General features: G+C 70.7%; 50 protein-coding genes (1 of these 50 only partly in view). 19 read left to right on the top strand and 31 right to left on the bottom strand.

Going from position 1 to position 57,671, the window contains the following annotated elements; all coding sequences use genetic code 11:
* Positions 1–183: 183 nt before the first annotated feature.
* Entirely contained in the window at positions 184–3,369 is a 3,186-nt protein-coding gene (locus ACFFQA_RS12935; protein ID WP_377852040.1) for a sensor domain-containing protein, read from the top strand.
* Between the two features lie 76 nt (positions 3,370–3,445).
* Here ACFFQA_RS12935 and ACFFQA_RS12940 read toward each other — a convergent pair whose 3' ends face one another.
* The gene (locus ACFFQA_RS12940; RefSeq protein ID WP_377852041.1) at positions 3,446–5,056 is read right to left on the bottom strand and encodes a bis-aminopropyl spermidine synthase family protein; all 1,611 of its coding nucleotides are present in this window, start codon (positions 5,054–5,056) and stop codon (positions 3,446–3,448) included.
* Between the two features lie 164 nt (positions 5,057–5,220).
* On the opposite strand from ACFFQA_RS12940, the gene ACFFQA_RS12945 reads away from it, so the two are divergent.
* The 4 genes from ACFFQA_RS12945 to ACFFQA_RS12960 are packed head-to-tail and all read left to right on the top strand — an operon-like array spanning position 5,221 to position 8,607.
* A complete protein-coding gene (locus tag ACFFQA_RS12945; RefSeq protein WP_377852042.1) occupies positions 5,221–6,315 on the top strand; it encodes an ABC transporter ATP-binding protein in 1,095 nt (364 codons plus the stop codon).
* Complete coding sequence (locus ACFFQA_RS12950; RefSeq protein WP_377852043.1) at positions 6,315–6,980, top strand: ABC transporter permease; 666 nt, start codon at positions 6,315–6,317, stop codon at positions 6,978–6,980. The genes ACFFQA_RS12945 and ACFFQA_RS12950 overlap by 1 nt, the downstream gene beginning before the upstream one ends.
* A complete protein-coding gene (locus ACFFQA_RS12955) occupies positions 6,953–7,720 on the top strand; it encodes an ABC transporter permease (RefSeq protein WP_377852044.1) in 768 nt (255 codons plus the stop codon). Before ACFFQA_RS12950 ends, ACFFQA_RS12955 begins: the two co-directional genes overlap by 28 nt.
* Entirely contained in the window at positions 7,717–8,607 is an 891-nt protein-coding gene (locus ACFFQA_RS12960; protein WP_377852045.1) for an ABC transporter substrate-binding protein, read from the top strand. Before ACFFQA_RS12955 ends, ACFFQA_RS12960 begins: the two co-directional genes overlap by 4 nt.
* Before the next feature lie 27 nt (positions 8,608–8,634).
* Here ACFFQA_RS12960 and ACFFQA_RS12965 read toward each other — a convergent pair whose 3' ends face one another.
* Positions 8,635–9,417 (bottom strand): IclR family transcriptional regulator, encoded by a 783-nt coding sequence (locus ACFFQA_RS12965; RefSeq protein WP_377852046.1) that lies wholly within the window; start codon positions 9,415–9,417, stop codon positions 8,635–8,637.
* A 113-nt stretch (positions 9,418–9,530) separates the two neighbouring features.
* Between ACFFQA_RS12965 and hutH the strand changes: the two genes are divergently transcribed.
* From hutH to hutI, 5 genes are all read left to right on the top strand, one after another.
* The gene (gene hutH, locus ACFFQA_RS12970; RefSeq protein WP_377852047.1) at positions 9,531–11,072 is read left to right on the top strand and encodes a histidine ammonia-lyase; all 1,542 of its coding nucleotides are present in this window, start codon (positions 9,531–9,533) and stop codon (positions 11,070–11,072) included.
* Positions 11,069–12,727, top strand: coding sequence for a urocanate hydratase (gene hutU, locus ACFFQA_RS12975; RefSeq protein ID WP_377852048.1), 1,659 nt, complete (start codon positions 11,069–11,071; stop codon positions 12,725–12,727). The genes hutH and hutU overlap by 4 nt, the downstream gene beginning before the upstream one ends.
* A gap of 115 nt (positions 12,728–12,842) precedes the next feature.
* A complete protein-coding gene (locus tag ACFFQA_RS12980) occupies positions 12,843–14,027 on the top strand; it encodes an allantoate amidohydrolase (RefSeq protein ID WP_377852275.1) in 1,185 nt (394 codons plus the stop codon).
* A 9-nt stretch (positions 14,028–14,036) separates the two neighbouring features.
* Positions 14,037–15,344, top strand: a complete 1,308-nt coding sequence (locus tag ACFFQA_RS12985) for a formimidoylglutamate deiminase (protein WP_377852049.1) — start codon at positions 14,037–14,039, stop codon at positions 15,342–15,344.
* Positions 15,341–16,498, top strand: a complete 1,158-nt coding sequence (hutI, locus tag ACFFQA_RS12990; protein WP_377852050.1) for an imidazolonepropionase — start codon at positions 15,341–15,343, stop codon at positions 16,496–16,498. The genes ACFFQA_RS12985 and hutI overlap by 4 nt, the downstream gene beginning before the upstream one ends.
* A gap of 75 nt (positions 16,499–16,573) precedes the next feature.
* Here hutI and ACFFQA_RS12995 read toward each other — a convergent pair whose 3' ends face one another.
* The 7 genes from ACFFQA_RS12995 to ACFFQA_RS13025 all read right to left on the bottom strand — a co-directional run bounded on the left by ACFFQA_RS12995 (position 16,574) and on the right by ACFFQA_RS13025 (position 27,263).
* Positions 16,574–16,747, bottom strand: coding sequence for a DUF6104 family protein (locus tag ACFFQA_RS12995; protein WP_377852051.1), 174 nt, complete (start codon positions 16,745–16,747; stop codon positions 16,574–16,576).
* A 77-nt stretch (positions 16,748–16,824) separates the two neighbouring features.
* On the bottom strand, positions 16,825–20,511 hold the full coding sequence (locus ACFFQA_RS13000) for a multifunctional oxoglutarate decarboxylase/oxoglutarate dehydrogenase thiamine pyrophosphate-binding subunit/dihydrolipoyllysine-residue succinyltransferase subunit (protein WP_377852052.1): 3,687 nt from the start codon (positions 20,509–20,511) through the stop codon (positions 16,825–16,827).
* A 166-nt stretch (positions 20,512–20,677) separates the two neighbouring features.
* Positions 20,678–24,499 (bottom strand): ABC transporter ATP-binding protein, encoded by a 3,822-nt coding sequence (locus ACFFQA_RS13005; protein ID WP_377852053.1) that lies wholly within the window; start codon positions 24,497–24,499, stop codon positions 20,678–20,680.
* A gap of 30 nt (positions 24,500–24,529) precedes the next feature.
* Positions 24,530–25,366 (bottom strand): ABC transporter permease, encoded by an 837-nt coding sequence (locus ACFFQA_RS13010; protein ID WP_377852054.1) that lies wholly within the window; start codon positions 25,364–25,366, stop codon positions 24,530–24,532.
* Positions 25,363–26,319, bottom strand: coding sequence for an ABC transporter ATP-binding protein (locus ACFFQA_RS13015; RefSeq protein ID WP_377852055.1), 957 nt, complete (start codon positions 26,317–26,319; stop codon positions 25,363–25,365). The genes ACFFQA_RS13010 and ACFFQA_RS13015 overlap by 4 nt, the downstream gene beginning before the upstream one ends.
* Positions 26,320–26,418: 99 nt before the next feature.
* A complete protein-coding gene (locus ACFFQA_RS13020; RefSeq protein WP_377852056.1) occupies positions 26,419–27,045 on the bottom strand; it encodes a hypothetical protein in 627 nt (208 codons plus the stop codon).
* Between the two features lie 5 nt (positions 27,046–27,050).
* On the bottom strand, positions 27,051–27,263 hold the full coding sequence (locus ACFFQA_RS13025; RefSeq protein ID WP_377852057.1) for a hypothetical protein: 213 nt from the start codon (positions 27,261–27,263) through the stop codon (positions 27,051–27,053).
* A 386-nt stretch (positions 27,264–27,649) separates the two neighbouring features.
* Here ACFFQA_RS13025 and ACFFQA_RS13030 point away from each other — a divergent pair, with 386 nt between their 5' ends.
* Positions 27,650–28,786: a nucleotide disphospho-sugar-binding domain-containing protein gene (locus tag ACFFQA_RS13030; protein ID WP_377852058.1), complete on the top strand. Its 1,137-nt coding sequence runs from the start codon at positions 27,650–27,652 to the stop codon at positions 28,784–28,786.
* A 66-nt stretch (positions 28,787–28,852) separates the two neighbouring features.
* On the opposite strand, the gene ACFFQA_RS13035 is transcribed toward ACFFQA_RS13030, so the two are convergent.
* From ACFFQA_RS13035 to ACFFQA_RS13045, 3 genes are read right to left on the bottom strand one after another with little or no spacing between them, the layout of a single operon-like run.
* Entirely contained in the window at positions 28,853–30,220 is a 1,368-nt protein-coding gene (locus ACFFQA_RS13035; RefSeq protein ID WP_377852277.1) for an ABC transporter permease, read from the bottom strand.
* Between the two features lie 5 nt (positions 30,221–30,225).
* Complete coding sequence (locus ACFFQA_RS13040) at positions 30,226–30,924, bottom strand: ABC transporter ATP-binding protein (protein ID WP_377852059.1); 699 nt, start codon at positions 30,922–30,924, stop codon at positions 30,226–30,228.
* Positions 30,921–31,901, bottom strand: coding sequence for an efflux RND transporter periplasmic adaptor subunit (locus ACFFQA_RS13045; protein WP_377852060.1), 981 nt, complete (start codon positions 31,899–31,901; stop codon positions 30,921–30,923). The genes ACFFQA_RS13040 and ACFFQA_RS13045 overlap by 4 nt, the downstream gene beginning before the upstream one ends.
* Before the next feature lie 295 nt (positions 31,902–32,196).
* Here ACFFQA_RS13045 and ACFFQA_RS13050 point away from each other — a divergent pair, with 295 nt between their 5' ends.
* Complete coding sequence (locus ACFFQA_RS13050) at positions 32,197–32,649, top strand: hypothetical protein (RefSeq protein ID WP_377852061.1); 453 nt, start codon at positions 32,197–32,199, stop codon at positions 32,647–32,649.
* Positions 32,650–32,723: 74 nt separating this feature from the next.
* Here the strand turns inward: ACFFQA_RS13050 and ACFFQA_RS13055 are convergent, their stop codons facing one another.
* Complete coding sequence (locus ACFFQA_RS13055) at positions 32,724–33,608, bottom strand: trypsin-like serine peptidase (protein ID WP_377852062.1); 885 nt, start codon at positions 33,606–33,608, stop codon at positions 32,724–32,726.
* A 343-nt stretch (positions 33,609–33,951) separates the two neighbouring features.
* Here ACFFQA_RS13055 and ACFFQA_RS13060 point away from each other — a divergent pair, with 343 nt between their 5' ends.
* On the top strand, positions 33,952–35,067 hold the full coding sequence (locus ACFFQA_RS13060; RefSeq protein ID WP_377852063.1) for a hypothetical protein: 1,116 nt from the start codon (positions 33,952–33,954) through the stop codon (positions 35,065–35,067).
* A gap of 299 nt (positions 35,068–35,366) precedes the next feature.
* On the opposite strand, the gene ACFFQA_RS13065 is transcribed toward ACFFQA_RS13060, so the two are convergent.
* The 4 genes from ACFFQA_RS13065 to ACFFQA_RS13080 form a co-directional block, all read right to left on the bottom strand.
* Positions 35,367–35,783, bottom strand: a complete 417-nt coding sequence (locus tag ACFFQA_RS13065; protein WP_377852064.1) for an SSI family serine proteinase inhibitor — start codon at positions 35,781–35,783, stop codon at positions 35,367–35,369.
* A 127-nt stretch (positions 35,784–35,910) separates the two neighbouring features.
* A complete protein-coding gene (locus tag ACFFQA_RS13070) occupies positions 35,911–36,804 on the bottom strand; it encodes an SGNH/GDSL hydrolase family protein (protein ID WP_377852065.1) in 894 nt (297 codons plus the stop codon).
* 64 nt (positions 36,805–36,868) lie between these two features.
* Positions 36,869–39,091 (bottom strand): penicillin acylase family protein, encoded by a 2,223-nt coding sequence (locus ACFFQA_RS13075; protein WP_377852066.1) that lies wholly within the window; start codon positions 39,089–39,091, stop codon positions 36,869–36,871.
* A 63-nt stretch (positions 39,092–39,154) separates the two neighbouring features.
* On the bottom strand, positions 39,155–40,225 hold the full coding sequence (locus ACFFQA_RS13080) for a Gfo/Idh/MocA family oxidoreductase (RefSeq protein ID WP_377852067.1): 1,071 nt from the start codon (positions 40,223–40,225) through the stop codon (positions 39,155–39,157).
* 112 nt (positions 40,226–40,337) lie between these two features.
* Here ACFFQA_RS13080 and ACFFQA_RS13085 point away from each other — a divergent pair, with 112 nt between their 5' ends.
* Both ACFFQA_RS13085 and ACFFQA_RS13090 read left to right on the top strand, forming a co-directional pair.
* Entirely contained in the window at positions 40,338–41,618 is a 1,281-nt protein-coding gene (locus tag ACFFQA_RS13085) for a hydroxyacid-oxoacid transhydrogenase (RefSeq protein WP_377852278.1), read from the top strand.
* Positions 41,619–41,642: 24 nt separating this feature from the next.
* The gene (locus tag ACFFQA_RS13090; RefSeq protein WP_377852068.1) at positions 41,643–41,981 is read left to right on the top strand and encodes a hypothetical protein; all 339 of its coding nucleotides are present in this window, start codon (positions 41,643–41,645) and stop codon (positions 41,979–41,981) included.
* A 60-nt stretch (positions 41,982–42,041) separates the two neighbouring features.
* Here the strand turns inward: ACFFQA_RS13090 and ACFFQA_RS13095 are convergent, their stop codons facing one another.
* Both ACFFQA_RS13095 and ACFFQA_RS13100 read right to left on the bottom strand, forming a co-directional pair.
* Entirely contained in the window at positions 42,042–42,662 is a 621-nt protein-coding gene (locus tag ACFFQA_RS13095) for a fasciclin domain-containing protein (RefSeq protein ID WP_377852070.1), read from the bottom strand.
* Between the two features lie 16 nt (positions 42,663–42,678).
* The gene (locus ACFFQA_RS13100) at positions 42,679–44,193 is read right to left on the bottom strand and encodes a molybdopterin-dependent oxidoreductase (RefSeq protein WP_377852071.1); all 1,515 of its coding nucleotides are present in this window, start codon (positions 44,191–44,193) and stop codon (positions 42,679–42,681) included.
* Between the two features lie 238 nt (positions 44,194–44,431).
* On the opposite strand from ACFFQA_RS13100, the gene sigK reads away from it, so the two are divergent.
* The 4 genes from sigK (at position 44,432) to ACFFQA_RS13120 (ending at position 46,538) form a co-directional block, all read left to right on the top strand.
* A complete protein-coding gene (gene sigK, locus ACFFQA_RS13105) occupies positions 44,432–45,028 on the top strand; it encodes an ECF RNA polymerase sigma factor SigK (protein ID WP_377852072.1) in 597 nt (198 codons plus the stop codon).
* A complete protein-coding gene (locus ACFFQA_RS13110) occupies positions 45,028–45,765 on the top strand; it encodes an anti-sigma factor (protein ID WP_377852073.1) in 738 nt (245 codons plus the stop codon). The genes sigK and ACFFQA_RS13110 overlap by 1 nt, the downstream gene beginning before the upstream one ends.
* A 115-nt stretch (positions 45,766–45,880) precedes the next feature.
* Positions 45,881–46,108: a DUF6191 domain-containing protein gene (locus tag ACFFQA_RS13115; protein WP_377852074.1), complete on the top strand. Its 228-nt coding sequence runs from the start codon at positions 45,881–45,883 to the stop codon at positions 46,106–46,108.
* Between the two features lie 10 nt (positions 46,109–46,118).
* On the top strand, positions 46,119–46,538 hold the full coding sequence (locus tag ACFFQA_RS13120) for a hypothetical protein (RefSeq protein WP_377852075.1): 420 nt from the start codon (positions 46,119–46,121) through the stop codon (positions 46,536–46,538).
* Here the strand turns inward: ACFFQA_RS13120 and ACFFQA_RS13125 are convergent.
* The 12 genes from ACFFQA_RS13125 to ACFFQA_RS13180 form a co-directional block, all read right to left on the bottom strand.
* Complete coding sequence (locus ACFFQA_RS13125; RefSeq protein WP_377852076.1) at positions 46,525–47,295, bottom strand: ABC transporter ATP-binding protein; 771 nt, start codon at positions 47,293–47,295, stop codon at positions 46,525–46,527. The two genes, ACFFQA_RS13120 and ACFFQA_RS13125, sit on opposite strands and share 14 nt — an antisense overlap.
* Positions 47,292–47,579 (bottom strand): DUF2218 domain-containing protein, encoded by a 288-nt coding sequence (locus ACFFQA_RS13130; protein WP_377852077.1) that lies wholly within the window; start codon positions 47,577–47,579, stop codon positions 47,292–47,294. The genes ACFFQA_RS13125 and ACFFQA_RS13130 overlap by 4 nt, the downstream gene beginning before the upstream one ends.
* Before the next feature lie 70 nt (positions 47,580–47,649).
* Positions 47,650–48,489 carry an ABC transporter permease gene (locus ACFFQA_RS13135; RefSeq protein WP_377852078.1) on the bottom strand — a complete coding sequence of 280 codons (840 nt, stop codon included), beginning with the start codon at positions 48,487–48,489 and terminating at the stop codon, positions 47,650–47,652.
* The gene (locus ACFFQA_RS13140) at positions 48,486–49,373 is read right to left on the bottom strand and encodes an ATP-binding cassette domain-containing protein (protein WP_377852079.1); all 888 of its coding nucleotides are present in this window, start codon (positions 49,371–49,373) and stop codon (positions 48,486–48,488) included. Before ACFFQA_RS13140 ends, ACFFQA_RS13135 begins: the two co-directional genes overlap by 4 nt.
* Positions 49,370–49,657 (bottom strand): transcriptional regulator, encoded by a 288-nt coding sequence (locus tag ACFFQA_RS13145; protein WP_377852280.1) that lies wholly within the window; start codon positions 49,655–49,657, stop codon positions 49,370–49,372. The genes ACFFQA_RS13140 and ACFFQA_RS13145 overlap by 4 nt, the downstream gene beginning before the upstream one ends.
* A gap of 8 nt (positions 49,658–49,665) precedes the next feature.
* The gene (locus tag ACFFQA_RS13150) at positions 49,666–50,295 is read right to left on the bottom strand and encodes a hypothetical protein (protein WP_377852080.1); all 630 of its coding nucleotides are present in this window, start codon (positions 50,293–50,295) and stop codon (positions 49,666–49,668) included.
* A 69-nt stretch (positions 50,296–50,364) separates the two neighbouring features.
* A complete protein-coding gene (locus ACFFQA_RS13155) occupies positions 50,365–50,985 on the bottom strand; it encodes a (2Fe-2S)-binding protein (RefSeq protein WP_377852081.1) in 621 nt (206 codons plus the stop codon).
* A gap of 53 nt (positions 50,986–51,038) precedes the next feature.
* On the bottom strand, positions 51,039–51,902 hold the full coding sequence (locus ACFFQA_RS13160; protein WP_377852082.1) for a 3-hydroxybutyryl-CoA dehydrogenase: 864 nt from the start codon (positions 51,900–51,902) through the stop codon (positions 51,039–51,041).
* A gap of 23 nt (positions 51,903–51,925) precedes the next feature.
* Complete coding sequence (gene icmF / locus ACFFQA_RS13165; protein ID WP_377852083.1) at positions 51,926–55,150, bottom strand: fused isobutyryl-CoA mutase/GTPase IcmF; 3,225 nt, start codon at positions 55,148–55,150, stop codon at positions 51,926–51,928.
* 109 nt (positions 55,151–55,259) lie between these two features.
* Positions 55,260–55,502, bottom strand: a complete 243-nt coding sequence (locus ACFFQA_RS13170; RefSeq protein ID WP_377852084.1) for a hypothetical protein — start codon at positions 55,500–55,502, stop codon at positions 55,260–55,262.
* A 203-nt stretch (positions 55,503–55,705) separates the two neighbouring features.
* Positions 55,706–56,362 (bottom strand): response regulator transcription factor, encoded by a 657-nt coding sequence (locus tag ACFFQA_RS13175; RefSeq protein WP_377852085.1) that lies wholly within the window; start codon positions 56,360–56,362, stop codon positions 55,706–55,708.
* A 72-nt stretch (positions 56,363–56,434) separates the two neighbouring features.
* Positions 56,435–57,671: the 3' portion of a sensor histidine kinase gene (locus ACFFQA_RS13180; protein WP_377852086.1), read on the bottom strand. The gene runs 44 nt beyond the window's last position; only the last 1,237 of its 1,281 coding nucleotides appear in the window; its start codon lies beyond the right edge, outside the window — the gene reads right to left on this strand; it ends in the stop codon at positions 56,435–56,437.

Genomic DNA, 57,671 nt, shown 5'->3' on the forward strand with positions numbered 1-57,671 from the left:
GCTGGGGGAATGCGTCTTCCTGGGGCTGGGCCTTGCGCCGCAGAACCGCTACCTTCACTCGGTCGGGTGAGCACTCGGAAACGTGACCCGGGCCGTCCGGTCACTCGGGTGTGCTGCTGAGACGACCGTCGGCCTGGCCGCCTCCGGCGCCGACGGGCTCGTCGATGCCGAAGGGTGGACGTCGTGGCCGACCAGGTCCAGCGCACGGGGCGCGCCCCTGGGGTGCTCGACCCTGCCGTGAGCACCGCCGCGGCCCCCGCGCCGAACGGCTTCGTCCTGCCGGACGCGCCCGCCGTGCTCTGCGACCCGGACGGGGTCGTGCTGCAGGCCAACGCGGCCGCGGCCGAGCTGGCGGGAGCGACGCGGCCGGTGGACCTCACCGGCGGGCCGCTGTCCGAGCTCGTCTCCGACCTCGACGCCAACACCCGGCTGCACCGCGCCGACGGCACCGAGCTGCCGATCCGCGTCGTGCGCACCCCGCTGCCCGGCACCGACCGCGAGATCGTGCTGCTGGTCGACGTCTCCGACCTCTCCCGCGCCGCCGACGCGCTGCGCGACGAACAACGCAGGCTCAACCAGGTGCAGCGGGTCGCGGGCATCGCCTCCTGGGAGCTGGACCCGGCGACCGGGCAGACCTACTGGTCGCCGAACCACTACGAGCTCTTCGGGCTGCGGCCGGGCGACGTCGTCCCCGGGGCCCAGGCCGTGCTCGACCACGTGCACCCCGAGGACCAGGAGCTGGTCGCGACCTATTGGCGCGACCACCGCCTCTCGGGCGACTCGATCGACATCGAGTACCGGATCGTCCGGCCGGACGGTGAGGTCCGCCGCATCCGCGGTGAGGCCGAGACCATCCGCGACGAGCGCGGCGGCACCGTGCGCATCACCGGCTACATCCGGGACATCACCGACCAATGGCGTGTGGAGAACGAGCTGGCCGAGGAGAAGGCGCGACTGCTGGAAGCCCAGCGGATCGCCAGGATGGGCAGTTGGACCTACGAGGTGGAGACCGCCGACGTCCGTCGCAGCGAGGTGATGGTCGAGCTCTTCCACGAGGTCGGGAACGAGCCGGGGGACCTGCTCTCGGGCGTGCACCCCGAAGACCGGGAGAAGATGGCCGAGCTCCAGCAGCAGCTGCTGCACGCCGCGCACGGCGAGACCGCCGAGGTCGAGTTCCGCGGCGAGCTGGCCGACAAGATCTACAACTGCCGGGTGCGCGCGGAGCACGACGACAACGGCCAGGTGCAGCGCCTGCAGGCGACCGTGCAGGACGTGACGTCGCTGCGGGCACTGGAGCGCCAGCTGCGGCACGAGCGCAGGCGGCTCGACGACGCGCAGCGGGTGGCGCGGCTCGGCACCTGGGAGTGGGACTCGGCGACCGACCAGATGGTGTGGTCGGACATGCTCAAGGAGCTCGTCGGCGTCCCCTTCGAGGAGCAGATCACCTTCGAGGACTTCTTCAGCCTCATCCACCCGGAGGACCGGCCGTGGGTCGAGGAGCTGTGGCAGCAGATCAGGATCGAGGCGCAGCCGTTCGAGTGTGAGCACCGGGTGATCCGCCGCGACGGCCTCCACCGGGTCTTCCGCTGCTACGGCGCCCCGGTGAGCGGCCCCGGCGAACCGCTGCTGGTGGTGGGCACGGCCCAGGACGTCACCGAGCAGCGCGTGGTGGAGACCCGGATGGAGCGCTCCAGCCAGCGCTTCTCCGACCTGGTCTCGGTCACCCCCGTCGGCATCGGCATCTTCGACGACAGCGAGCGGCTGGTCGACGCCAACGACGCGCTGTGCGAGCTGCTGGGCTACGACCTGGAGCAGATGCGCGGCATGACCGCCGAGCAGCTGGCGCACCCGGAGGAGCCCGCGCAGCACCTGCGGATGGCGGACAAGGCCGTCGACGAGGAGCAGAAGAGCTACAAGATCCCGCAGCGGCTGCTGCTGCGCTCCGACGGCGAACCCGTCTACTGCGAGCTGCACGTGGCGCTGTCGGTGCAGGACGACGGGCGGCGGTTCTGGCTGGTGGTGTTCCAGGACATCACCGAGCGGCGGCGCACGGCGGAGGCGCTCAAGCACCAGGCGACCCACGACGACCTCACCGGGCTGCCCAACCGCACGGCGGTCAAGGAGCTGCTCGCGGACCTGTTGCAGCAGGACGAGCCCAGCCGGGTCGCCGTGCTGTTCTGCGACATCGACAACTTCAAGCGGGTAAACGATTCCCTCGGTCACGACGCGGGCGACGAGCTCCTCGTGGTGCTCGCGCGGCGGTTGGAGGGCGGGCTGCCCAAGGGCTGCACGGCGGCCAGGCTCTCCGGCGACGAGTACGTGATCATCTGCGCCGACATCGAGGCGGTCGGCGGCGTGGACGCCCTGGCCACCAAGGTCTCCAGTCTGCTGCGCACGGTGGTCCCGGTGCACGGCCAGCTGGTGCGGGTGTCGGCGTCGATCGGCGCGGCGATCCCCAACGGCGCGCGTGCCACCGGCGACGACCTGCTGCGCTTCGCCGACGCGGCGATGTTCGAGGCGAAGCGGCGCGGCGCCGGGCGGGTCTCGCTGGCCAGCGCGGCGCTGATGGCCTCCGCCGACTGGCAGGTCCACCTGGAGGGCCAGCTGCGCGAGGCGCTCAACCGCGACGGCCTCGCGCTGCACTACCAGCCGGTGGTCGGGCCGGACGGCCGCGTGGTCACCGCCGAGGCGCTCGTGCGGTGGCCGCACCCGGACCGCGGCCTGCTCTCGCCGGACGTGTTCCTGCCGGTGGCCGAGCAGGGCGACCTGATGCGCGAGCTGGACCGCTGGGTGCTGCGGACGGCGCTGAAGGAGGCATCGGCCTGGCCGGAGCCGGACGGGCGGCCGGTGGCGGTCGCGGTCAACCTCGGCGGCCTGCTGCCGGGTGACCCGGACTTCGTCGACATCGTCGCGACGGCGGTGGCGGAGAGCGGCATCGCCTGGGACCGGGTGGTCCTGGAGCTGGTGGAGACCAGCCTGGTGGACCTGCCCTCGCGGACCCGTCAGGCGATGGCGGAGCTGGTGGAGCGCGGGGTGCGCTTCGCGGTGGACGACTTCGGCACCGGCTACTCGTCGCTGGCCCGGCTGAAGGACCTGCCCGCGCAGATCATCAAGGTGGACCGGCGCTTCGTCTCCGGGGTCGGCAAGGACCCGTCGGACTTCGCGGTGGCGCAGGCGGTGGTGGACATGGCGCGCGCCATGGGCCGCAGCTGCGTCGCGGAGGGCGTGGAGACGGCGATGCAGTTCCACATCCTGCAGGGCGTCGGCGTGGACGCCTACCAGGGCTGGCTGTTCTCCCGCGCCGTCCCGCCCCGCGAGTTCCGCGCCGTCCTCTCGCTGGGCCCCCTCCACGTCCCCCGCGCCGGCTAGGACCAGCCATTCGCGGGCTTATGGACGCTTTTGGAGCTCCCGAACGGTCCATAAGCCCGCGAATGGCGAGGGGTGCCTAGGAGAGGTCGGCGGCTGAGGCGGTGACCGCGTCGAGCAGCGGGGCGATGCGGTGACGCGGGACGTCGATCAGGCGGAGGTCGAGGTCCGCCGGCGTCGGGGCCGCCTCGGTGATCAGGTCGCGGGCGGCGTTGCGGGTCAGGGTGATGCCAGCCGCCTTGGCCGCGGTGATCAGGCCCTCGCGCCACAGGTTGCCGATCTTGCCGTGGGCGCGGTCCAGGATGTGCCGAGCCAGCCGCTCGCCCGCGTCGAGGCGGTCCGCGGGGATCTGCTCGGCCACCACCACCGCGGAGCGGTCGTCCGGGGTGCTGCGGAGCAAGCGCAGGCGGTACTTCTGCCGCAACGCCGCCGTCAGCGCTCGTTGTCCCGCCTGGTTGGCGAGGTCGAGGTGGTTGTTGGCCACCAGCACCGCCACCCGCTGGGCCGACGAGGCCAGCAGGACCCGCAGCAGCCACGGTCCCGGGTCGCCGGTGGCGTTCACCGCGAGCGCGGTGTCCTTGGCGGCGTTGAGGGGCTGGTCCCACGCCGGGCCGCGGACCGCTCCGACCTGGAGGCGGCCGTCCGCGGAAGCTATGGCGCGCAAGGCTTCCACGGAGTCCGGTGACGTTTTGCCTTGTGCCTCAACCGATTGCGGGCCGTGCGTGTAGATCGCCGTGCTCGCGGGGCGTTCCAGGAGCTTGCGGGTCTTGCTGGTCGCGCGGAGCACGTAGAGCTCGCTCGCGCTGCCAACCGCCTGCGCGCCGTGGTAGCGGTTGAAGCGCGGCAGGATCGCCTCGAACAGCACACCGAGCTGCAGGATCTCCTGCTGGACCTTCAGCCCGAGCGTCGGGTTGCGCTCGCTGAAGCCGTAGGCCAGCAGGATGCGGCCGAGGTCGGTGTCGCGCAGGCAGGCCGCCGCGCGCGCGACGAACAGGCCGATGCCCTCCGGGGTGTACGGCGGGTCGGTGAAGACCAGGTCCGCCCAGCCCTGCGCCGCAGGGGGCAGGCCGAAGCGGAAGTCCGCGTGCACGCACCGGATGTTGAGGCCGCGCTCGGCGGCTCTGCTGTCGATGAACTCCAGGACCCGCTCGTCTAGGTCGACCACGAGCACTTCGAGGTCCGGTCGGACGGCGCAGGCCGCCAGGGACGTCAGGTCGTGGTCGCCGAGGCAGAGCAGCCGCGCTCCGGAGAGCGTGTACTGCTCGTCCAGCCACACCGCGCGCCGCAGCATCGTCCGCGCCGTGGCCGCCACGTGGTCCAGCGCGGGCATCGGACCGGGCACCGCGTGGATGTCCTGCTTGATCCCTGTGACGAGTTCCTCATGCGCCTGGGCGGCGATGTCCAGCGGATCGGCGGGAGTCAGGCTTCTGCCAAGCTCCAGGTGCTCCCGGTAGACCGTGCTGCGCCACGGGCGGATGCGGTAGCGGTCGCCGTCGCGCTCGACATCGGCCTCGATGGCGGTGAGCAGCTCTTCGACGGTGCGGCGCGGAACCGCCGGCTGGCGAACGAGCTCGGCGAGGGACTGCCAGCCGGAGGCGAGCAGCGCCACGACCGTCCTCAGCCGCCGCCCGTGTACTCCGTGTGCGGCGAGGAGGTCTGAAACCCGCTGCACGGGGTCATCGGTGGTCACAAACTGTTGACCTTAGACGCAACGGCCGCGCGTCCGCCTCGCCCCTGTCAGTCGTTCGGACTAAGGTCGAACGTCGGTGACGGCTGACGCGTCCGACGGCGCGTCAGCCGTCGCCAACATACGGGCGGCCGGCAAGGGGCCGTCACGACCACAAGGGGGCTCGAATGATCGAGTTCCAGGCCGTGACCAAGCGCTTCGACGACGGCACGACAGCCGTCGACAACCTCGACATGTCGGTCGAGGCGGGCACGATCACCGTGTTCGTGGGGCCTTCTGGGTGTGGCAAGACAACATCCCTGCGGATGGTGAACCGGATGATCGAGCCGACCAACGGCACAGTGCTGGTGGACGGCGAGGACATCCGGAAATCGAATCCGGCGCTGCTGCGCAGGCGGATCGGTTACGTCATCCAGCAGGCCGGACTGTTCCCGCACCGGACGGTGCTGGACAACATCGCGACCGTGCCACTGCTCTCCGGGTGGACACGGCGCAAGGCGCGTGCGCGCGCCGCGGAACTGCTGGAGCTCGTGGGGCTGGACGCCACCATGGGCAAGCGGTACCCAGCGCAGCTCTCCGGTGGTCAGCAGCAGCGGGTGGGCGTCGCCCGCGCGCTCGCGGCCGACCCGCCGGTGTTGTTGATGGACGAGCCGTTCAGCGCGGTCGATCCTGTTGTGCGCGAAGGACTTCAGGACGAGCTGCTGCGGTTGCAGGCCGATCTGGACAAGACCATCGTCTTCGTCACCCACGACATCGACGAGGCGGTCCGGATCGGCGAGAAGGTCGCGGTGTTCCGCGAGGGCGGCAGGCTGGCGCAGTACGCCGCGCCCGCGGAGCTGCTGTCCAACCCGGCCGACGACTTCGTCTCCTCCTTCGTCGGCAAGGACCGCGGCTACCGCGGGCTGTCCTTCCTGGAGGCGGACGGCATCGAGCTCCGTGGCGTCAGCACGATCGGACTGCACGAGGAGCAATCGTCCACTGTGGGCGGTCTTGACTGGACGCTCGTGCTCGACGAGGACCGCCGCCCGCGCGGCTGGCTCGCGCCGGGCGCCGTGGTCCATGGCGAGCCCGCCGACGAGGAGCTGCGGCCGGGAGGTTCGCTCTACACGGCGGGAACCGCGCTGCGTGGAGCGCTCGACGCTGCGCTGTCGTCGCCGTCCGGACTGGGTGTCGTGGTGGATGACGACGGCCGCTACACCGGGGTCGTCACCGCGCAGCAGGTGATCGACCTGATCGAGGAGCGGCGGAAGGAAGCCGCCTGATGTTCGATGACATCTCGCGGTACCTCGGCAGTGAGAGCAACCAGGAGCTGGTGCTCACCCAGCTCCTGCAACACATCTACCTTTCCCTGCTGCCACTGGTGATCGGGCTCGCGCTGGCGATCCCGCTCGGGTGGCTGGCCCACCGCTACCGCGCGGCGAGCGGGGTGCTCTTCGGCATCTCCAACGCCGTCTACACCATCCCGTCGCTGGCGCTGTTCGTGGTGATCCCGGTGGTGCTCGGCACGCAGATCCTGGACAGCGTCAACGTCGTGGTGGCCCTGACCATCTACACCACGGCGCTGCTGGTGCGCCCGGTCTGCGACGCGCTGGAGGCCGTGCCGTTCCACGTGGTCGCGGCCGCGACCGCGATGGGCTACCGGCCGTTGCGGCGCTTCGTCACCGTGGAGCTGCCGCTGTCGGTCCCGGTGCTCTCCGCCGGGGTGCGGGTGGCATCGGTGAGCAACATCAGCCTGGTCAGCGTCGGCGCCCTGATCGGGACCGGCGGGCTCGGCGTGCTGTTCACCAGCGGCTTCCAGATCAGCTACACGGCGCCGATCATCATCGGCATCGTGCTCACCCTGGTGCTGGCGCTCGTGGTGGACCTGCTGCTGGTCGGGCTGCGCAGGGTGCTGACCCCATGGCTGCGGGCGGGAGGAACCACGTGATCTTCCAGGAGCTGTTCGCGTGGCTCGGCGATCCCGCGCACTGGCAGGGCCAGGACGGGGTGCCGAACCGGGCGCTGGAGCACCTCGGCTACACGCTGCTCGCGGTCTTCGGCGCGGCGGCCATCGCGATCCCGCTCGGCCTCTACGTCGGCCACAGCGGCCGCGGCGGAGTGGTGCTGGTCGGCCTGAGCAACGCGATGCGCGCGCTGCCGACGCTGGGCCTGGTGACCTTTCTCTTCCTGGTCGCTGGCGGCAGCGAGGCGGGCACCATCGTCGGCCTCATCGTGCTGGCGGTCCCGCCGATCCTGGCGGGCACCTACGCCGGGGTGCAGGACACCGACCGCGGTGTCGTCGACGCGGCGCGCGGCATGGGAATGACCGGCTGGCAACGGTTGTGGCAGGTCGAGGTGCCCAACGCGCTGCCGTTGCTGATGGGTGGGCTGCGCAACGCGGCCCTCCAGGTGGTGGCGACCGCGTCGGTCGCCGCGTACGTGGGACTCGGCGGGCTCGGCAGGCTGCTGCTCGACGGTCTGCGGGTGATCGACTACTCGAAGGTGTTGGCCGGAGCGCTGTTCATCGCGTTGCTCGCGGTCCTGCTCGACCTGGTGCTCGCCGGGTTGCAGCGGGTCATCGTGCCGCGCGGGCTCCGGGTGGCCGCGGCCGCGGTCGCCCGCAAGCCCAAGGCGAAGGTGAAACCCCAAGCAGAGGCTCCGGAAGCCGTAGGAAGGACGAACGCATGAAGCGCACTCTGGCGGTCATGGCCGCCGCGACCGCTCTGCTGCTCACCGCGTGCGGTGGTGACCCGCTCAAGGGCGGGGGCGGCGGCGGTGCGGCCGGTGGCCCGATCGTCATCGGCTCTGCGGACTTCTCCGAGAGCGAGCTGCTGATGCACATCTACGCCGGCGCGTTGTCCAACGCCGGTGTGCAGGTCTCGACGAAGCCGCGGGTCGGCTCGCGCGAGGTCCTGGTGAAGGCCCTGCAGGACAAGTCACTCGCCGTGGTCCCGGAGTACAGCGGGAACCTATTGCAGTACTTCGACAAGCAGAGCCCCGCCTCCCAGCCGGACGAGGTGCTCGCCGCGCTGAAGCAGAAGGTGCCCAGCGGCCTGGAGGTGCTGGAGAAGTCCGCAGCCGAGGACTCCGACGCGCTCGTGGTGTCCAAGGACGTCGCGGGGCAGGGCGTGAAGTCGATCGCCGACCTCGGCCCGAAGTGCTCGCAGTACGTGCTGGGCGCGGCGGGTGAGTGGAAGGACCGCTGGCCGGCCAAGCTCACCCAGCTCTACGGCTGCACGTTCAAGGAGATCAAGACCACCGACGCGGCGGGCCCGGTCACGGTGGAGGCGCTCAAGTCCGGCCAGGTGCAGGTGGCCAACCTGTTCACCACCGCGTCGGCGATCACCGCCAACGGCTTCGTCGCCCTGGAGGACCCGAAGCGGCTCTACCCGGCGCAGAACGTCCTGCCGCTGATCCGCTCCGAGGCGCTGGACGAGAAGGGCAAGGCGGCGCTGAACAAGGTCTCGGCCGCGCTGACCACGGAGAAGCTGACCGCGCTGAACAAGCGCATCGAGGTCGACAAGGAGACCGTGGCCGACGTGGCCAAGGAGTTCGTGACGCAGAACAAGCTCTGAGCTCTCCTTCGGCGGGCGCCCCTGGCTTCACTGCTGGGGGCGCCCACCTATGCGCGCGGTGAGCTCGGCGGCGGCGCGGCGGACGTGCGCGGCCAGCTCCGGCCAGTCCTGACCGCACTCGGGTTCGCAGACGTGGCGCACGGTCACGCTGATCGCCGCGACCGGCCGCTCCCCGTGGTCGAACGCGGCCGCCGCGACCGAGGCGAAGCCCGCTGTGACGTGACCGTCCTCCACGGCCCACCCCCTGCGCCGCTCCACACCGAGCAGCCTGCGCAGCGCGGGCAGGTCCTTCGGGCCGCGCCCGGTGCGGTTGAGGAAGCTCTGCGTGCTGGGCAGCAGCGCGCGGACCTGCGCGGCGGGCAGTGCGGCCAGCAGGGCCCTGCCGGACGCGGGCAGGTGCGCGGGCAGCCGCACGCCGACGTCGGTCACCAGGGTCTGCGGGCGGGTCGGCTGCTCCTTGAGCAGGTACAGCGCCTCGGCGCCGTGCAGCACGCCGAGCTGGGCGGTGTTGCCGGTCTCGTCGACCAGACGGCGCAGGAGCGGCCGCGCGAGCCGTTCGAGGGGGTCGTGCCGCAGGTACGCCGACCCGAGCTCGAACGCGGCGACACCGAGCCCGTAGCGGCGCTCCTCGGGGAGGTGGGCGACGAACCCGGCCTCGTGCAGCTCCGAGAGCAGGTGGTACGTCGTCGACCTCGGCAGGTCCAGCTCGCGGGCGAGGGCCGCCGCCGACACCGGACCCGCCCGGCTGGCCAGCAGTCGCAGCAGCGCCAGCCCGCGCCGCAGCGCCGGGACATCACTACTGGCACCCAAGGGGGTCTCCTCCCTCACGCCACTGCCGCCTTCTGGGCGTAGTGTCTGGTATCCCAGACACTGTCACACAAACCGGGCTTTGGCTCAGCGGTGTGAGCGGCTGTGATGGGGGCATGTCGCACGTTCCTGTCGGCTTGAAGCCGCTGTCCAGGGCGCAGGTGCTCGCCGTCGTCCGCGGCGGAGCGCCGGTGGAGATCACCCCGGAGGCCCGCGACGCCGTCGCCGCCTCCCGCGCCCACATCGAGGCGCTCGCCGCCGCCGAGACCCCCACCTACGGGGTGTCCACCGGCTTCGGCGCGCTGGCCACCAAGCACATCCCGCTCGACCGTCGCGCCGCGCTGCAGAGCTCGCTGATCCGCTCGCACGCCGCGGGCGCCGGTCCCGAGGTCGAGCCCGAGGTCGTCCGCGGGCTGATGCTGCTGCGGCTGCGCACGCTCGCTTCAGGGCACACCGGGGTCCGGCTGTCCACTGTGGACACGCTCGCCGGGATGCTCAACGCGGGCATCGTCCCCGTCGTGCACGAGTACGGCTCGCTCGGCTGCTCCGGCGACCTCGCCCCGCTGTCGGCGATCGCGCTCGCGCTCACCGGCGAGGGCCAGGTCCGCGACGGCTCCGGTGCCCTGCGCCCGGCGGCCGAGGCGCTGTACGAGGCCGGGCTCGAACCGGTCCAGCTCGCCGAGAAGGAGGGGCTGGCGCTGATCAACGGCACCGACGGCATGCTCGGCATGCTGGTCATGGCCTGCGCCGACCTCGCGGAGCTGTTCGACATCGCCGACCTCACCGCCGCGATGAGCGTCGAGGCGCTGCTGGGGACCGACCGGGTCTTCGCGCCGGAGCTGCACGCGCTTCGCCCGCATCCCGGCCAGACCCTGTCCGCCGCCCGGATGGCCGCGTTCCTCAAGGACTCCGAGATCGTCGCGAGTCACCGGGGTCCGGACTGCAACCGCGTCCAGGACGCGTACTCGCTGCGCTGCGCCCCGCAGGTGCACGGCGCCGCGCGGGACAGCCTGACGCACGCGGAAACCGTCGCGGAGCGCGAACTCGCCTCCGTCATCGACAACCCCATCGTTCTCGCGGACGGGCGTGTCGAGTCCAACGGCAACTTCCACGGCGCGCCGCTGGCCTACGTGCTGGACTTCCTCGCGATCCCGCTCGCCGACGTCGCGAGCATGGCCGAGCGCCGCACCGACCGCATGCTGGACAAGGCGCGCTCGCACGGGCTCCCGCCGTTCCTCGCCGACGATCCCGGCGTGGACTCCGGCCACATGATCGCGCAGTACACGCAGGCCGCCGTCGTCTCCGAGCTCAAGCGGCTCGCCGTGCCCGCGTCGGTGGACTCGATCCCGAGCAGCGCCATGCAGGAGGACCACGTCTCCATGGGCTGGTCCGCCGCGCGCAAGCTGCGCAAGGCCGTCGACGGGCTGCGCACCGTGCTCGCCATCGAGCTGCTGACCGCGGCGCGGGCGCTGGACCTGCGCGCGCCCTTGCGGCCCGGTCCGGCCAGCGCCGGAGTCATCGCGCTGCTCCGCGAGTCCACGGGCGGGCCGGGCCCGGACCGCCACCTCGCACCCGAGATCGCCGCGGCCGAGGAGCTGATCCGCTCCGGTGCCGTGCTTGCCCACCTTGAGTCCACTGTGGACGGGAGAAACCGGTGAACGCAGGACCTCGCCCCGTACGTGCCGCCCGAGGAACCGAACTGACCGCGCGCAGCTGGGCCACCGAGGCGCCGCTGCGCATGCTCCAGAACAACCTGGACCCCGAGGTCGCCGAGCGCCCGGACGACCTGGTCGTCTACGGCGGCACCGGCAAGGCCGTCCGCGACTGGAACTGCTTCGACGCGATCATCCGCGAGCTGCGGAACCTGGCCGAGGACGAGACGCTGCTCGTCCAGTCCGGCAAGCCGGTCGGTGTGCTGCGCACCCACGAGTGGGCGCCGCGCGTGCTGATCGCCAACTCCAACCTCGTCGGTGACTGGGCCACCTGGCCGGAGTTCCGCAAGCTGGAGTCGCAGGGCCTGACGATGTACGGCCAGATGACCGCGGGCTCGTGGATCTACATCGGCACGCAAGGAATCCTCCAGGGCACCTACGAGACCTTCGCCGCCGTGGCGCAGAAGCGCTTCGGTGGCACGCTCGCCGGGACGCTGACCGTCACCGCCGGTCTCGGTGGCATGGGTGGTGCCCAGCCGCTCGCGGTCACCATGAACGAGGGTGTCGCGCTGGTGGTCGAGGTCGATCGCGAGCGGGCTCAGCGTCGCGTCGAGACCCGCTACCTCGACGAGATCGCCGACGACCTCGATGACGCGATCTCCCGTGTGCTGTCGGCGAAAGCCGACCGCCGGGCGCTCTCGGTCGGCGTGATCGGCAACGCCGCCGAGGTGCTGCCGGAGCTGCTGCGCCGTGGTGTCGCGGTGGACGTGGTCACCGACCAGACCTCCGCGCACGACCCGTTGGCGTACCTGCCGAAGGGCGTCACGGTGGAGGAGTGGGCCGACTACGCCGCCGCCAAGCCGGAGGAGTTCACCACGCGCGCCCGCGAGTCGATGGCCGAGCACGTGGCCGCGATGGTCGGGTTCCAGGACGCGGGCGCCGAGGTCTTCGACTACGGCAACTCCATTCGCGGCGAGGCGCAGCTCGGCGGCTACGAGCGGGCCTTCGACTTCCCCGGCTTCGTGCCCGCCTACATCCGCCCGCTGTTCTGCGAGGGCAAGGGCCCGTTCCGCTGGGCCGCGCTGTCGGGTGACCCCGAGGACATCGCGAAGACCGACCGCGCGATCCTGGAGCTGTTCCCGGAGAACGCCCAGCTCGCGCGGTGGATCAAGATGGCGGGCGAACGCGTCGCGTTCCAAGGGCTTCCGTCGCGGATCTGCTGGCTCGGCTACGGCGAGCGGCACCTCGCGGGCCTGAAGTTCAACGAGATGGTGGCCTCCGGCGAGCTGTCCGCGCCGATCGTGATCGGCCGCGACCACCTCGACTGCGGCTCGGTGGCCTCGCCGTACCGCGAGACCGAGGCGATGGCCGACGGCTCGGACGCGATCGCCGACTGGCCGCTGCTGAACGCGCTGATCAACACGGCTTCGGGCGCGACCTGGGTGTCCCTCCACCACGGTGGTGGCGTGGGTATCGGCCGCTCCATCCACGCGGGCCAGGTCACGGTGGCCGACGGCACGGAGCTGGCCGCCAAGAAGCTGGAGCGCGTGCTCACCAACGACCCGGCCATGGGAGTGCTCCGCCACGTGGACGCGGGCTACGACCGCGCCTCCTCCGTCGCCACCGCCCACTCCCTCCCCATCCCCACAGCGCAGTCCTGACCGCCATTCGCGGGCTTATGGACGCTTGAGCGCGCTCAGAGAGGTCCATAAGCCCGCGAATGGCCATATTTGGGTGTGAGGAGAGGGGATCAGGGTGAGTGGTGCGGTTGGGTTGATGGCGGCGATCGCGGATGTGGGGCGGGACCGGAGCCGCGGGGGGTACTCGCGGCACGGGTTCGACGACGTCGAGCTGAGCCTGCGGGAGTGGTTCGTCGCCGAGGCGACCGACCGAGGGCTCGACGTCACCTGCGACCGGAACGGGAACCTCTGGGCGTGGTGGGGGAGTCCCGGACCGGGCGCGATCATCACGGGTAGCCACCTGGACTCGGTGCCCGGCGGCGGGGCCTTCGACGGCCCGCTCGGCGTTGTGTCCGCGCTCGCGGCGGTGGATGCCATGCAGGCCAAGGGTTTCAAGCCCGCGAAGCCGTTCGCGATCGTCGTCTTCGCCGAGGAGGAGGGCGGCCGGTTCGGCGTCGCGTGCCTCGGCTCCCGGTTGATGGCGGGCGCGATCGACCCGGACGCGGCGCGGCGGCTGCGCGATCCCGATGGGGTGTCGCTGGCCGAAGCGGTCGCCGCGGCCGGGCTCGACCCGGCGCGGATGGGCCGGGACGACGAGGCGCTGGCCTCCATCGGCTGCTTCATCGAGCTGCACGTGGAGCAGGGGCGCGGGCTGATCGACCTCGGAGCGCCGGTCGGTGTCGCGAGCTCGATCCTGGCGCACGGGCGCTGGCGGTTCAGCTTCACCGGTGAGGGCAACCACGCGGGGGCCACGCCCATCGGCGACCGGCGCGACCCCATGCTGCCCGCGTCGCAGCTGGTGCTCGCCGCGCGGGCTGCGGCGTCCAGAGTGGACGGAGCACGGGCCACGATCGGCCGCATCCAGCCGGTTCCGGGTGGCACCAACGTGATCGCGTCCACTGTGGACGTGTGGTTGGACGCCCGCGCGGCGACGGACGAGGTGACCCGCTCGGTGGTCGCGGAGATCAAGGCCGCCGGGATGGACGCCGCTGAGGCCGAAGGCTGTGAGCTGACGGTCACCGAGGAGTCCTACGGTGACACAGTGATCTTCGACCCGGCGCTGCGGGACAGCCTCGCCGCCCAGCTCGGCGGGGTCCCCGCGCTGCCGACCGGGGCGGGGCACGACGCGGGCATCCTCGCCGCACAGGTGCCGACCGCGATGCTCTTCGTGCGCAACCCGACCGGGGTCAGTCACGCCCCTGCCGAGCACGCGGAGCCGGACGACTGCGAGGCGGGAGTGGCCGCGCTGGCAACGGTTCTCGAACACCATCTGTCCATTTAGGAGAGTGGTATGCGGTTCTGGTGTGAGTCGGCGTGGCTTGATGGCGCGGTCGCCAGCAGCGTGCTGGTGGAGGAAACCGGCGGGATCATCACCTCAGTGGTGGCCGGGGCTCCTGCGGAAGGAGCGGAAAGGCTTGGCGGACTTGTGCTCCCCGGCTTCGCCAACGCCCATTCACATGCCTTCCACCGCGCGCTGAGAGGGCGCACCCACGGAGACGGCGGGACTTTCTGGACTTGGCGCACGGGGATGTACGCGCTCGCGCAACGTCTTGATCCGGACAGCTACCTCGCGCTCGCCCGCGCCGCATATGCCGAGATGGCGATCGCCGGTGTGACGTGCGTGGGTGAGTTCCACTACCTGCACCACGCGGAAGGTGGGCGTGCCTACGCCGATCCCAACGCGATGAGTGAGGCCCTGCGCCAGGCGGCGGCCGAGGCTGGTGTGCGGCTCACGCTGCTCGACACCTGTTATCTCGCAGGGGGTATCGGCGAGCCGCTGAACGAGACGCAGTTGCGTTTCGGTGACCAAACCGCTGACCGCTGGGCGGAGCGAGTCGCTGCGTTCCGGGAGGACTCGAACACTCGTGTCGGCGGGGCGATCCACTCCGTGCGGGCTGTTCCCCGCTCCTCCCTGGCCGACGTCGCGGAGGGCATCTCAATAGATCGCCCGCTGCACGTGCATCTGTCGGAACAGCCTGCGGAGAACGAGGCTTGCCAGGCTGCATACGGCTTGACGCCCACACAGCTCCTGCACGAAGCAGGGGTGCTGTCGCCGCGCACAGTCGCAGTTCACGCAACGCACCTGACGGCTCACGACATCGAGTTGTTGGGGAACACCAGGACCGGAGCGTGCTTCTGTCCCACCACAGAAGCGGACCTGGCTGACGGGATCGGTCCGGCCCGCGAGCTGGTGGACGCGGGTAGTCCCCTGAGCCTCGGCAGCGATCAGCACGCGGTGATCGACCCGATCCTCGAAGCCCGCGCGCTTGAGCACGGCGAGCGCCTGCGCTCCGGGGAGCGTGGGCGGTTCACCCTGCCGGAGCTCATGACCGCTTCGACAAGAGCCGGTCACGGCGCTCTGGGCTGGACGGAAGCCGGGAGCATCGCTGTCGGAGCGCCGTGCGACCTCGTCCAGGTACGGCTGGACAGTCCGCGCACGGCGGGATCGTTGCCGGAGCAGGCTTTGCTCAGCGCATCAGCGTCCGATGTGGACACTGTGGTCAGCTCGGGTGTCGTGGTGGCGCGCGACGGGTGGCACGAGCGGCTGGGCGATGTCGGCAGGCTGTTGAACGACGCGATCGAAGGGCTGTGGACGTGAGCATCCTGATCACCGGTATCGGCGAGCTGACGACGAACGACGACGAGCTGGGCGAGCTGGCCGAGGCGGCAGTGGTGCTCGACGGCGAGCGCGTGGCGTGGGTGGGCGCGGCGACCGCTGCTCCGGACGCCGACGAGCGGGTCGATGTCGGTGGCCGCGCCGTTCTGCCGGGCTGGGTGGACAGCCACACCCACCTGCTCTTCGCGGGCGATCGCACCGCCGAGTTCTCCGCGCGCATGGCCGGAAAGCCTTACCAGGCAGGTGGAATCGCGGTGACCGTCGAAGCGACCCGCGCGGCCGACGACGACGTGCTGCTGAAGAACCTCCTGCTGCACGTCGCTGAGGCGCGGCGTCAGGGAACGACGACGATCGAGACGAAGACCGGCTATGGCCTCACGGTCGCCGACGAGGTCCGTGCCGCGCGCATTGCCGCTTCAGTCGCCGACGAGGTCACATTCCTCGGTGCCCACCTGGTACCCGCTGGTTCGGATGCGGAGTCCTATGTGGACCTCGTGTGCGGGGAGATGCTGGCTGAGGTCGCGCCCTTCGTGCGGTGGGCAGACGTGTTCTGCGAGACCGGCGCGTTCGACGAACAGCAGTCCCGCAAGGTGCTGAAAGCCGCTCAGGCGGCGGGTTTGGGGCTGCGCGTGCACGGCAACCAGCTCGGTCCGGGTCCGGGCGTGCGCCTCGCGGTGGAACTCGGCGCGGCCAGCGTTGACCACTGCACCCACCTCACACGGTCCGATGTGGACAGTCTGGCGGGCTCGGAGACGGTGGCGACGCTGCTACCCGCGTGCGACCTCTCGACCCGCCAACCGCTGCCTGACGCCCGTGCGCTGATCGACGCGGGCGCGACGGTGGCGCTGGCCTCCAACTGCAACCCGGGTTCCTCGTACACCTCGTCCATGGCGTTCTGTGTCGCCACAGCGGTGTTGCAGATGCGGATGAGCGTCGCGGAGGCGGTGCGCGCGGCGACCTGGGGAGGCGCGCGTGCGTTGCGCCGCGAGAGCGGGGACGGCGCGGTCGGCGTGATCCGCGTGGGCGCGCGGGCGGACCTGCACGTGCTCGACGCGCCTTCGACCACGCACCTCGCCTATCGCCCCGGAGTCCCGCTCACCCACTCCGTCTACCGCAAGGGCACCCGCCTCGCGTAACAACCCGGCCATTCGCGGGCTTATGGACGCTTTTGAGCGCTGAGAACGGTCCATAAGCCCGCGAATGGCGGTAGGTCAGTCGTCCTCGTCGTCGCGGGCCAGGAAGGTGGCCAGGCGCTCGATCGGGGTCTCGAAGTCCGGGTTCAGGTCCACGAAGGCGCGCAGGCGGTCGGCGAGCCAGGAGAGGGTGACCTCCTCCTCGCCGCGCCGCTGCTCCAGCTCCTCGATGCCGCGGTCGGTGAAGTACAACGCAACTGCTCCCCTCGGAGACGGCCGAGCCGCCGGATCCCTGGGGACCCGGCGGCTCGGTGGCACAACTGCTGAGGTTACTCGAAGGCCTTGTTCATCAGCTCGGCCTGCTCGACGTCGTGCACCTTGCCGGAACCGGCGGACGGGGCCGCCATGGCACGGCGGGACACCCGGCGGATGCCGGAGAGGCGGTCGGGCACGAGCTCGGGCAGCGCCAGGCCGAAGTACGGCCACGCACCCTGGTTCGCCGGCTCCTCCTGGACCCAGCGGACGTCCGTGGCGTTGGGGTAGCGCTCCAGCGCCTGGGTGAGCTTCTTGTACGGCACCGGGTAGAGCTGCTCGATCCGCACGATGGCGGTGTCGGTGGCGCCGCGCTTCTGCCGCTCGGCGTTGAGCTCGTAGCTGATCTTGCCGCTGCAGAGCAGGACCTTGCGGACCGCAGCGGGGTCGCTCACCAGCGGGTCGTCCAGCACCGAGTGGAACTTGCTGCCTTCCAGGAACTCCTCGACCGGGCTGGTCGCGGCCTTCAGGCGCAGCATGGACTTCGGCGTGAACACCACCAGCGGGCGGTTGATGCCGTCCAGCGCGTGGCGGCGCAGCAGGTGGAAGTAGTTCGACGGGGTGGACGGGACCGCCACCGTCATCGAACCCTCGGCGCACAGCTGCAGCCAGCGCTCGATGCGGCCCGAGGTGTGGTCCGGGCCCTGGCCCTCGTGGCCGTGCGGCAGCAGGATCACCACGTCCGAGCGCTGGCCCCACTTGGCCTCGCCGGAGGAGATGAACTCGTCGATGATCGGCTGCGCGCCGTTGACGAAGTCACCGAACTGCGCCTCCCACAGCACCAGCGCGTTCGGGTTGGCCACGGAGTAGCCGTACTCGAAGCCCAGCGCCGCGAACTCCGACAGCGCGGAGTCGTAGACCAGGAACTTGGCCTGGTCCTCGGTGAGGTTCTGCAGCGGGGTGTACTCCTGGCCGCTCTTGCGGTCGATCAGCACCGAGTGCCGCTGCACGAACGTGCCGCGCCGGGAGTCCTGACCGGCCAGCCGGACCGGGCGGCCCTCGGCGACCAGCGAGCCGAACGCCAGCAGCTCGCCGAACGCCCAGTCGACGCCGCCCTCGCGGGCCATCTTCGCGCGGCGCTCCAGCACCGGCTTGACCCTCGGGTGCGGGCTGAAGCCCTCCGGCAGGTTGACGTGCGCGTCGGCGATGAGCTCCAGGGTCTCGCGGCTGATCGCCGTTGGCACCTTGGTCGGGATCACCTGGCTGGACTCCACCGAGCCGCTGGGGGCGGCCTGGTGCTTCTCCAGCTCGCGCACCTCGTTGAAGACGTGCTCCAGCTGGGTGGCGTAGTCCTTCAGCGCGCTCTCGGCCTCCTCGACGGAGATGTCGCCGCGGCCGATCAGCGCCTCGGTGTAGCCCTTGCGGACGCTGCGCTTGGTGTCGATCACGTCGTACATCGCCGGCTGGGTCATCGAGGGGTCGTCGCCCTCGTTGTGACCGCGACGGCGGTAGCAGACCATGTCGATGACGACGTCCTTGCCGAACGCCTTGCGGTACTCCACCGCGAGCTTGGCGACCCAGACACACGCCTCGGGGTCGTCGCCGTTCACGTGGAAGACCGGCGCGTCGATCATCTTCGCCACGTCGGTGCAGTACTGGCTGGAGCGCGAGGACTCCGGCGCGGTGGTGAAGCCGACCTGGTTGTTGACGACCACGTGCAGCGTGCCGCCGGTGCGGTAACCGCGCAGCAGGGCCAGGTTCAGCGTCTCGGCGACCACGCCCTGACCGGCGAACGCCGCGTCACCGTGCAGCAGGACCGGCAGCACGGTGAAGCCCTCGCCGCCCTTGTCCAGGATGTCCTGCTTGGCCCGGACGATGCCCTCCAGGACCGGGTCGACCGCCTCCAGGTGCGAGGGGTTGCAGGTCAGCGAGACCTTGGTCTCCCCGTCGCCGAACATGCGGAAGTACTTGCCCTCCGCGCCCAGGTGGTACTTCACGTCGCCGGAGCCGTGCGCCTGGCCCGGGTCGAGGTTGCCCTCGAACTCCCGGAAGATCTGCGAGATCGGCTTGCCGACGATGTTGGCGAGCACGTTGAGGCGGCCGCGGTGCGGCATGCCGATGACGACCTCGTCCAGGTCCTGCTCCGCGGCCTTGTCCAGCACGGCGTCCAGCAGCGGGATGACGGTCTCGCCGCCTTCGAGCGAGAACCGCTTCTGCCCGACGTACTTGGTCTGCAGGAAGGTCTCGAACGCCTCGGCCGCGTTGAGCTTGCTCAGGATGTAGGTCTGCTCGGCGCGGTCCGGCTTGGTGTGCGGGACCTCGATGCGCTCCTGCAGCCACTGGCGCTCATCCGGCTTGAGGATGTGCATGTACTCGACGCCGATGGTGCGGCAGTAGGAGTCGCGCAGCACGCCGAGCACGTCGCGCAGCTTCATCCGCTCCTTGCCGGAGAAGCCGCCGACCGCGAACTCGCGGTCCAGGTCCCACAGGGTCAGGCCGTGCGAGAGCACGTCCAGGTCCGGGTGCTTGCGCTGGCGGTAGTTCAGCGGGTCGGTGTCGGCCATCAGGTGGCCGCGGCTGCGGAAGGCGTCGATCAGCTCCAGGACGCGGGCGGTCTTGTCGACCGCGCCCTCGGGGATGTCGGTGACCCAGCGGATCGGCTCGTACGGGATGCGCAGCGAGGCGAAGATCTCGTCGTAGAAACCCTCCTCGCCCAGCAGCAGCTGGTGCACCCGGCGCAGGAACTCGCCGGACTCGGCGCCCTGGATGATCCGGTGGTCGTAGGTGGACGTCAGCGTGATGATCTTGCTGATGCCCATCTTGCCCAGGGCCTTCTCGCTGGCGCCCTGGAACTCCGCCGGGTACTCCATCGCGCCGACGCCGATGATCGCGCCCTGGCCGGCGGTCAGTCTCGGCACCGAGTGGTTGGTGCCGATGGTGCCCGGGTTGGTCAGCGAGATCGTGGTGCCGGAGAAGTCGTCCGTGCCGAGCTTGCCGCCACGGGCCTTGCGGATCAGGTCCTCGTAGGCCTGCAGGAACTGCGCGAAGTTCATCGACTCGCAGCCCTTGATGGAGGCCACCACCAGCGAGCGCTGGCCGTCCTTGCCCGGCAGGTCGATCGCGAGCCCGAGGTTGACGTGCTCCGGCGTCACCAGGTTCGGCTTGCCGTCGACCGAGGAGAAGAACCGGTTCATGTTCGGGAAGGCCTCAAGCGCCCTGACCACGGCGAAGCCGATCAGGTGCGTGAAGGAGACCTTGCCACCCCTGGTGCGCTTGAGGTGGTTGTTGATCACGATCCGGTTGTCGGCGAGCAGCTTCGCGGGGACGGCGCGCACGCTGGTCGCGGTGGGAACACTGAGCGACTGCTCCATGTTCTTCGCGATAGCGGCGGCGGCGCCGCGCAGCTGCTTGTGCTCCTCGCCCGCGCCGGCGGGCTTGACCGGCGCCGCGTTCGCGGCCTTGGTCGGCGTGGGCTTGGCGGCCGCCTTGGCAGGGGTGGCGGGCTTGGTGGCCGGGCTCGCCGCCGTGGCGGGAGCCGCCGTTCCGTTCACCGCCTCGGCGGACGCGGGCTGGCTCGCCGGAGCCGGCTTCGTCGTGGTGCTGCCGTTGCCGGTCGCCACCTTCTGGGCGGTGGGCTTGTAGTCGGCAAAGAAGTCATGCCACGCGGGGTCCACGGAGGAGGGGTCGTTGAGGAACTGCTCGTACATTTCCTCGACCAGCCACTCATTGGGGCCGAATTGTGACGCAGTACTGCTGCTGGACACGGCCGCTGCTCGCCTCTATCCATCTGCTCGGGGTACAGACACAGGTGTTGTCAAGGCTAGCCCTCCGCGTCGCACGGGTGGTACACGGTCGGACTCCTCTGGTGAGGGCTGGCTCACAGAATCGTTTACCTGATCGATTCCGAAGTGTAGGAGCCTCAAGGCTTCCTCAAGCCACTTCGCTGCCGGTGGCCGGCTCAGCAGCCGGATCTTCGGAAGCCCCGGCCCGCCACAGCCGCGCATAGGCTCCGTCGCTGCGCAGCAGCTCGGCGTGGGTGCCCTGCTCGATCACGCGCCCGTCCGCGAGCACCACGATCCGGTCCGCCCGCGCGGCCGTGGCCAGCCGGTGGGCCACGACGAACGTGGTCCTCCGCGAAGCCACCCGATCGGTACCGCCGCCCGGCCCCGCGAGCAAATCTTCGGTCGCAGCCAAAACGGCGGCCTCGGTGGCGGGGTCGAGCGCGGCGGTCGCCTCGTCCAGCAGCACCAGGTCCGGGTCCACCAGCTCCGCCCGCGCCAGCGCCACGAGCTGGCGTTGCCCGGCGGACAGGCCCTGCCCGCGCTCGCCGACCTCCTGGCGGAAGCCGTGGCTCAGGCGGGCGACCATCGGCAGCGCGCCGACCGAGCGCACCGCCGCCTCGATCTCCGCGGGACCGGCGTCCGGCCTGCCGTAGCCGACGTTGTCCGCGACCGTGCCGGAGAACAGGTGCGCCTCCTGGGGCACCACGCCCAGCCTGCTCCGGTAGCCGGACAAGGCGTACTCGCGCACGTCGACGCCGTCGACCAGCACCGTGCCCTCGGTGACGTCGTAGAACCGCGCGATCAGCTTGACCAGCGTCGACTTGCCCGCGCCGGTCGCGCCGACCAGGGCGACGGTCTCCCCGGGGCGGACGTGGAGGTCGATCCCGGACAGCGCGGGCCGGTCGGTGCCCGCGTAGCGGAAGCCGACGCCGCGCAGCTCGACCTCCCCGCGCAGCCGGCCGGGCGTCTCGCGCGGGTGCTCCGCCTGCGGGACCGTGGTCGGGGTGCGCAGAAGGTCGCCGATGCGCCGCAGGCCGATCTTGGCCTGCTGGTAGCCGTCGAAGACCCCGGACAGCTGCTGGACGGGGGAGAAGAACAGCGCCAGGTACAGCAGGAAAGCCAGCAGCACGCCCGGCGTCAGCTCACCCGACGCGACCCGGAACGCGCCCACCGCGAGCACCGCCGCCTGCACCAGGTCGGACAGCAGCGTGACGAACGGGAAGTAGGTTGCGATGTAGCGCTGCGCCCGCAGCCGGGAGCGCCGGTAGGCGTCGCTGCGCTCGGCGAAGTCCGCCGCCGAGCGCTCCTCCCTGGTGTACGCCTGGGCCACCCGCAGGCCGGAGACGTTCTCCTGGAGGTCGGCGTTGACCGCGCTGACGCGCTCCCGCGCCTCCGCGTAGGCGACCGAGGACACCCGCCGGAACACCAGGGTGGCCACCAGCAGCACCGGCAGCGCGGCGAGCGCCACCAGCGCCAGCTCCGGATCGGTGATGATCAACGCCGCTGAGATGCCGACGACGGTGAGCACGCTGACCACGGCGGTGGCCAGCCCCGTCTGCAGGAACGTCGAGAGCGCGTCGACGTCCGTCGTCATCCGGGTCATGATCCGCCCGGCGAGCTCGCGCTCGTAGTAGTCCAGCCCGAGCCGTTGCAGGTGGGCGAAGCTGCGCACCCGTAACAGGTAGAGCACCGTCTCGCCGGTGCGCGCGGTGACCACGGTCTGGATCGCCGTCACGACGGCGGCGAGGACGACGACGGCGACCCCGACCAGCGTCGCCGCCCACAGCGCGCTGGACACGCCCGCGGAGACGCCGTTGTCGATGCCGTGCCGGAACAGCGTCGGCAGCGCGATGGAGGAGAGCGCGTCGACGGAGACGCCGACGACCGCCAGCGCCAGCGGCCACCGCACCACGCGCAGCAGTCGCCGCAGCCGGAAACCCGGATCGGGGGCGCGGGGGTCGGTGCCGCCGAGCTGCGGGGAGTCGGTCGCGTCGGGCAGGGCCGCGACCCGCGCCAGCAGCTCCGGTGTCGGTGGCAGCGCGCCGAGCGCGCCGGACATCCCGCCGCCGCCCCTGGGCCCGCCGGTACCGAGCCGAGAGCCGGCCATGCGCGCAGCGAACGTTTCGTTCGCGGCGTTTTCTGCCTCGGTGGCCGGCCACAACGCCGGCGTGATCCCGTCCGGCCCCGGTTCGAGGTCGGTCTCGGCGCGCGCCGCCTCCGGGTCCTCGATCGCTTCGCCTGGCCCCGCCAGCAGGGCGCGGAACAGGCCGCAGCGCTGCTCCAGCTCCGCGCGCGTGCCCACGTCGACCAGCCGCCCCTGGTCGAGCACGGCGATCCGGTCGGCCAACGCCAGCGTCGACCGCCGGTGGGCGATCAGCAGCGTGGTCCTGGTGGCGGTGACCGCGCGCAGCGTCGAGTGGATCGCCGCCTCGGTGGCCGGGTCCACCGCCGAGGTCGCGTCGTCGAGCACGAGCACCCGCGGGTCGGACAGCAACGCCCGCGCCAGGGCCACCCGCTGCCGCTGCCCGCCGGAGAGGGTGAGCCCGCGTTCGCCGACGAGGGTGTCGTAGCCGTCGGGCAGACCGGTGATGAACTCGTGCGCCTCCGCGGCCCGTGCGGCGGCTTCGACCTCGTCGTCGGTGGCGTCCGGCCTGCCGTAGGCGATGTTCGACCGGACCGAGTCGGAGAAGAGGAACGCCTCCTCGAACACCACGCCGATCGCGCCGCGCAACGAGGCGGTCCGCAGCCGCCGCACGTCCAGCCCGCCGAGCCGGACCGCGCCGTCCTGCACGTCGTAGAACCTCGGCAGCAGGAGGGAGACCGTGGACTTGCCGGAGCCAGCGGTGCCCACCAGCGCCAGCGTCTCGCCGGGGGCGACGCTCAGCGACACCCCGTCCAGCACCGGCTCGCTGCGGGTGTAGCCGAAGCGGACCCCGTCCAGCTCCACCGCGAGCGGACCGGCGGGCGGGTCGACCGCGCCGGGGTCCTCGCGCACCTCGGGTTGGGAGTCGATCAGCTCGTAGACCCGCTCAACGCCCGCCCTGGCCAGCTGGCCGCTCACCAGCAGGCTCGACAGCATCCGCGCCGGACCGACCAGGCCCGCGATGTAGGTGGCGAAGGCCAGGAAGGTGCCGAGGCTGACCTGCCCGCTCATCGCCAGCGTCCCGCCGAAGCCGAGCACCGCGACCTGCCCCAGCGCGGGCAGCGCCGCCATCAGCGCGGACGGCTTCGCGGTCAGCCGGGCCGCGCGCATCCGCTCCGCGAACAGCCGCTGCGCGGCCGACTCCAGGCCGGAGACCTCGCGCGCCTCCTGGCCGAAGCCCTTGACCACGCGGACGCCGGTCACCGTCTCCTCGACGTGCTGGGCGATGTCGGCGGCGCGTTGCTGCGCCGACCAGGTCGCGGGGAACAGCACCGTCCTGCTGCGCACGCCGATCACCACCACGGCGGGCAGCACGACCAGCGCCACCGCCGTCAGCAGCGGGGACAGCCAGAGCATCGCGCCGAGCGCCACCACGGCGAAGACCAGCTGGCCGGTCGCCAGCGGCAGCATCGCCAGCAGCGACTGCACCAGTTGGAGGTCGGTGATCGCGCGCGAGACGACCTGGCCGGTGCGCATCGCGTCCTGCTTGCCGCCGTCCAGCCGCTGCACCGAGGCGAAGACCTCGCGCCGCAGGTCGTGCTGGACGTCGAGGGACAGCCGTCCGCCCTGGTAGCGGCGGACGAACGCGGTGCAGAACGCGAGCAGCGCCAGTCCCGCGAGCAGCCCGGCCAGCCAGCCGAGGTCGGCGGTGCGCCCGGCGACGGCGTCGTCCACCGCAGCCTTGGTCAGCAGTGGCCCGACCGCCTGCAACCCCACGCCGAGCGCGGACGCGCCGAAGGAGGCGAGCACCACGCGGGGATGCCGCCAGCTCGCCGAGGTGAGTCGGCGGATCCAACCGGGAGCGGGGGGTGAGTGGGGGTCGGGCACGGAATCCAGGCTATGCCCGGCCCCCGACAGTCACGTGATGTCGCGCTGCTTGGCCACCATCGACCCGGCGAGGACCACGACGACGGTGTAGCCGAGGAAGACCAACGCGCTGCCCCACCAGATCGGCCCGCCGTCGGCGAGCCCCGCCCGCAGCTGGGAGACCAGCGGCGAGTCGGCCAACCGGGCGGGCAGGTCGCCGAAGAACAGGCTCAGCGCGAGGTCCATGGTCATGCTGTTGCCCGCCGTGTACGGCAGGAACGGCGCGATCTCCTCGGCGCCCTGGGAGCGCAGGATCGCCGACAGCGCGCCCTCGGCGAGCTGGGTGTAGAGCACCAGGCCGAGCACGGCGCCGAGCTGGCTGCTCACCAGCGAGCCGAGTCCGACGCCGAACAGCGCCCACAGCACCGAGGAGATCACCCCGACCGCGCAGATCGCCAGCCACGACACCAGGCTGGGGAAGCCGTCGCCGCCGGAGCCGAGCACCGCGCCGATCGAACCGAACACCGCGGCCGTCACGCCGTAGAGCGCGCCCAGCACCGCGTACGCGATCAGCTTCGCCACCAGCACCGAGTCCCGCGAGCCCGCGGTGAGGTAGGTGGTGGTGATCGTCCGGTGCCGGAACTCGCCGGTCACCGCGATCACGCCGACCAGCGCGGAGAACAGGGTGCCGAAGGTCAGCCCGCTGGCGAAGGTCGGCAGCGCGAGCGGGATCTGCCCGTCGATGTCCTGGATGTTGATGCCCAGCGTGCCCAGCCAGGCCCCGCCCGCGGCGAAGGCCAGCGTGACCAGCGCGCCGGGGATGAGCATGCCCCACCACAGGTTGGTGGAGAAGATCTTGCGGAACTCCGCCTTCACCAGCCCGTTCACGCCGCACCGCCCCCGAAGCCGCCTGCCTGCCCCTGTCCCTGGTCCGGCTGCTGGACGCCGCTGGTGAGCTGGAGGAACATCCGCTCCAGGTCGGCCTGCTCCTCCTGCATGCCGTAGATCGCCACGCCCGCGGCGAGCGCGATGTCGGCGACCTGCTTGGTGTGCGTCCCGGTGATCGCGAGCCTGCCGTCCTGGATGGTCTCCACGTCGGTGAGCCCCGCCTCGCGCAGCGCGTCGACCAGCGCGTGCGCGTCGGCGGGCTGGACGAGCACCCGGCTGCGCTGCGACTTCCGCAGGTTCTCCAGCGGGCCCTGGTAGCGGGTCTGCCCGGCGCTGATGATCACGACCTGGTCCACGGTCTGCTCGACCTCGGCCAGCAGGTGGCTGGAGACCAGGACCGTGCGCCCGCTGCGGGCGAAGGACTGCATGAAGGTGCGCAGCCAGGCGATGCCCTCCGGGTCCAGCCCGTTCGCGGGTTCGTCCAGCACCAGCACCTGCGGGTCGCCGAGCAGCGCGGTGGCCAGCGCCAGGCGCTGCCGCATGCCCAGCGAGAACTCGCCGGCCCTCCGGTTGGCCGCGGTGGTCAGGCCGACCAGGTTCAGCACCTGCTCCACCCGCTCGTCCGGCAGTCCGGCCGCGGCGGCGAAGCAGCGCAGGTGGGCCCGCGCGGAGCGGGTGGGGTGGAAGCTCTGCGCCTCCAGCACCGCGCCCACCACGGTGGCCGGGTTGCCCAGCCGCTCGAACGGCTGCCCGTTGATCGTCGTACCGCCCGAGGTGGGCCGGACCAGCCCGAGCAGCATGCGCAGGGTGGTGGTCTTGCCAGCCCCGTTCGGACCGAGGAACCCGGTGACAGAGCCGGGCTCCACGGTGAAGCTGAGGTCCTGCACCGCGGTGACGGGCCCGAACCGTTTGGTCAGGTTCTGCACCACGATCCGGCCAGTGCCGTCGTGCACGTGTCCCTCCACGTGAGCTCTGCGGGTAGTGCGCGGCCCGGCTCGGGCGCCGGGGACCTGGCCATCCTGCCGCATCCCGCGTGGTGGGGTGGTGCGGTTCTACTCGTCGAGGGCGTGTCTGGGCTTCGCATCGTCCTCGGGCGCCGCCGGGACGACCGGGATCTCGGCGGTGGTCTCGGCCGGGGTCTCCGGGACCGGGATCGGGCCGGTCACCTCGACCGCCGCGATCGTCTCGACGACGAGGAAGTCCTCCTCGGCGCGCACCGAGTCGGCCGGGCGCATGTCCTTGACCAGGCCGATGACCTCGAACTCCGCGTTGGCGTCGGCGTTGGTGTCGCCGTCGGCGCGGACGAGCACCGCGGCCGGGTCCTGCTCGCTGATCACGTCCACGTCGCTGACACCGCCGACCGCGCGCAGCCGCCTGGTGAAGGGGTTGCGCACCGAGGCGCGCCGTTCGCGGTGGGTGGTGCCGTCGCCGATCAGGTGCCGGTGTGCCATCAGCCACACCTGGCAGGGCCAGCGCCGCCTGCGCAACCCGCTGGGACAGGCGCGGCAGCGGCCGTCCTCGTCGCGCTGGTGCACGGTCAGCAGCAGCCGCCAGCCCTCGGCCAGCCGTTGGAGCTCGGCGCGCGCGAGCGGCAGCAGGGCGGAGGCGTCGCCTGTCTCGGCCGCCTGGTCGAGCATGGCCAGCCGCATCAGCACCGCTTGGCGCATCGGGTCTTCCATCGGCCTCATCCTCTCGGGTCCCCGGTCTCGGCCGCGGCGTCGCTGGCGGTGCCGAGCGTCCGGTGTAGGCGGTGGGTCTGCTGCGCGGAGAGCACCGCGGTGCCGCCGGGCGGGGCGACCACGAGCACCTGGTCCTCCTCGACGAGCACGGTGACCGACCGGTCCCTGCCGAAGGGATCGCCGCAGTCGACCCACCAGCGCTGGTCGTGGTCGCTCATCGCGGATCCGGATCTGCGCGCGGCGCCCGCCGAACCCTCGCGTTCGGACACCCCGGCTCGGTCACTGGCAAGACATCGGCCGGGGGTGCCGCGGCGTACAGGCCGACGGCGGCAAAATCACCCTGTTGCCCCAATTGGCTCTCCCGGGACTGCGGCTTCCGGGGTGTCCCTGATCAAAAGTGTCCTAGGTGTTGCACCCGGGCTGGTGGCTACCGCGTAAACTCCACCGTGGCGGCCTGCTCCCGGTAACCCCCAGGCTGGTTGAGCAGGCCGCCCCTTCCTTCCCTCTCCTGTCCCGCCAGTGCACCCGTCGGGTTCGAAATATCTTACTTGCGAAGACTCTTTGGTCGGGAGTTTGATGGCGGCATCGACCTAGGGAGGAAGTCGTGCGAGTTCTGTTCGCGTCGTCACCCGGCCTCGGCCACCTGTTCCCGATGATCCCGCTCGCCTGGGCGCTGCGGTCGGCCGGCCACGACGTGCTGGTGGCCACCACCGGCGACGCGGTGCAGCGGGCGGCGCAGGCCGGGCTGCCCGCCGTGGAGGCCGCGCCGCACCTGGACGTCGAGAAGTTCTTCTCGTCCCCGCAGCAGGCGAAGTTCGGGGACTGGGCCAGCCTGCGCAAGCTGTTCCTGGAGCAGCCGGAGAAGGCGATGGAGATCGTCGCGGAGCGGTTCGCCCAGCTCGGCGACCAGCTCGCCGACGGCATGCTCGCCGCGGCCCAGGGTTGGGGACCGGACCTGGTGGTGTTCGAGCAGATGGACTCCGCGGGCCCGTTCGTCGCCGCGAAGCTCGGGATTCCCGCCGTGCAGCACAACTTCGGTGCTTCGCGCGGTAGCGGCGAGGTGGCGATGTTCGCCAAGCACACCGCGGCCTACGACCGGCACGGCGCCACCCGGCCGACCGAGGCCGCCGCGATCATCGACATCGCCACGGCGGGTCTCGGCACGGCTCAGCTCGGCTGGCCGATGCGCTACGTGGCCTACAACGCAGGCGGTGTGCTGCCGGAGTGGTTGCTGGCCAAGCGGGACCGTCCGCGAGTGTGCGTCACCCTCGGAACCGTCGTCGGCAGGCTGTCCGGCGTCGGCGCGCTGGGCGCGGTCGTCGAAGCCGCCCGCGAGGTCGACGCGGAGTTCGTCTTCGCGCTCGGCGGCACCGACGCCTCCGAGCTCGGCGAGCTGCCGGACAACGTGCGCGTCGCGGAGTGGATCCCGCTGAACGCCCTGCTGGAGCACTGCGACGCGATCGTGCACCACGGCGGCTCCGGCAGCACCTTCACGTCGCTGACGGTGGGGGTGCCCCAGCTGCTGATCCCGCACGGCGCCGACCAGTTCGACAACGCGAAGATGGTGCGGGACGCGGGTATCGGCCTGTGGCCCGAAGAGTCCACTGTGGACGCTTCGCACCTCGCGCGGTTGCTGGAGGACAAGGAGATGCGGGCCGCGTGCGAGCGGCTCCGCGCCGAGAACGCGGTCAGACCGCTGCCGTCGGAGGTCGTGGCCAAGCTCGTCGACCTGGTGGGCTGAGGCCGGAGAAACAGCGGCGCCGGTTGTCGCGGTGAGTGCGACAACCGGCGCTGACGTGCGTCGTGGTCAGGCGCGCATCACGGTGGAGATGGGGATGCGCGCGGCCCGGAGCGCGGGGATGAGGCCGCCGAGCAGGCCCGCGACCAGACCGGCGACCACTCCGGCCATGCCCGCCTCCCACGGGAACGACATCTCCGCGATCGTGGGCATCCTGCTGCTCAGCATCGACGCGGCCACCTCGAAGCCCAGCATGCCCGCGCCGATCGCCGCCAAGGCGGTGAGCAGCCCGGTCAGCAGTGTCTCCGCGAGCACGATGCCGGTGAGCAGCATCCGCGAGGTGCCGACCGCCCTGCGCAGCGCGAACTCCTCGACCCGTTCGCCGACCGTCGCCAGGCCGACGTTGAGGATCCCGGCGACGCCGATCAGCAGCACCAGGCTGGCCATGCCGAGGAAGATCATCTTCATCAGGTTGATCTGCGAGGCCATCCGCTTCTTGGCGTTGATGACCTGGGAGTGCATGCTCTCGACGTCCGCGCCCGCCGCGGCGAGCCGGGCCCGCAACGTCTGCTCGACGCCGTCGTTGCCGGGGGTGAGGTAGACCATCTGGGAGCCACGGCCGCTGTTGCCGTAGGAGCCCATGCCGCTGGTGCCGGTCTTGTTCGCGGGCGCGGGGGTGGCCGCGGGAGCGGGCATCCAGTTGTCCAGCTCGTCCGCCCGCACGTAGGCGTTGGCGCTGTACTCCTGCCCGTCGTCGACGACCCCGATGATCTGCGGCGTGGAGTTCTTCAGCGCGCCCTCGACGCGCAGCTCCGCCGGGATCCTGTTGTTCTTGAAGCCCTCCGCGGCACCGAGGTTGACCACGATGCGCGGGGACAGCGACGGGGCGGAGTCGAGGTCCAGCCATTGTCCCGAGACCATCCGGTACGGCCGGAACTGGCGGATGTCACCGACGAGCTTGGTCATCCGCAGCTCGATCGCGGCGCCCTTCGGCGGTTCCTTGTCGGTCCTGGGTTTGCTGGTGCACGCCCCGCTGGCGTCGCAGGTGTAGGTGTAGCGCGAGCTGCCGCCGTAGGAGCCGCCGTACTTCGGGTTGAGCGACATGGCGCCGGGGTTGAGCGGGGTCACGTTCGGCTCACCGAGGGTGGCCGTCGTGGTCTCCACCGCGACCGCGCCCTGCTTGCCCCGCAACGCCTCCTTGGTGATCACCGAGGTTTGGTCGTGCTGCGGCAGGGAGAGCACCGCCGTGCCGTCCCTTCCCTGCGACATCTCGATGTCGGCCAGCATGGCGCGTTCGGCGACCTGACCGCCCGCCTGCACGGTGACCACGGCCAGCACACCGAGGAACAGGCTCACCATGGACAGCAGCGTCCGGAGCTTGCGGGCGCGGATGCCCTGGCCGCCGATGATCAGGGAGGACCGGAGCTTGCCGGACATCCGGATCACGTGAGCACCCTCTCGTTCGCCTGCGAGAGCCGTCCCTCCGACAGCCGCATCACCCTGGCCATCCGGTCGGCGTGCTGCCGGTCGTGGGTCACCAGGATCAGCCCGCAGCCCTCGTAGGTCGCCGACAGCAGCACGTCGATGACGAGCTCGGCGGTCTCGGTGTCCAGCGCGCCGGTCGGCTCGTCGGCCAGCAGGATCTTGGGCTCCCGCACCAGCGCCCGCGCGATGGCCACCCGCTGCTGCTCACCGCCGGAGAGCCGGGTCGGCTTGTTCTTGGCGAGGTGGGCGATGCCGACCTTCTCCAGCGCCGCCATGACTTTGGCCTTGCGCTTGCGCGCTGACAACCAGCCCTGGCCGTTGACCAGCGCCATGGCCACGTTCTGCGCGGCGGTGAGGTGCTTGAGCAGGAAGAAGCGCTGGAAGACGAAGCCGAACTCGGAGCTGCGCAGCACCGCCGCCTTGCGCTCGGGCAGTGCGGTGATGTCGTTGCCGTTGAGCAGGTACTGCCCGCCGTCGGCCCGGTCGAACAGGCCGAGCAGGCTCAGCAGGGTGGACTTGCCGGAGCCGGAGCGGCCGAGCACCGCGACGCTGTCTCCCCTGTGGACGGTCAGGTCGACGCCCGCGAGGATCTGCCGGGGCTCCTCCTGGCCCTTGAGCGTCTTGGTGATCCCGTTCAGCTGGATGAGCGCCGTCATCTGGACCCCGGAGCGGAGCTGGAGCCGCCGGACTTGCCGCCGGGGCCCGCCGGCAGGTTGGGGCCGGGCACCGCGACGGTCTCGTCGCCGGTGAGGCCGGACTTGATCTCGACCACCTTGCCGTCGGTGAGGCCGAGCTCGACCTCGACGGTCCTGCGGCTGCCGCCGGTGACCACGTCGACCTTGCCGCGGCCTGAGGTGCCCGCCACCGCCTCGACCGGCAGCACCAGGGTGTTGGTGGCGCGGTCGGTGACGACCTCGACGGTCGCCGCGCTCCCGTTGATCATCTTCACGTCGGTCGGCGCGGTGCACACCAGGCGCAGGCCGGTCGGCTCCGACGGGGTCGGGCCGGTCTGGGTGCCGCCGGGCTTGCCGCCGGGGGCGGGCTTGGTCCCGCTCGGCTGGGTCTTCTTGGCGTCCTCGCCCGCCGGGTCCGGCTCCGGGGCCGGGATGCTGCCGGCGGGCATCGCCGCGATGGTGCCGAGCACCGAGCACGGGAACGGGCCGGGGCCGTTGGTGATCTGGGCCTCGACGGAGCTCAGCGCGCCGGAGAGCTTGTACGCCTGGTCGCCGTCGATCTCCGCGACGATGCCGTAGCCGGCGTAGCGCGCCGAGACCACCGGCATGCCCGCGGTCACCGAGGAGCGGTCCTCGACCAGCCTGCCGCTGAAGGTCGACTTCGCCGGGACGCTGATGGTGCTGGCGAGGCGGCTGCCCGAGAAGACCTGCGCCACCTTGGTCGCCTTGGTCGGCGTGCCCTTGGGCGGCTCGAACTCCAGGTACCGCACTTCACCGTTGACCGGGGTGACCAAGCCGAAAACCGGGTTCATGGTGACCTTGCCGCTCAGGCTCACCTTGTTCGTGAGGCTCTGGCGCGTCACTTTCGCCGTTGTCACGGTCGTTCCGCGGGGTGCGAGCTCGGGATTGGACTCCGGCTTCTCCGAGCCGCCGCACGCCGTCGCCACGGCCGTGACCACGGCCAATCCGCCTAGACGGAGAATTATCGTTTTCCGCACCACTGTCCCCAACTCGATCGTGACCGGTTTCCGCCGGTATCTCTCCAGACGCCCGGTCGGGGAACAGGTTGCACGAAACCGAGCCAAGTCGAAAATCCTGAACCTGCGTGGCCGGAATGCGCACCACAGGCACATCCGGTCGTGCCGGCCGATGACGGTGACCGAACGCGCAGGTGAACAAAGAGGGGTCGGCGTCGTGGCCGGGACCGGGGGCGGTAGACATTGCCCTACTGGCACGGACAAGGAGGACCCAACCATGGGCGGCGTGATCATCAGCGAACCGGAGCCCGGCTCCCCGATCGAGGACCTGCCCTGGGTCGTCGTGTTCCAGTCCCTCGACGAGGCCTGGGACTCCTTCACCTGCGGCCCGTACGAGCGCGACCACGCCATCGCGCTCGCCGAGGCCGTCGCGGTCGAGGAGGACGACGTGCTCGCCGCGGTCGAGCCGCTGCTGCCCGCGCTGGAGCCGGCGGACATCCTCGCCGACATCGCCGAGCTGCGCGAGGTCAACGAGGCCGAGGCGGACGAGGAGGACGACGACGAGGATTCGGACGAGCTCGAAGAGTCCGAAGAGGACACCGACGAGGAGTCCGAAGAGGACGAGGAGGAGGCCGAGGAGCTGGAGATCACCGACATCGAGGTCCCCGACGCGGACGAGGTCCGCGAGGGCATGGCCCGTGTGGTGAACCGGCTGCTCGCCGACGCCTGAGTCCCGCCCGCCACAGGCGAGAAAGAGGCCCCGGGGTGAGGGTTCCCGGGGCCTCTTGGCACGTCAGGCGCTGATCAGGCGCCGGCCTGCTGGTAGAGCTGCTTGGCGGCGGAGTCGAACAGCGTGCCGTAGGTGACGGTGCGCCGGTCGGAGCGGCTGTTGACCGCCCACACCTTGTCCTCGGCGTTCAGCCACGCGCCGCCGCTCTGGCCGCCGATGCCGTTGCAGGCGATCTTCGCGTCGAAGGTCTGCACCGTCGCGGCGATCCCGCCGCAGGTGTACATCTCCTGGCCGGTGTAGGGCGACTCGGCCGGGTAGCCGTACATGTCGGTGTTCTGGTTCTTCTTGTCCTCGAAGACGACACCCTTGGCGCCGACGGTGTCGGTCAGCGTCTTGCCGCCCTGCGAGTCCACGGTGAAGGCCGCGTAGTCGACCGAGAAGTCCTGGCCGTTGCTGGAGATCCACTTCTGCGGGATGAAGGTCTTCTTCGCCGGCCAGGTGCCGTATGGCTTCTCGTTGTTGAGGAAGGCGGGCAGGAACGTCACGTTCTGCGCGGCGACGCCGTTGTAGTGCAGGCAGTGCGCCGCGGTCCACACCAGGTTCTTGTTGCCAGCCTCGACCGAGGTCGCCGAGCAGCTGGAGTTGCGGCCGCCGGTGGTGAACAGCAGCCTGCCGAGGCTGCGCAGCTTCGCGGAGGTGTAGGGGCCGGGCACCTTCTGGATCAGGGCCCGCTCGCCCGCCTCCGGTGCCGCGGGGCTGCCGTCGGGGGTGGGCATCGGCATCGGGTCGGCGGTCGCCTCGGCGATGCGCTCCGGCGTCCAGTACGCCGAGACCTCGGAGCTCGGCGCCTGTGCGCGCTCGGCGACGTCGGGCGAGCTCGCGACGGCCTGACCGGCCGGGGCGAGTGCGAGAACGGCGGCGGAGGCACCGAGGGCAACGAACAACCGATTCAGCTTCATATTCTCACCTTTGGCTCATGTGCAGGGTCATGAGGAATCCCACGGTAGGAAGCCGGCGGCCGCGTTAACCACGGCCGTTCGACGGTAATTGCTATCTACAAACTTGTTCTGCCTCGGCCCTGGGATTTGTCTTTTAAACTGAATAAGGCGAATTTCTGTGGCTGTCACCGCCGCGCGGCCGTCCCCGGTAGGCCGTTCGGCCCAGTACGACTGTCGTGCCCAGGCCATACTTGCGGCTTCGGCGGCCGAACGGCGCAGCTCAGGGGCTGGATCGACCGGCAGCGCCCAGGGCTTGTAATCGCTTTGTACCCGGCGTATGTCGCGCCCGTGGATGGTCTACTCCATGACGATCAGATACCGCGCGGCCGTCGCACTTGCGGCCACGACCGTCGTATTCGGAAGTTTCGGAACCGCCAGCGCGGCGCCGGGGTGGACCGTCACGCCCACCCCGAAGATCGCGCCCGCTTATGCGTTGACCGGTGGCTCGATGGCCAACGCGAGCTCCGGGTGGGCCGTCGGCAGCCAGATCGACCAGATGTGGGCGGGCACCGTCGCGCTGCGGTGGGACGGCAAGAACTGGCAGCGCACCGCGACCCCGAAGGGGCTCGCGCTCAGCGCGGTCGCGGCCACCTCGGAGAAGGGCGCCCTCGCGGTCGGTGTGAAGTCCGCGACGTCCAGCCTCGCCGCGCGGTGGGACGGCGCCAAGTGGGTCGAGCTGCCCTCGCCGACGCCCGGCGGCCTGCCCGCGGACGCGTACCCGCAGCTGAGCGCGATCTCGGCGCTGTCGGAGAACGACGCGTGGGCCGCGGGCTGCGCGCAGACCCCGGACTTCGCCAGCGGTGTGCCGATCCTCAACCGCTGGAACGGAAAGGCGTGGAGCGCGGTCTCGGTGCCCAAGCCGGCCAACGCGGACTTCGCGTGCCTGCGCGGGGTCACCGCGAAGTCCGCCAACGACGCCTGGGCGGTTGGCTACGCGGGGACCGCCTCGGGGCCCCGCCCGCTCACCTTGCACTGGGACGGTGCGAAGTGGACCGAGGTGGCGGCCGCGGCGACCGGCGCGCCGGAGGCCAAGTTCAGCAACGTCGTCATCAGCGGCAAGGACGTCTGGGCGGTCGGTTTCACCAGTGCCGATCCCAGTGACCCGAGGTCCTTCGCCCCGCACGCGCAGCGGTGGGACGGCAAGAGCTGGTCGATCACGCCGGTGCCGGTGAAGCAGGGCCTGCTCTACGGGGTCGCCGCCGACGGCAAGGGTGGTGTGTACGCGGGTGGCTACACCAGCAGCGCGGTGCCGGTCGCGGTGCGGTGGAACGGTTCGGCGTGGACCGAGGAGAAGGCCGGGATGCCCGCGCACGCGGTCCTGATGGGCATGGTCACGGTGCCGGGGACCTCGACGGTCTGGGCGCTCGGTGACGACGCGGAGGACCGGCAGCAGGGCTTCGCCGCGCGCCTCGGAGGCTGACAGGGGCCTCCCGTCCGCCGTTCGCGGGTCCGTGGCCGCGGGCCCGCGAACGGCAGAACGCTACTTTCTCTCAGGTTTCCCACAGGAAATACGGATGAGTAGCTCAGGTGGGGGTGTTTGGCTACGGGGGCGGGGCGGCCGGGACCACCGGACGCCCCGACCAACTTCCCACCCGGACAAGGCGAAAGGGAGCGAACTCCCCGCTCGGTCCACGTGGTGGGTGCGGCACGTGGGGCCGGTGCGGGTCGTTCGCTCCCTCTGCCTGGAACCGGGGTAGCGGGGACGTGGGGACGGGTGGGTCAGAAGCGGTAGACCGTGCCGGTCGACGCGGCCATGACGCACGGGTTGGCGTAGGTCGCCTTGTACGTCACGGGCTTGCCGCGCCAGAGGCCGGTGGCGCTGACCTCGAACGGGTCGTACTCCATGGTGCAGGCCACGCGGCGGTTGCCAGTGCCGAGCTTGGTGAAGTCGCCCTGGGCGAACTGGATCTCACGGCAGGCGTCCGCGGCCTTCGGGTGGGTGCCGCCCGAGGGGTTGCAGCTCAGCAGCGCGACCTTCGGGGCCTCGGAGGTGATGCCGTCGTGGGTGACGGTCAGCGTGAGCGCCGAGGGTGCGACGAGCTCGGCCGGGGCGGGGGTGGCCGCCGCGGTCGTCACGGGAGCGAGGAGCGCGACGCCGGTGACGGCAGCGCAGGAGAACAGACGAAGTACTCGCATAACGGATTGATTACCGGCATTCGCCGCACGAACGGCGGATTCTTCCGGCTTTGCACTAGATCGAGCGTCCCCCACCCGGGGGCGGTTGCGGAGCGCACACGCTCCGGGCGGGGGAGGATAGATCGTTTCAGTGTCGGGCGGTGGTCCTGGTCAGGGCGGCGCCGACGAGCGAGGCCACCGCGGTCATGCCCGCGGCGTTGGGGTGCACCGGAGCGGCGGGAGCCGTCGGCACCAGGCCCTCGACCCACTTCGTCCCCGGCAGCTGGCACACGTCGCGGCCCGTGCTCGGCGTGTAGGCGTCGACGTAGCCCACCCCGGCCGCGGCCGCCTGGTCGGCGAGCATCGTGTTCAGCACCTGCTCCAGCCCGTCCAGGTAGGCCACGTCGCCCCGCGCGATCGGCACCAGCGGCCAGCAACCGTTGGCCGGGGGCAGCAGCCGCAGGTAGCCGATCACGAGCACCTTGGCCTTGGGCGACTTCTGCTTGATGGTGTCGAGCATGGCGCGGAACTTCGGCGCGGTCTCGTTGATCCGCTGGACCAGCTTGTCGGTGCCCCCGACGGTGTGCTGGTCCTTGCACGGGGTGCCGAACGGGTTGAGCACGCTGGCGAGCGCGCACGTCGCGAGCACCGGCACGAAGCCGACGTCGTTGCCGCTCACGCTGACGGTCACCAGGTCGGTCTCCGGGGTGAGCGCGTTGAACTGCGGCGGGTTGCTGCCCAGCAGCACGTTCTGCGGCCCGGTCATGTTGTCGATGACCGCGCCGCTGCAGCTCACGTCGACGAAGGCGGCGGGCGTGATCTGCTTGGCCAGAAGCGACGGGTAGTTGCGGTCGGAGCGCAGGCACCCGATCGGGTCGGTGCGCTGACCGGGGATGAACGGACCGGCGGTGAACGAGTCACCCAGTGCGACGTAGCGCTGGATCGCCGGAGCCGCCGCGGCGGTCGCTGTCGTGCTGAGCGCGACCGTCGCCACAGCGATCGGGAGGACGAGCAAGCGGCGGAGCAGGGCAGACGCGGCCATGGGGTCCTCACAGCAGGGAGTGAGCAGGGGTTACTCCGGATGGTGATCGTCTGCTCACTCCGGGTCAATCGCGTGAAAGGTGGACCGTGCGAGGCCGATCGAGTGGTGCCGTGTAGCGATCTTGGGTGGCGCACAGCAGCCCGGGCAGCCAGCGCTTCGCCGCGAACAGCTCGATCTGGTCGGTGTGGTGCGGTGACCTGGGGTTGCTCGACTGCGAGTTGGCCAGCACGGTCCGCGCCTCAGGGCACGCCGTTCCGTTGAACCGCACGGCGAACAGGAAGCTCGTGCCGCCGTGCACCTGACCTTCGCGGTCGGTCTCGACGAGGTTGTAGACGCCGAGCTCGTTGGAGCCGCCGTGCACCGGGATGCGCCGACCGTCGCGCAGCGCGTACTGGTGGTCGCGGACCGGGGCGTCCGGCTCGTGTCCCAACTCGGCGGCTGCCTTGGTGAAGGCGGCTCGCACACGCGGGTGCTCGATGTCCAGCGAGCGCGGAGTCCGCACGGGGTCGGCGGGGTTGAACGGCACCAGCCAGGGAATGTCGCCGATCTCCTTCCAGAACCGGTCGAACAGCAGCGCGCCCCGGCTGTCGAGGTCGTTGCGGCGGTTCCACTTCGCGAGCGCCTTACAGGCGTTCTTGGCTTCTGGCATGGACTTGCACATGCGGAGCACGTCGTCGTTTGCGAGCTCGCCCATGAAGGACCGGTTGGACAGCACCACCTTCTGCGCGTCCTCCAGGCTCGTCACGCGTTCCCGCAAGCCCATCCGGGTGCGGGGCGAGCGCGCTGTGCCTTCGGTGCCGAAGACCCGGGGGAAGCCCGTGAGCGGCTGCTTGGCGCTGGTCAACCAGTGCGAGTCGTTCGAGTTCGACAGCTGGTCCCTGCTGATCAGGGAAGGCATCCGATGCGCGCCGAATGTGCCTGGCACAAGGGAATCCTCGTCGGTACCCGGTGCGCAGTCCGATCGCGACCCGTCCAACACGGGCAGCCCGGCGCGCTCGGACAGCTCGCGGCCCTTCGCGGTGTTGCAGCGCCGTGCGTGGTCGTCGGTGATGTGCGGAACGGCCTGCACGTTGGCGAACAGTCCCTTGCCGTGCCGGTCACTGGCGAGGACGTTCGCGTAGGGCATTCCGCCGTGCTCGGTGAGCGCCGCGCGCAGGTCCTCGACCGACTTCGCCTCGCCGAACCTCGCCGTGGAGTTCGCGCCGCGCAAGGATTCCACGTTCGCGTCGACCAGGACGAAGGCGCGTTCAGCCGTCCAGTCCAGGCGCTCCGACGCGCGTCCGCCGAGCCACGGGCTGACCACCATGGAGGTGATCACCGGTCCGTACCGGGTGAACCACAGCGACCGCGTCTGGGGCCGTCCACCACGCACGTCCACGGTGACCTCACGCTTCGTCATCCGCTCGGTGCGTCCGTCCACTGTGTACGCGGTCGGATCGCCGGGGACGAGCTTCACCTCGGCGAGCGAGTAGCTCAGCGAGGTCGCGATCGTGGCCGCCCACGCGGTGTTCCTGGTGTAACCGGCCACCGTTTCCGCGGTGCCCAGCAGCTGTGCGCCGTCGACGTCGAGCTTGCCCGGAATGGTGAGCCGCGCCTGCCAGAACGATGCGATACCGCGCCACGGCACGTGTGGGTTGCCCAGGAAGACCCTGGCGGCGGCGATCGCGTTGCTACCACGGGAGACTGGCGGGTTGAACGGTGTGGCGGGGACTTTCTGGTGGCCCGGAGGGGTTGCGGTCACGATGCCGCCGAGGGCGCGGACGGCGCCGTCCTGGGCGCTGATGTACTTGAGGCGGTGCACGTCGAGCTCGGTGATCGGCGTCAGCCACTTCGCACCGCGACAGCTCGGGTCGTCGTGCTGTCCTTCGGCCAGGTACTTGTTGTAGCCCTTGGCGAACCCGCGCGTGAGGTCCCGGACGTCCTCGGTCGGGCCGACCGGGGCGGGCTGTTCAACGATCCGTTCGACGACGCGCCTGTTGATGAGGTCGCGGGTGTACACGTCGGAGGCGAGGTTGCCCTGCGCCGGTGTGCCCGCGGTCGGCTCCTCACCGAAGTGCTTGGCCAGCTCACCCCTGGCGGACGCGAAGATCTGGCCGAGAACGCACAGGTGGTCACGGGCCTGCGCGTAACCGATGCCCAGCCCGATACCGGTGCTGTCGCGCCCGGTGATGTGCGGAACACCTTGTGCGGTATAGGTGATCCGGGTGTCCCGGCTCCCCGTGTCGATCACCGGTACGACGGCCGATGTCAGGATGATGGCCGGTGTCAGCCAGTGAATGGTGTGCACGTCGAGCTCCTGGGGTGCGGCGGCTTGCGCCTACGATCCTGAGAGCCCCCGTGGACGGCGGCGTCAACCGACCGGTGGAATCTCCTGTCGTCCCGACGCCTGAGCGCGGTACGCGGCTTCGATCACCTCCAGCACGGTCACACCGTCGTCGGCGGTCACTGGCGGAGGAGTGTTCGTGCGGAGCGCGGTGACGATTCCGGACCAGAACTGCTGGTAAGCGCCGGGATCTGTTCTCTCCACAGTGGACTGTCTGTCTGCGCCGACGCGGCCCCACTCCGACTCCGGCTCCTCACCCCAACCCGGGCCGCCGGGGATCTCGCCGGCTCGCAGCGCGTTCTCCTGCGGGTCGAGGCCGTACTTGACGTAGTACGCCTTGTCGCCCAGCACCCGGAACCGTGGGCCGAGGTCCGCCGCGATCGCGCTCATCCACAGATGGGACCGCACGCCGTTGTCGTGGGTGAGCGCGATGAACACGTCGTCGTCGACGAGCGCGGTCTCTCGGCGCACCAGGACCTCGGCGTGGACGTGGGTGGGGCGACCGAACAGGACAACGGCTTGGTCGATGAGGTGGCTGCCGAGGTCGAAGGTGATCCCGCCCGCGTTCGCCGGATCGGCGTTCTCCTTCCACTCCTTGCGGTTCACGGACGCATCGGGGCGCCACCGCTCGAACCGCGACTCGAAGCGGAGCGCTCTTCCGAGTCGTCCTTCGTTGAGAAGGCGTTGCACGGTGAGGAAATCGCCGTCGTACCGGCGGTTGTGGAACGGCGCGAGCATCAGGTTCCTGCTGCGTGCGGTCTCGCGCAGGGCTCGCGCGTCGTCGAGCGAGGCCGCGAAGGGCTTGTCCACCACGACCGGCAGTCCGTGTTCGAGCAGCGCGGTCGCGTTCGCCGCGTGGTGCCGGTTGGGCGTGGTGACCACCGCGAGGTCGAATTCGTCGGCCCTGGTGAGGAGCTCGTCCAGGGAACCGATGACCTCGGTGCCGGGGTAGCGGTCGCGCGCGGCTGTCTGGCGCTCGGGGTTGCCGGTGACAACCGCGCCGAGGACGAGGCCCGGAGTGCTGGCGAGGAACGGCGCGTGGAACGCGGAGCCACCGAGGCCGTAGCCCACCAGAGCGGCACGGAGAGACGACGTCATGCCCATCACCGTAACCGCGTGATCCCCCGGCGGCCGGGCTGTCAGCCGGTGGGTGGTTGCGGGAGCGGGGCGGGTGGGGAAGCGTGGACGGGGTCTGCGCGAGGAGGACGACGTGGTCGCTTTGCCCACCGAAACCGTGTTCACCTGGGGAGCCCCACCGCTGAAGTTCGGGGTGGGGGCCGCCGACGAGATCGGCTACGAGCTCGCGCAGCTCGGCGTCGGCTCCGCATTGGTGGTCACCGACGCCGGGGTCGCGGCGACCGGGTTCCCGGCCAGGGTGGCCGAGGCGATCAAGAACGCCGGGGTGGACGTCGGGGTCTACGACGAGGTGCGGGTCGAGCCGACCGACCGGAGCTTCGAGGAAGCTGTTTCCCGCGCCGCGCAAGGGAGCTGGGAGTCCTTCGTCGCCGTCGGAGGCGGCTCCACGATCGACACCGCCAAGGCGATCAACCTGATGACCAGCTATCCCGGCGATGTCATGGACTACGTGAACAAGCCGGTCGGCAGGGGGATGGCGCCGCCAGGACCGCTCAAGCCGCTGATCGCGGTGCCCACCACGGCGGGGACCGGGGCGGAGAGCACGCCGGTCTGCGTGCTCGACCTGCTGAGCCTGCACGTGAAGGCCGGGATCAGCCACCCGCGCCTGCGGCCGAACCTCGCCGTTGTCGATCCGCTGGCGACGTTGAGCCTGCCGCCCGAGGTCACCGCGGCGGCCGGGATGGACGTGCTCTGCCACGCGTTGGAGTCCTACACCGCGCGGCCCTACGACACCTTCAACCGCAAGCGGCCGGAGGAGCGGGTTCCCTACTGCGGTTCCAACCCGATCTCCGACACGTGGACCGAGAAGGCGCTTGTGTTGCTGAGCAACGCTTTCCGGCGTGCGGTGCTCAACGGCAACGACCTCAAGGCCCGCACCGACATGATGCTCGCCGCCACCGTGGCCGGGATGGGGTTCGGCAACGCGGGCGTGCACATCCCGCACGCGTGCGCCTATCCGATCGCCGGTCGCGTGCGTGACTACCGACCTGCCGGGTATCCGCAGGACGAGCCGATGGTGCCGCACGGGCAGTCGGTGTCGCTGACCGCTCCCGCGGCTTTCCGGTTCACTTTTCCCACTGACCCGGAGCGGCACGTTCACGCGGCGCGGTTGCTCGACGCCGCCACCGCGGACGCCGAGCCGGACCCCAGGGAGAAGCTGCCCGCCGTGCTCGTCGCGCTCATGCGGGACATCGGGATCCCCAACGGGATCGGCGCGGTCGGGTACGCCGAGGCGGACATTCCGGCACTGGTGGAGGGCACGCTCAAGCAGCAGCGGCTGCTCAACGTCGCTCCTCGACAGGTGTCGGAGGCCGATATCTGTGAAATCTTCGGCGCGTCGCTGAGCAACTGGTGAGCCGGTCCGTTCCGTCCACCTGACATGCGAGCAGCACAGTTCCTGGTCATCGCGTCGGTTCTGGTCCTCAGCGGATGCGGAGCCGCCGCGTCACCGGGCCCACAGCCGAGCGCGAACCCGCCGAGCAGCACGGAGAAGCCACCGGCCGTGACCGTCGAGAAAGGACGGACGGGTGAGGTCGCCGTGAAGGTCGGTGACGTGATCTCCGTTCCGCCCAACGACACCGTGCCGTTGGTGAAGGACCCGCACGTGCGCCTGGACCTGCAGACGGAGACGGAGTGGCGCTACCGCGCGGCCTCACCGGGCAGGACGGTGATCCCGACGAACAACGACGGAGCCTCGGTCACCCTGGTGATCAGCTGAGCCGAAAGCCCCGGCGCGCGGGAGGAGCGCCGGGGCTTTTCCGTTGCCGGAGAACGAGAACTAGCTCGGCATCAGCACGGTGTCGACGATGTAGACGGTGGCGTTGGCGGTCTGCACGTTGCCGCACACCACGTTCGCGTCGTTGACCTTGTAGGCGGTCCCGCTGCCGGAGGTCTTGACCATGCCCTTCTGCAGCGTCTCGAAGTTGCCGGAGGCCAGGTCCGCCGGGGTGAGCCGCTTCGGGACCACGTGGTAGGTCAGAACCTTGGTCAGCGTCGCGTTGTCGGCGAGCACCTTGTCCAGGTCCGCCTTGGGGATCTTGGCGAACGCGGAGTCGGCGGGCGCGAAGACGGTGATGTCCTTGGCGGTGTTCAGGGTGTCCACGAGACCGGCCTTCTTGACCGCCGTGACGAGGGTGGACAGCGCCGGGTTGTTGCTCGCGGCCGTGGCGACCGGGTCCTTGGCCATGCCCGCGAAGCTGCCAGGGCCGTCCTTCGGCACCGACGCGCAGGCCGAGCCGAACTCGCCGGAGGCCATCGACGCGGTGGTGGTGGCCTGCGTCGTGGCGGCGGGGGCCGCGCTGCTGCTCGGCGCCGCCATGTCGCCGCCGCCACCACAGGCGGTCAGGCTCAGCGCGGAGACGGCGGCCGCGGCCAGCAGGACGGTGCGCTTGTACTGCATGGGAATCTCTCCTTCATCAGGTGACAGTGACCGCGACCGAGTGCCAACCTGTGGCGCCTCGGGGGAACGGCCGCGTCCGTTCTTCTGGTTGCCAGTCCCCACGGCCGTCGGCCGCGCGAACCTCGATGCGGTGCAGGCCCTTGTCGAGCTGGACGGTGGTGCGCCACTGGCGCCACGTGTCCGGGCTGACCTCGGTGCTCAGCTCGACGGGACGCCACTCGCCGCCGTCGATGCGGATCTGCGCCGCGCTGATGCCCCGGTGTTGCGCCCACGCGACCCCGGCCACGGTGACCGGTCCGGCGGGGACCCGCGCGAACGGTTTGGGGACGTCGACGCGGGAGGCGGTGAGCGCCTTGCCGATCGGGTCCCACTGCCGTTCGGTCCAGTACGCGTCGTACTTCTCGAAGGTGGTGAGTTCGAGGTCGACCAGCCACTTGGTGGCCGAGGTGTAGCCGTAGAGCCCCGGAACGAGCTGCCGGACGGGGAAACCGTTGGCGGGCAACAGGGGCTCGCCGTTCATCCCGATCGCCAGCATCGCCTCGCGGCCGTCCATGACCACGTCCAGCGGTGTGCCGATGGTCATCCCGGCGGAGTCGGTGCCGACCAGCTGCGTCGCGCCGCCCCGCACCCCGGCCTGGCGGAGCAGCTCCGCCAGCGGGAAGCCGAGCCAGCGCGCCGTGCTGGCGTACGGCCCGCCGACCTCGTTGGAGACGCAGGACAGGGTGATGTCGCGCTCGATCAGCGGCTTGGCCATGAGGTCGGCGAAGCTCAGCTCCATCGGGCGGTCCACCATGCCGTGAATCTTCAGTCGCCATTCCTCGGCGCGGAGCTCGGGAATGACCAGGGCCGTGTCCACGCGATAAAAGTCGCGGTTCGGGGTTTCGAACGGGGTCAGATCGGGAATCGCGAAGCTGTGTCCCGCCGGTCGTGCCGGAGCCGGGCTCACCGGTTTCGGCAGTTGAATAGCGGAACGCGATTCCGCGATATCGGATGAACGCTGCTGGAAGAACTTTCCGGCTACGCCACCAGCCAGGGCAAGTCCCGCGGTGACCAGAAATGTTCGACGTGCCGACGATGAATTGTCCGTCGTGCTCCGCCGCACCAGTGCGCGCAGCACCGCGACGCCGATGACGATGGCGGTCAGCGACGGAAGCGCGGTCAGCGCGGACGCGTCCGGCCGGGTGCTCGACGCGAGCACTCCAACCGCTCCGAGCAGGGCGATCATCACGGCGCCGACGGCGAACCGGCGGGTCGAGGCCACGCCGGCCACCGCGGCGAACGCGACAAGAACGACGAGGATTCCGCCGAGAAGAACCGGCTTGTCGTAATTGCCGAACGTGCTGATCGCGAAGTCCTTCAGCCACACCGGCGCGAGATCGATGGCAGCAGATCCGACCGCGGTCACCGGGGAGGAGCCCGGCCCGGTGAGAGCGGCGACCAGCTCCGCCGATGCGAGTGCCGCACCGGCGGAAAGCAGGCCGAGAAGCGCGCCGTACGACGCCCTTGGCTGACTTTCCCGGTAGGTGCTCACGTGACCCATTCGCGGCCGTTGGGCGGGCGGATGGGTCCGATTTTCCGACTCACCCGAACGGGGTATCGGATTCGACTTCTCGGTCATAGAGGAAAAGTACGCGCGCGTGCGCGCGCGAGACCCTTACCGATCGGTGAAATCTCAGCGGGTAGCGTTCCGTCCGGCGCGACTCCCCACCAATCCGGTCCCGGGGCGGCTCCGAACGGAGGAGTGAATGACCTGGTGGAAAGGGGTGGTCATGCGTGACCGCGCGCGAGCTGTGAGCCAGCTGCACGGTCCCGAGGGTGTCGCGTCGCCGACACCGGAGGACCTGGTGCAGCAAGTGGCTCGGGGGGACGAGGCCGCTTTCGGCCAGCTCTACGAGGTGCTTGCCGGGCCGGTCTACGGCGTCGTGCTGCGGGTCCTGCGGGACCAGGCGCAGTCCGAGGAGGTCGCCCAGGAGGTCCTCGTCGAGCTGTGGCGCACCGCGACCCGCTACGCCCCGGACAAGGGCACCGTGATGACCTGGGCGCTGACCGTGGCGCACCGGCGCGCGGTGGACCGGGTCCGCTCGGCGCAGTCCACGGCCGACCGCGAGGACCGGGTCGGGCGGCTGGAGGCCGAGCGCCCCTTCGACGAGGTCTCCGAGCAGGTCACCGCCCGCCTTGAGCGGGAGCAGGTGCGGGGCTGCCTGACCGCGCTGACCGACCTGCAGCGCGAGGCGGTCATGCTCGCGTACTACCGGGGCTACACCTACCGGGAGGTCGCCGAGCTGCTCGGCTCCCCGCTGGGGACGATCAAGACCCGGTTGCGGGACGGCCTGATCCGACTGCGGGACTGCTTGGGGGTGGCGTGATGAACCCGGATGTGCACACCCTGACGGGGGCGTACGCCATGAACGCCCTCGACGACGTCGAGCGCCGCGAGTTCGAGCGGCACATGGCCGTGTGCCCCGACTGCGAGCAGGAGACCAGGGAGCTGGAGCGCACGGCGGTCTACCTCGGGCTGGCCGCCGCGACGGCGCCGACCGCGGGCCTGCGGGCGAAGGTGCTCGCCGAGGTCGCGCAGACCCGCCAGCAGTCGCCGATCGCCCCGCAGCCGGAAGTCGCCGCACCGCAGAAGAAGCGCTCGCGCTGGATGATGCCCGTGGTCGCGCTCGCCGCGGCGGCCAGTGTGCTCGCCGCGGTCGTCTTCGGGGTCAACGCGATCAACGCCAACCAGGAGCTCACCCGCGAACGCGCGCTGATGGACCAGGTCGCCGCGATCGTCAACGCGCCGGACGCGCGGACCGAGGTCCGCACGGCCTCGCCGTCGGGTCACGGCAAGATCGTCTCCTCGAAGCAGCTCGGCAAGGCTGTCCTGCTGGCCAGCGACGAGGTGCCCCCGCCCCAGGAGGGCAAGTCGCTGCAGGCGTGGTCGATCACCGAAACCGGCGTGGCGTCGCTCGGTCTGATGTCGCAGACGCACTCAGGCAAGCACGAGCCGATGGTGTTCTCGTTCACCGGCTCGCCGAAGATCGGCATCACCGTGGAGCCCGCCGGTGGGTCCCCGCAGCCGACCACGCCGACGGTGATGGTCATCCCGGTGGCCTGACCGGAACCGCGCGGTGCGGCCGGGCGATGACCCTGCCGGGGCTCGCCGTGCTGCTCGTCGTGCTCGCCGCGCTGGAGCGCTTCGGGCTGTGGGTCCGCGACCGCAGCCTGTTGCCGTGGCGCTCCCGCGGTGGGCAGGAGGCTTCGAGGAGTTCGGGTCCGCGTTCGACGCGGGCAGGCGGCACCAGATCGACGAGCGCGACAGCCACTCGATGACGCGCGACGAGGCCGACGACGGCGCCCCGCCGTACAGCACGGTCGACCTCGGCGGCGGGGTTGCGACCCTTCGGCTGCAAGCCGAACCACCCGTTCGGGGAGCGACGCCGCCAGTGACCGACCGATAACTTCGACTAGGTGTCAAGGTTTTTCGCACCGGCGCTCGCCGCCGTCACCCTTCCCGTCGTGCTCGCCACTCCGGCGCACGCCGCCCCCACCGCCAGCATCAAGCCGATCTGCGACCCGGTGACCTGGAGCGTGGACTACACCGCGACCAGCTCCGGCCACGCCAAGAAGGCCGCACTGGAGGTCCGCGTCGACCCGTCCGTCCTGGACGAGTACCCGGACCACGCCCTCGGCTCCACGGCACTGGGTGAACCGCGCGGGCAGCGCGCCACCGGCGCGGGGACCTGGTCCGAGCGCAAGCGGCTGGTCCGGGGCACGGGCGCACCGGCAGGTCCTCGCCCGCACACCCGCACCTACACCCTCACCCTCACCGTCACCGAGAACGGCGTGGCGACCACGGCCTCCGGTTCCTGCGAGCTCACCGCGCGGTGACCACCACGGGGGTCCCGTCGCTGGGGGCCTCCAGGATGTCGGCCTCCACGTCGTAGAGCTCGCGCACCAGGCCCGCGTTCACGACCTCCCGTGGCGGCCCGGCCGCGACGATCCGCCCGTCCCGCATCGCCACCAGCAGGTCGGCGTAGCGGGCGGCGGAGAGCAGGTCGTGCAGCACCATCACCACGGTCCGGCCCGCGTCGGCGACCGTGCGGACCAGGTTCAGCACCTCGACCTGGTGTCCGAGGTCCAGTGCGCTGGTCGGCTCGTCCAGCAACAGCACCGGGGACTCCTGCGCCAGCACCATCGCCACCCACGCGCGCTGCCGCTGGCCGCCGGAGAGCTGGTCCAGCCGCCGGTCGGCCAGCCCGAGCACCCCGGTCGCGGCCATGGACTCGCGCACCACGCGCTCGTCCTCGCGCGACCACTGCCGGAACAACCCCTGGTGCGGGTGCCTGCCGTAGCGGACCAGGCCGGTCACGGTGACCGCCTCGGGTGCCAGCGGGGACTGCGGCAGCAAGGCGATCCGGTGCGCGGCCTGCCTCGGCCGGAGCCGCCAGACGTCGGCTCCGGCCGCGAGCACCCGTCCGGAGTCCGGCCGGTGCAGCCGCGCGACCGAGCGCAGCAGCGTGGACTTGCCGCAGCCGTTCGGGCCGACGACGGCAACGACCTGGCCCGCGCCGACCTGGAGATCGACGCCGTCCACGGCGACGTGGCCGGGGTAGCTGACCCGCAGCCCCTCGACGGCCAGCGTCACTGCCGCACCCAGCTCGCGGTGAGCTCGTCCCGCGTGGCGAAGCGCTCGAAGTGGCCGCCGACGACCTGTTCGACCCGGCTCAGCGACTCCTCGTCGTGGCCCTGCGCGCGCAGCACCAACGCGTCCGCGTCGGCGCGCAGGCTCGCGGTGCCCCAGCCGAAGTCGACCGAACCGCGTTCGTCGGTCCACTCGGCGGTGACCTTGTGGCCGAAGTGCTTGCAGAGCTGGACCAGGTAGCGGCCGGACCGGTCGGTCGCGACGCGCGCCTCGGAGATCAGCACCATTCCTCCCAGAAAGGACTCGGGCGGTGGTGGGCGCCGGTTCAGCTCGGGTACCGGCCAGGATAGTCGGCGATCAGCTCACGTCACGGCGGCGAAGTGCGGCGTAGCTCACCGCGAAACCCGTGGCGACGTAGGCCAGCAGCACCACGACCGCCAGCAGCGGCGTGCCCGGGGCGCTCACCCCGAAGGCGCCGGTGATCGTGATCGGCTCCGAGCCGAGCCCCATCGCCAGCCGGTTGGAGCTGTTGCCCAGCAACACCGTGCTGAGCAACCCCAGCCCCGGAACGACGTTGGCCAGCAGCGTCACCGCGTTCTCCACCAGCACGGTCCACAGCAGGCCGATGACGATCGCGCTCACCGGACTGCGGGTGAGGACGCCGATGGCGAAGCCGACCGCGCCCCACGCGGCCATCACCAGCCACAGCGCGCCCAGCTCCAGCACGATCGAACCCGGGGAGTAGTTCGCGGGACCACCGCTGACGGCGGCGATCACCCCGCTGCTGAGCAGGCCGAGGACGAGCGTCACCACGGCCACCGGCAGCAGCGCGACGAGCAGGCTCAGGAAGCGCCCACCGAGGAAGGCGAAGCGGTCGGACTGCCGTCCGAGGATCGTGCGCAGCGTGCCCCAGCGGTAGTCGCCCGAGGCGAGGAGCGCGCCGATGACCAGCATCACCGGTCCACCGAAGGTCGGTAGCGCGCCCGCGACGTAGTAGTGCGCGCCCTCCGGAAGCAGCCCGGAGAGCAGGTCGGCGGCCATGGCGGGCGCCATCGCCGACCCCTGGGTGAGGTAGACGACGTAGGGCACCAGATAGGCGAAGACCACGACCTGCGTCGACCACATCCCCGCCATGGCGAGGACTCCGGGACGGCGGCGCAACGCGAACAGCTCGGCACGCAGGTTGTCGGTGATCATGCCGCGGTCACCCCCGTGAAGACCTCCTCCAGCGAGCGCTGCTCCACCCGCAGCTCGCTGACGTCGATGCCCGCGCCGACCAGGCTCCGGTTGACCCCGGCCGCGGTCGCGGTGCCGAGGTCCACCTCGACCAGCTCGCCCGCCCGGCGCACCTCCAGCACACCGGGAAGGGCTCGCACCGCGTCCTCGGCCGCCGCGCCGGGTTCGGCGCGCAGCACCAGCCTGCCGCCCCCGACCCGAGCGTGGATCTCGGTCATCGTGCCCTCGGTCACCAACCGTCCGTTGTGGATGATCCCGACCCGGTCCGCGACCTGCTCGACCTCGCTGAGCAGATGGCTGGACAGCAGCACCGTGCCACCTCCATCAGCGAAAACCCTTACGAGATCGCGCATCTCGCGCATGCCGGCCGGGTCGAGACCGTTGGTCGGCTCGTCCAGGACGAGCAGCTCCGGATCGCCCATCAGCGCCGCCGCGACACCCAGCCGCTGTTTCATCCCGAGCGAGTACCCGGCGAACTTGTCCTCGGCTCGATCGCCCAGTCCGGACAAGGCGAGTGCATCGTCCACAGTGGAGTCGGTGAGGCCGGAGTAGCGCGCGAGCAGCCGGAGGTTGTCCCGTCCGCTGAGGTGCGGGTAGAACGCGGGTGACTCCACCAGTGAGCCGATGCGGGACACGGATTCCGGATCTCCCAAGGGTTTCCCCAGAACGGTTCCGGACCCGCCGGTGGGCCGGACGAGGCCGAGCAGCATCCGCATCGTGGTGGTCTTGCCTGCTCCGTTGCGCCCGAGGAAGCCGTAGACCTCACCCGCGCGAACCCGGAGGTTCAGGTCGCGCACGGCGTGCACATCGCCGTAGGACTTGGTCAAGCCGGTTAACTCGATCATGTCAGCATCTCCTTGAGTGCCGCGCTGTAGTCCTCGAAAGCCCTGCGTCCCTTGGTGGTCAGCTCCACGTAGGTGACCGGGGTCCTGCGCTGGTGCGTCTTCGTGATCTCCACGTAGGCGGCGTCTTCCAGCTTGCGCAGATGCGTCGAGAGGTTGCCCGCGGTCATGTCGAGCAGTTCCTGCAGCCGTGGGAACGTGATCCGGTCACCCTTGGGCAGTGCGGCGAGCGCGACCGTGACGCGGAGCCGGGCCTGTGCGTGGATGACCGGGTCCAGCTCCGGCAGTCCGGCGGTCACGCGGTCCTCGCCCGACGTGCGTGGTGGACGGCCAGCCCGATCATCGCGCCACCACCGGCGACCCCCAGCACCAACAGGTTCGCGGGCACTCCGATGTAGACGCTCAGGGCCGCGGCGAGCAGTAGCCAGACCCCGGCCACGTACTCGGGAACGCTGCGCCGGTGCGCCGCGCCCACCATGGTGAGCAGACCCATGATCATGAGCGGTCCGGTCGTCCACAGCAGGGCGATCACGTCGGTGCTCACGTCGAGCTTCACGGTGAACCCGACGTTGATCGCGGTGAGCGCCCAGAACCCGAGGGTCCAGGTCCACCCGTGCAGCGCGCCGCTGACCCGCGACTGGCCCTCGATGCCGCGCCCGGCCCGCACGCCGACCACGATGGACAGTGCGATCGACCCGACGACCAGTGCGCCGAACAGCGTGCCAGCCAGCCACAACGGCAGCAGCTCCGGCCCGGTCGGGGCGGCGAGGAACATCAGCGTCCAGCCGACCAGCCAGGTCGCGCCCCACGTGCCGTACAACAGCGTCTGGCTCGGCGACAGGCTGCGGCCGACCCGCGCCCGCTCAGCGCTGATCAGCGTCAGCGACTCCGCGGGGGAGAGCGGTCCGTCCTCGGTCTGGTTCATGGCTGCTCCTACTTTGCGATACAAAGTCCAAGTACTTTGTATCGCAAAGTTCAAGGCGGGGCAAGGGAGCTAGGGAGCGAGCACGCAATCCCCGCACAGTCCGCCGCCGGGCACGCGGTAGTACAAGCAGCAGCTCCGGCGCTGGTAACCGCCGTCGGTGAAGCCCCCGGCGGCGCGCAACGCGTCGTGCTCCAGAACCTCTGCCGCGACGTCCGAGGTCCGCCGGTCGAGCGCCCCCGCGTTGGCGATGACCTTCATGGTGCCGACGAGCGAGGAGGCCGCATTGCCCCACAGCAGCCCGTCGGCGACCGGAACTTCCTTGCGCAGAGCGGACATCATGGGTTCGAGATGCTGCTCGACGGCGATCGCGGTGATCGTCTCGGTGCTCTCCCGCAGCGGCCGTGCGCTGACGAACCCGCTCTCCGTCCAGTGGATCTCATCGGAGTCGAGCGCGGGCACCGGCAGCCCGAGCGCGACCGCGCCGAGCAGCGGAGACCACACGCGAGCGGCGTAGCCCTGGAAGAGGATCGACGCGCCGACCCGCCGCTCCGTGGTCCCGAGCCGTCGGCAGACGTCGTCGATCCGCCCTGCCAGCCCCTCGCCGCGGTACACCTCCCGCAACGCAGGCCCGCCGGGCGCCACGTCCACTCCGACGACTCCGACGACGAAGTACCCGCCGAACCTCTCCACGCCGGGGCCTCCGCTGATCTCGCGTTCTGGCAACGTGACCGGTGGGGGGCGAGCTACGCCGAGTAGTCGTAGAAGCCGCGGCCGGACTTCTTGCCGAGGAGGCCGGCGTCCACCATGCGCAGCAGCAGCGGCGGCGGCGAGTAGAGGGCCTCCTTGAACTCCGCGTAGAGCGACTCCGCGATCGCCTTGGTGGTGTCCAGGCCGATCAGGTCCGCCAGCCGCAGCGGGCCCATCGGGTGGGCGCAGCCGAGCACCATGCCGTTGTCGATGTCGTCCGCCGAGGCGAAGCCGGACTCCAGCATCCGGATCGCCGACAGCAGGTAGGGCACCAGCAGCGCGTTGACGATGAAGCCCGCGCGGTCCTGGGAGCGGACCACCTGCTTGCCCAGCACGCCCACCGCGAACTCCTCGGCGCGGCGGGAGGTCTCCTCGCCGGTGAGCAGCGAGGTGACCAGCTCGACCAGCTTCAGCACCGGCACCGGGTTGAAGAAGTGGATGCCGATGACCTGCTCGGGCCGCTGGGTGGCCATGCCGAGCTTCATGATCGGGATCGACGAGGTGTTGGAGGCGAAGATCGCGTCCGGCCGGGTGACCACCTTGTCCAGGGTGGCGAAGACGTCGACCTTGGTCTGCTCGTGCTCGGCGACGGCCTCGACCACCAGGTCGCGGTCGGCGAACTCGCCGAGGTCGGTGGTCAGCCGCAGCCTGCCGAGCACGTCCTCGCGCTCGGACTCCGCCATCTTGCCCTTGCTCACCGCGCGGTCGATCGAGGAGGTGATCCGGGCCCGGCCCGCCTCCGCCGCGGTCGCGTTCACCTCGCTGACCAGCACGTCGAGCCCGGCCCGGAGGCACACCTCGGCGATCCCCGCGCCCATCAGACCCGATCCGACAACACCGACCTTGCTGATGCCGCTCACAGCGTCCCCTTCACACACGAAACTCAGACGTTCCGACGATACTGGCCACCGACTTCGAAGAACGCCTCGGTGATCTGGCCGAGCGAGCACACCCGCGCGGCGTTCATCAGCTCGGCGAAGACGTTGCCCTCGCCCATCGCCACCTCGCGCAGCCGCTTCAGCGCCGCCTCCGCGGTGTCCGCGTTGGCCTGGTGGAACTCGCGCAGGCGGGTGAGCTGCGACTGCTTCTCCGCCTCGGTGCCCCGGGCCAGCTCGATCGGCCCCGCCGCCTCGGAGCCGCGCGGGTTGCGGAAGGTGTTCACGCCGATGATCGGCAGCGAGCCGTCGTGCTTGCGGTGCTCGTAGAGCATGGACTCGTCCTGGATGCGCCCGCGCTGGTAGCCGGTCTCCATCGCGCCGAGCACGCCGCCGCGCTCGCTGATCCGGTCGAACTCCACCAGCACGGCCTCCTCGACCAGGTCGGTGAGCTCGTCGATGATGAACGCGCCCTGCAACGGGTTCTCGTTCTTGGCGAGGCCCCACTCGCTGTTGATGATCATCTGGATGGCCAGGGCGCGCCGCACGGAGTCCTCGGTCGGCGTGGTCACCGCCTCGTCGAAGGCGTTGGTGTGCAGGCTGTTGCAGTTGTCGTAGATCGCGATGAGCGCCTGCAACGTGGTGCGGATGTCGTTGAAGTCCATCTCCTGCGCGTGCAGCGACCGCCCGGAGGTCTGCACGTGGTACTTCATCTTCTGCGAGCGCTCGTTGCCGCCGTAGCGCTTCTTCATCGCCACGGCCCAGATCCGCCGCGCGACCCGGCCGAGCACGGTGTACTCGGGGTCCATCCCGTTGGAGAAGAAGAACGACAGGTTCGGCGCGAAGTCGTCGATGTCCATGCCGCGCGCCAGGTAGGACTCCACGTAGGTGAAGCCGTTGGCCAGCGTGAAGGCCAGCTGGCTGATGGGGTTCGCCCCGGCCTCGGCGATGTGGTAGCCGGAGATCGACACCGAGTAGAAGTTGCGGACCCCGTTCTCGATGAACCACTGCTGGATGTCGCCCATCATCCGCAGCGAGAACTCCGTGGAGAAGATGCAGGTGTTCTGGCCCTGGTCCTCCTTGAGGATGTCGGCCTGGACCGTGCCGCGGACGGTGCGCAGCACCCGGGCGCGGATCTCGGCCTCCTCCGCCGCACCGGGGGCCCGGCCGTGCTCCTCGACGAACTTCGCGTTCTGCTGCTCGAAGGCGGCGTTGAGGAAGAACGCCAGGATCGTCGGCGCGGGGCCGTTGATCGTCATCGACACCGACGTGCTCGGCGCGCAGAGGTCGAAGCCGCTGTAGAGCACCTTCATGTCCTCGACGGTGGCGATCGAGACGCCGGAGGTGCCGACCTTGCCGTAGATGTCGGGGCGCTCGTCGGGGTCGCGGCCGTAGAGGGTCACCGAGTCGAAGGCCGTGGAGAGCCTGGTGGCCTTGGAGTCCGACGACAGGAAGTGGAAGCGGCGGTTGGTGCGGAAGGGATCGCCCTCGCCCGCGAACATCCGCGCCGGGTCCTCGCCGTCCCGCTTGAACGGGAACACGCCCGCGGTGAACGGGAACCGACCCGGCAGGTTCTCCGCGCGCAGGAACCGCAGCAGCTCGCCGTGGTCGGCGTAACGGGGCAGCGCGACGCGCGGAACCCTTGAGCCGGAAAGGCTTTCCCGCCACAGCTGGGTCCGCAGCTCCTTGTCGCGGACCTTCACGACGAGCTCGTCCGCCGAGTACGCCTCGACCGTCTTGGGCCAGTCCTCCAGCAGCGCGTGGCTGTCGGCCGCCAGCTCCCGGTCGGCCTCGGCGTGCAGCTCCTCCAGCACGCGCGTCTCGCCGTCGCGCCCGGCGACCAGCTCCTTGCTGGCCGCGAGCTGCTGGCGCCTGCGGGCGATCTCCACCTGGGCCTCGGTCTCGGCGTGGTAGCCGCGCACCGCCTCGGAGATCTCCGCCAGGTAGCGCACCCGCGCCGAGGGGATGATCTGCGCGATCCTGGTGGACGCCTTGCCGGTGACCTCGGGCAGCACGCCCTCGGTCGCCTGGAGCCCGTGCTCGGCGAGCAGGCCGCGCAGGAACTGGTAGAGCGCGGTCACGCCGTCGTCGTTGAAGGTCGCCGCGCTGGTGCCGTAGACCGGCATGGCGTCGGGCGGCGAGCCGAACGCCTCGCGGTTGCGCACCAGCTGCCGGGCGACGTCGCGGCGCGCGTCCTCGGCGCCCCTGCGCTCGTACTTGTTGATCGCCACGGCGTCGGCGAAGTCCAGCATGTCGATCTTCTCCAGCTGCGACGCGGCGCCGAACTCCGGCGTCATCACGTACAGCGAGGCGTCGACGAAGGGCACGATCGCGGCGTCGCCCTGGCCGATGCCGGGCGTCTCCACGATCACCAGGTCGTGCCCGGCGGCCTTGCACGCGGCGACCACGTCGGCAAGCCCCTGCGGCAGCTCGGTGCCCGCGCCCCTGGTGGCCAGCGACCGGAAGAAGACCCGGTCACCGTCGAGGCAGTTCATCCGGATCCGGTCGCCGAGCAGCGCGCCACCGCCCTTGCGGCGGCTCGGGTCAACGGCGATGACCGCGATCCGCAGCTTGTCCTGCTGGTCGATCCGGAACCGGCGGACCAGCTCGTCGGTCAGCGAGGACTTGCCGGAGCCGCCGGTGCCGGTGATCCCCAGCACCGGGACCTCCCGCTTGGCCGCCGCGGCGTGCAGCTCCGCGCGCTCGTCCTCGGAGAGCCCGCCCTGCTCGACGCGGGTGATCGCGCGGGCCAGCGCGGCCTGGTCGCCGTGGAAGACCCCGCTCAGCGACTTCGGCTCCAGCGCGAGGTCGCAGCTGGCCACCATGGTGTTGACCATGCGCGCCAGGCCGAGGGTCTGCCCGTCCTCCGGGGAGAAGATCCGCGCGACGCCGTGCTCGTGCAGCCGCTCGATCTCCTCGGCGACGATCACCCCGCCCCCGCCGCCGTAGACCTGGACGTGCCCGGCCCCGCGCTCGCGCAGCAGGTCCACCAGGTAGCCGAAGAACTCGACGTGCCCGCCCTGGTAGGAGCTGATCGCGATGCCCTGGACGTCCTCCTGGATCGCGGCGGTGACGATCTCGTCCACCGAGCGGTTGTGCCCGAGGTGGATCACCTCGGCGCCCTGGGCCTGCAGGATCCGCCGCATGATGTTGATCGAGGCGTCGTGGCCGTCGAACAGGCTCGCCGCGGTCACGAAGCGCACCGGGTTCACGGGTACGTGCAGATCGGACACTGCGACACTCCAAGGGCCGACGGTGGAAGCTTGGAAATAAAATAGTAGGACTTCCAAGCGATCGGGCGCCCGTCCACTGTGACGGTCTTCATGTGATCCGTGGCTCAGATCAGTGCGGCGCGTGGGTCCGCCAGCGCAGCGAGGGGCTCTGCACGCCGGTCACCTTCGCGTCCTCCCACGCACACGGCGACACGACGAACGGCCCGTGCAGCGCGCTCTGGGCGGCGGTGCTGGACGTGACCCGGCACGTCCGCGGCTCGTTCCCCGCCATCTCGATGCACGGCCGCACGGTGGCGGTCGCCCGCTCGGCGTAGATCGCGGGAGTCCGGCAGGTCCCCGTCGGGGCAGCCACCTCGGGCAGGGCCGTGATCAGGCGCGACGTGGCTTCGACGCACCGCCCTTGTCGCCGTGTGCGTAGGACTGGCTGGTGCGGTCGGATGTTCGCGTTGTGGCAACTCAGCGCGCAAGAGAGCGCTCTCATTTCACGTTTAGTTCCCAAAACGCGAAGTGAGGGGCGGGCGTGGTGAGGTGGTGTCACTACTGGCAGGACACCGCCTAGGCCTTCAGCCAGGCGAGCACGGCCAGCACGCGGCGGTGGTCGTCGTTGGACGGCGGCAGCGTGAGCTTGGTGAAGATCGACGAGATGTGCTTCTCCACGGCGCCGCCGCTGACCGACATCGTGCGGGCGATGGCGGTGTTCGTGCGCCCCTCCGCCATCAGCGCCAGCACCTCGCGTTCCCTCGGCGTCAGCTCGTTCAGCGGGTCGTTGCGGCGGCGCAGCGCGAACAGGCCCGCCACCACCTCCGGGTCGAGCACGGTGCCGCCGTCGGCGACCCGGCGCAGCGCGTCGGAGAACTCGTCCAGCTTGGAGATCCGGTCCTTCAGCAGGTAGCCGACGCCGCCAGCGCCCGGAGTGCCCGCCTCGGCGAGCAGGTCCGACGCGTAGGACTCCTCCACGTACTGCGAGAGCACCAGCACGCCGAGGCCGGGGACCTCGGAGCGGGCCCGCATCGCCGCCCGCAGGCCCTCGTCGGTGAACGACGGCGGCATCCGCACGTCCACCACGGCGATGTCCGGACGGTGCTCGACGACAGCCCGCACCAGCGTCTCACCGTCGCCCACCGCCGCGACCACCGTCGCACCGGCCTCGCCCAGCAACCGAACCAGGCCCTCGCGCAACAGCACGGAGTCCTCGGCCAGCACTACCCGCACCACGTCACCCCTTGGAATCGGCTGGGGTAACGCTATCCGGCGACCCGCCAAGCGGGCACGGGATCGGTGCGATCAGCTCAGCGGGATGTCCGCGGTCAGCACCGTCGGGCCACCCGAGGGGCTGGCGATGTCCAGCTGCCCGTCCACCGCGGCCAGGCGGTCGGCGAGCCCGGCCAGGCCGTGGCCCTTGCCCAGGTGCGCACCCCCGGTTCCGTTGTCGCGGACCTGGATCAGCAGCATCCGGTGGTCGCGGCGAACCGTGACGGTGCACAGCGTCGCGCCCGAGTGCTTGGCCACGTTGGTCAGCGCCTCGCTCACCACGAAGTACGCCGCGTTCTCCACCGCCTCCGGCAGGCGCTGGCCGGACTCCAGGTCGATCTCCAGCGAGACCTCCACCGGGCACCGCGCCGCCGTCGCGGTCAGCGCCGCCCGCAGGCCACGGTCGGTGAGGATCGGCGGGGCGATGCCACGCGAGACCGCACGCAGTTCCGAGAGCGCTTCCTGGCTCTGCGTGAGGGCTTCCTCCACCAGCGGCCGGGCCGCCTGCGGGTCGTCGTCCAGGCGGCGGCGCACCGCCTCCAGGTCCATGGACAGCCGGACCAGCCGCTGCTGCGGGCCGTCGTGGATGTCCCGCTCGACGCGCCGCAGCGTCTGCGCCTCGGCCTGCACGGCGGCGGTGCGGCTGGTGGTCAGCTGTTCGGTGCGCGCCCGCAGTGCCGCGGCCTCGTTGGTCAGCATGACCCGCACCATTCCGGAGTCGAAGGCGGCGAGACCGCGAAGGACGTAGGGCAGCGACACGCAGAAGAGCAGACCGATCACGGTGTAACCGGCCAGTTCCACGAGCTTGGAGTCGAAGCCCAGCAACTGGAACACGGTCACGTTGCCGTCGGGCAGTGCCCACTGCCACAACGTGTACGACAGGCCGCCCAGCGTCATCACCGACCACAGCAGCGTCAGCACCCACGTCACGATCCGCACCGGCAGCTGGATGAACCCGAACAGCAGGTCCTTCCAGGACTGCGGGTCCTGAAGGGACCTCCACAACCTGCCGAAGCCCCTGCCCTCGTTGCGCCGGTAGTAGGTCGGCGGCAGCTCGCGGCGGTAGAGCCAGCGGACCCGCGCGCGCTCACCGGAGGCGAAACCCCGAGCCGCCGCAAGGCAACCGGCGAGGACCGCGATGCCGATCCAGATCACCGTCAGGCCGACACCGAGCCAGAAGGTGACCATCAACGGGATGAACGTCGCCAGGCCGATGAACAGGCCGGGGATCAGGTAGCCGAAGTCCCTGCGAGCCTGGGCCCAGGTCACC

Origin of the sequence: Allokutzneria oryzae, from assembly GCF_042429765.1 — a bacterium.
Taxonomy (GTDB): Bacteria; Actinomycetota; Actinomycetes; order Mycobacteriales; family Pseudonocardiaceae; genus Allokutzneria; species Allokutzneria oryzae.

Coding starts and splice junctions, on each gene's coding strand:
- ACFFQA_RS12945 (WP_377852042.1), top strand. CDS start 5,221: ATGATCGAGTTCCAGGCCGTGACCAAGCGCTTCGACGACGGCACGACA.
- ACFFQA_RS12950 (WP_377852043.1), top strand. CDS start 6,315: ATGTTCGATGACATCTCGCGGTACCTCGGCAGTGAGAGCAACCAGGAG.
- ACFFQA_RS12955 (WP_377852044.1), top strand. CDS start 6,953: ATGGCTGCGGGCGGGAGGAACCACGTGATCTTCCAGGAGCTGTTCGCG.
- ACFFQA_RS12960 (WP_377852045.1), top strand. CDS start 7,717: ATGAAGCGCACTCTGGCGGTCATGGCCGCCGCGACCGCTCTGCTGCTC.
- hutH (WP_377852047.1), top strand. CDS start 9,531: ATGTCGCACGTTCCTGTCGGCTTGAAGCCGCTGTCCAGGGCGCAGGTG.
- ACFFQA_RS12980 (WP_377852275.1), top strand. CDS start 12,843: ATGGCGGCGATCGCGGATGTGGGGCGGGACCGGAGCCGCGGGGGGTAC.
- ACFFQA_RS12985 (WP_377852049.1), top strand. CDS start 14,037: ATGCGGTTCTGGTGTGAGTCGGCGTGGCTTGATGGCGCGGTCGCCAGC.
- ACFFQA_RS13020 (WP_377852056.1), bottom strand. CDS start 27,045: ATGGAAGACCCGATGCGCCAAGCGGTGCTGATGCGGCTGGCCATGCTC.
- ACFFQA_RS13025 (WP_377852057.1), bottom strand. CDS start 27,263: ATGAGCGACCACGACCAGCGCTGGTGGGTCGACTGCGGCGATCCCTTC.
- ACFFQA_RS13035 (WP_377852277.1), bottom strand. CDS start 30,220: ATGTCCGGCAAGCTCCGGTCCTCCCTGATCATCGGCGGCCAGGGCATC.
- ACFFQA_RS13040 (WP_377852059.1), bottom strand. CDS start 30,924: ATGACGGCGCTCATCCAGCTGAACGGGATCACCAAGACGCTCAAGGGC.
- ACFFQA_RS13050 (WP_377852061.1), top strand. CDS start 32,197: ATGGGCGGCGTGATCATCAGCGAACCGGAGCCCGGCTCCCCGATCGAG.
- ACFFQA_RS13055 (WP_377852062.1), bottom strand. CDS start 33,608: ATGAAGCTGAATCGGTTGTTCGTTGCCCTCGGTGCCTCCGCCGCCGTT.
- ACFFQA_RS13060 (WP_377852063.1), top strand. CDS start 33,952: ATGACGATCAGATACCGCGCGGCCGTCGCACTTGCGGCCACGACCGTC.
- ACFFQA_RS13065 (WP_377852064.1), bottom strand. CDS start 35,783: ATGCGAGTACTTCGTCTGTTCTCCTGCGCTGCCGTCACCGGCGTCGCG.
- ACFFQA_RS13070 (WP_377852065.1), bottom strand. CDS start 36,804: ATGGCCGCGTCTGCCCTGCTCCGCCGCTTGCTCGTCCTCCCGATCGCT.
- ACFFQA_RS13080 (WP_377852067.1), bottom strand. CDS start 40,225: ATGACGTCGTCTCTCCGTGCCGCTCTGGTGGGCTACGGCCTCGGTGGC.
- ACFFQA_RS13090 (WP_377852068.1), top strand. CDS start 41,643: ATGCGAGCAGCACAGTTCCTGGTCATCGCGTCGGTTCTGGTCCTCAGC.
- ACFFQA_RS13095 (WP_377852070.1), bottom strand. CDS start 42,662: ATGCAGTACAAGCGCACCGTCCTGCTGGCCGCGGCCGCCGTCTCCGCG.
- sigK (WP_377852072.1), top strand. CDS start 44,432: ATGCGTGACCGCGCGCGAGCTGTGAGCCAGCTGCACGGTCCCGAGGGT.
- ACFFQA_RS13110 (WP_377852073.1), top strand. CDS start 45,028: ATGAACCCGGATGTGCACACCCTGACGGGGGCGTACGCCATGAACGCC.
- ACFFQA_RS13130 (WP_377852077.1), bottom strand. CDS start 47,579: ATGGTGCTGATCTCCGAGGCGCGCGTCGCGACCGACCGGTCCGGCCGC.
- ACFFQA_RS13135 (WP_377852078.1), bottom strand. CDS start 48,489: ATGATCACCGACAACCTGCGTGCCGAGCTGTTCGCGTTGCGCCGCCGT.
- ACFFQA_RS13140 (WP_377852079.1), bottom strand. CDS start 49,373: ATGATCGAGTTAACCGGCTTGACCAAGTCCTACGGCGATGTGCACGCC.
- ACFFQA_RS13150 (WP_377852080.1), bottom strand. CDS start 50,295: ATGAACCAGACCGAGGACGGACCGCTCTCCCCCGCGGAGTCGCTGACG.